At 63.1% G+C, this 57,671-nt stretch carries 46 protein-coding genes (1 of these 46 running past the window's edge); 25 read left to right on the top strand and 21 right to left on the bottom strand.

The genetic code is table 11. From position 1 onward, the window contains the following. A protein-coding gene (gene glgX, locus ABEG21_RS08720; RefSeq protein ID WP_347554276.1) for a glycogen debranching protein GlgX crosses the window boundary here: on the top strand, nt 1-306 show its end. The gene continues 1,995 nt to the left of window position 1, outside the view; 306 of the gene's 2,301 nt are visible here — the last part of the coding sequence; the start codon falls outside the window, past its left edge; the stop codon is at nt 304-306. Nucleotides 307-556: 250 nt separating this feature from the next. Here glgX and ABEG21_RS08715 read toward each other — a convergent pair whose 3' ends face one another. Further along, nucleotides 557-1,885, bottom strand: a complete 1,329-nt coding sequence (locus ABEG21_RS08715; RefSeq protein WP_347554275.1) for a tetratricopeptide repeat protein — start codon at nt 1,883-1,885, stop codon at nt 557-559. A 93-nt stretch (nt 1,886-1,978) separates the two neighbouring features. Continuing rightward, a complete protein-coding gene (locus ABEG21_RS08710) occupies nt 1,979-2,674 on the bottom strand; it encodes a PspA/IM30 family protein (protein ID WP_347554274.1) in 696 nt (231 codons plus the stop codon). A 357-nt stretch (nt 2,675-3,031) separates the two neighbouring features. On the opposite strand from ABEG21_RS08710, the gene ABEG21_RS08705 reads away from it, so the two are divergent. Together ABEG21_RS08705 and ABEG21_RS08700 are read left to right on the top strand one after the other, a co-directional pair. Continuing rightward, on the top strand, nt 3,032-5,554 hold the full coding sequence (locus ABEG21_RS08705) for a penicillin-binding protein 1A (protein WP_347554273.1): 2,523 nt from the start codon (nt 3,032-3,034) through the stop codon (nt 5,552-5,554). 37 nt (nt 5,555-5,591) lie between these two features. Further along, a complete protein-coding gene (locus ABEG21_RS08700) occupies nt 5,592-6,827 on the top strand; it encodes an MFS transporter (protein ID WP_347554272.1) in 1,236 nt (411 codons plus the stop codon). An 18-nt stretch (nt 6,828-6,845) separates the two neighbouring features. Here ABEG21_RS08700 and ABEG21_RS08695 read toward each other — a convergent pair whose 3' ends face one another. Then, nucleotides 6,846-7,973 carry a cation diffusion facilitator family transporter gene (locus ABEG21_RS08695; RefSeq protein WP_347554271.1) on the bottom strand — a complete coding sequence of 376 codons (1,128 nt, stop codon included), beginning with the start codon at nt 7,971-7,973 and terminating at the stop codon, nt 6,846-6,848. 64 nt (nt 7,974-8,037) lie between these two features. On the opposite strand from ABEG21_RS08695, the gene ABEG21_RS08690 reads away from it, so the two are divergent. Beyond that, a complete protein-coding gene (locus ABEG21_RS08690; protein WP_347554270.1) occupies nt 8,038-8,409 on the top strand; it encodes a metalloregulator ArsR/SmtB family transcription factor in 372 nt (123 codons plus the stop codon). 2 nt (nt 8,410-8,411) lie between these two features. Here ABEG21_RS08690 and ABEG21_RS08685 read toward each other — a convergent pair whose 3' ends face one another. The 6 genes from ABEG21_RS08685 to ABEG21_RS08660 all read right to left on the bottom strand — a co-directional run bounded on the left by ABEG21_RS08685 (nt 8,412) and on the right by ABEG21_RS08660 (nt 15,291). Then, nucleotides 8,412-9,149 (bottom strand): hypothetical protein, encoded by a 738-nt coding sequence (locus tag ABEG21_RS08685; RefSeq protein ID WP_347554269.1) that lies wholly within the window; start codon nt 9,147-9,149, stop codon nt 8,412-8,414. Next, nucleotides 9,146-11,248 (bottom strand): squalene--hopene cyclase, encoded by a 2,103-nt coding sequence (shc, locus tag ABEG21_RS08680; RefSeq protein ID WP_347554268.1) that lies wholly within the window; start codon nt 11,246-11,248, stop codon nt 9,146-9,148. The genes ABEG21_RS08685 and shc overlap by 4 nt, the downstream gene beginning before the upstream one ends. A 370-nt stretch (nt 11,249-11,618) precedes the next feature. After that, nucleotides 11,619-12,647: a squalene/phytoene synthase family protein gene (locus ABEG21_RS08675; protein ID WP_347554267.1), complete on the bottom strand. Its 1,029-nt coding sequence runs from the start codon at nt 12,645-12,647 to the stop codon at nt 11,619-11,621. A gap of 316 nt (nt 12,648-12,963) precedes the next feature. Beyond that, entirely contained in the window at nt 12,964-13,236 is a 273-nt protein-coding gene (locus ABEG21_RS08670; protein WP_347554266.1) for a hypothetical protein, read from the bottom strand. A gap of 211 nt (nt 13,237-13,447) precedes the next feature. After that, the gene (locus ABEG21_RS08665; protein ID WP_347554265.1) at nt 13,448-14,356 is read right to left on the bottom strand and encodes an HAD family hydrolase; all 909 of its coding nucleotides are present in this window, start codon (nt 14,354-14,356) and stop codon (nt 13,448-13,450) included. A gap of 77 nt (nt 14,357-14,433) precedes the next feature. Then, on the bottom strand, nt 14,434-15,291 hold the full coding sequence (locus ABEG21_RS08660) for an ROK family protein (protein WP_347556685.1): 858 nt from the start codon (nt 15,289-15,291) through the stop codon (nt 14,434-14,436). Between the two features lie 548 nt (nt 15,292-15,839). On the opposite strand from ABEG21_RS08660, the gene ABEG21_RS08655 reads away from it, so the two are divergent. Further along, complete coding sequence (locus ABEG21_RS08655) at nt 15,840-18,485, top strand: response regulator (protein WP_347554264.1); 2,646 nt, start codon at nt 15,840-15,842, stop codon at nt 18,483-18,485. Here ABEG21_RS08655 and mdtD read toward each other — a convergent pair. Then, entirely contained in the window at nt 18,442-19,827 is a 1,386-nt protein-coding gene (gene mdtD, locus ABEG21_RS08650; RefSeq protein ID WP_347556684.1) for a multidrug transporter subunit MdtD, read from the bottom strand. The two genes, ABEG21_RS08655 and mdtD, sit on opposite strands and share 44 nt — an antisense overlap. Before the next feature lie 770 nt (nt 19,828-20,597). On the opposite strand from mdtD, the gene ABEG21_RS08645 reads away from it, so the two are divergent. After that, a complete protein-coding gene (locus ABEG21_RS08645; protein WP_347556683.1) occupies nt 20,598-20,795 on the top strand; it encodes a DUF3311 domain-containing protein in 198 nt (65 codons plus the stop codon). After that, entirely contained in the window at nt 20,792-22,279 is a 1,488-nt protein-coding gene (locus ABEG21_RS08640; protein WP_347556682.1) for a sodium:solute symporter, read from the top strand. The genes ABEG21_RS08645 and ABEG21_RS08640 overlap by 4 nt, the downstream gene beginning before the upstream one ends. 903 nt (nt 22,280-23,182) lie before the next feature. On the opposite strand, the gene ABEG21_RS08635 is transcribed toward ABEG21_RS08640, so the two are convergent. Next, nucleotides 23,183-24,655 carry a serine protease gene (locus ABEG21_RS08635; RefSeq protein WP_347554263.1) on the bottom strand — a complete coding sequence of 491 codons (1,473 nt, stop codon included), beginning with the start codon at nt 24,653-24,655 and terminating at the stop codon, nt 23,183-23,185. 332 nt (nt 24,656-24,987) lie between these two features. On the opposite strand from ABEG21_RS08635, the gene ABEG21_RS08630 reads away from it, so the two are divergent. The 6 genes from ABEG21_RS08630 (at nt 24,988) to ABEG21_RS08605 (ending at nt 34,900) form a co-directional block, all read left to right on the top strand. Further along, nucleotides 24,988-25,722 (top strand): response regulator, encoded by a 735-nt coding sequence (locus ABEG21_RS08630; protein WP_347554262.1) that lies wholly within the window; start codon nt 24,988-24,990, stop codon nt 25,720-25,722. Nucleotides 25,723-25,910: 188 nt separating this feature from the next. Continuing rightward, nucleotides 25,911-28,496: an ATP-binding protein gene (locus ABEG21_RS08625; RefSeq protein WP_347554261.1), complete on the top strand. Its 2,586-nt coding sequence runs from the start codon at nt 25,911-25,913 to the stop codon at nt 28,494-28,496. A 333-nt stretch (nt 28,497-28,829) separates the two neighbouring features. Beyond that, nucleotides 28,830-30,899, top strand: a complete 2,070-nt coding sequence (locus ABEG21_RS08620) for an EAL domain-containing protein (RefSeq protein WP_347554260.1) — start codon at nt 28,830-28,832, stop codon at nt 30,897-30,899. Nucleotides 30,900-31,024: 125 nt separating this feature from the next. Continuing rightward, entirely contained in the window at nt 31,025-32,377 is a 1,353-nt protein-coding gene (locus tag ABEG21_RS08615; RefSeq protein ID WP_347554259.1) for a DNA/RNA non-specific endonuclease, read from the top strand. A gap of 191 nt (nt 32,378-32,568) precedes the next feature. After that, the gene (locus tag ABEG21_RS08610; RefSeq protein ID WP_347554258.1) at nt 32,569-33,975 is read left to right on the top strand and encodes an amidohydrolase family protein; all 1,407 of its coding nucleotides are present in this window, start codon (nt 32,569-32,571) and stop codon (nt 33,973-33,975) included. A 118-nt stretch (nt 33,976-34,093) separates the two neighbouring features. Then, nucleotides 34,094-34,900 (top strand): ABC transporter substrate-binding protein, encoded by an 807-nt coding sequence (locus tag ABEG21_RS08605; RefSeq protein WP_347554257.1) that lies wholly within the window; start codon nt 34,094-34,096, stop codon nt 34,898-34,900. Nucleotides 34,901-34,921: 21 nt separating this feature from the next. Here ABEG21_RS08605 and ABEG21_RS08600 read toward each other — a convergent pair whose 3' ends face one another. Further along, nucleotides 34,922-35,860, bottom strand: a complete 939-nt coding sequence (locus ABEG21_RS08600) for a LysR substrate-binding domain-containing protein (protein WP_347554256.1) — start codon at nt 35,858-35,860, stop codon at nt 34,922-34,924. A 128-nt stretch (nt 35,861-35,988) separates the two neighbouring features. Between ABEG21_RS08600 and ABEG21_RS08595 the strand changes: the two genes are divergently transcribed. From ABEG21_RS08595 to ABEG21_RS08565, 7 genes are all read left to right on the top strand, one after another. Then, nucleotides 35,989-36,933: an N-carbamoyl-D-amino-acid hydrolase gene (locus ABEG21_RS08595; protein ID WP_347554255.1), complete on the top strand. Its 945-nt coding sequence runs from the start codon at nt 35,989-35,991 to the stop codon at nt 36,931-36,933. A gap of 63 nt (nt 36,934-36,996) precedes the next feature. Beyond that, complete coding sequence (locus tag ABEG21_RS08590) at nt 36,997-37,875, top strand: amino acid ABC transporter permease (RefSeq protein WP_347556681.1); 879 nt, start codon at nt 36,997-36,999, stop codon at nt 37,873-37,875. Between the two features lie 14 nt (nt 37,876-37,889). After that, entirely contained in the window at nt 37,890-38,654 is a 765-nt protein-coding gene (locus ABEG21_RS08585; protein WP_347554254.1) for an amino acid ABC transporter ATP-binding protein, read from the top strand. Nucleotides 38,655-38,792: 138 nt separating this feature from the next. Continuing rightward, nucleotides 38,793-39,551, top strand: coding sequence for an ABC transporter substrate-binding protein (locus ABEG21_RS08580; protein WP_347554253.1), 759 nt, complete (start codon nt 38,793-38,795; stop codon nt 39,549-39,551). A gap of 1 nt (nt 39,552) precedes the next feature. Beyond that, entirely contained in the window at nt 39,553-40,203 is a 651-nt protein-coding gene (locus ABEG21_RS08575; protein ID WP_347554252.1) for an amino acid ABC transporter permease, read from the top strand. Continuing rightward, on the top strand, nt 40,200-40,931 hold the full coding sequence (locus tag ABEG21_RS08570) for an amino acid ABC transporter ATP-binding protein (RefSeq protein WP_347554251.1): 732 nt from the start codon (nt 40,200-40,202) through the stop codon (nt 40,929-40,931). Before ABEG21_RS08575 ends, ABEG21_RS08570 begins: the two co-directional genes overlap by 4 nt. An 8-nt stretch (nt 40,932-40,939) precedes the next feature. After that, on the top strand, nt 40,940-42,238 hold the full coding sequence (locus ABEG21_RS08565) for an FAD-binding oxidoreductase (RefSeq protein WP_347554250.1): 1,299 nt from the start codon (nt 40,940-40,942) through the stop codon (nt 42,236-42,238). 9 nt (nt 42,239-42,247) lie between these two features. Here the strand turns inward: ABEG21_RS08565 and ABEG21_RS08560 are convergent, their stop codons facing one another. From ABEG21_RS08560 to ABEG21_RS08550, 3 genes are all read right to left on the bottom strand, one after another. Then, a complete protein-coding gene (locus ABEG21_RS08560; RefSeq protein WP_347554249.1) occupies nt 42,248-43,015 on the bottom strand; it encodes an ABC transporter substrate-binding protein in 768 nt (255 codons plus the stop codon). Between the two features lie 77 nt (nt 43,016-43,092). Beyond that, nucleotides 43,093-43,860, bottom strand: a complete 768-nt coding sequence (locus ABEG21_RS08555; protein WP_347554248.1) for a class II aldolase/adducin family protein — start codon at nt 43,858-43,860, stop codon at nt 43,093-43,095. A gap of 65 nt (nt 43,861-43,925) precedes the next feature. After that, entirely contained in the window at nt 43,926-44,813 is an 888-nt protein-coding gene (locus ABEG21_RS08550) for a polysaccharide deacetylase (RefSeq protein WP_347554247.1), read from the bottom strand. A 335-nt stretch (nt 44,814-45,148) separates the two neighbouring features. Between ABEG21_RS08550 and ABEG21_RS08545 the strand changes: the two genes are divergently transcribed. Next, complete coding sequence (locus ABEG21_RS08545; protein WP_347554246.1) at nt 45,149-45,796, top strand: DUF1028 domain-containing protein; 648 nt, start codon at nt 45,149-45,151, stop codon at nt 45,794-45,796. 25 nt (nt 45,797-45,821) lie between these two features. On the opposite strand, the gene ABEG21_RS08540 is transcribed toward ABEG21_RS08545, so the two are convergent. Genes ABEG21_RS08540 through ABEG21_RS08515 form a run of 6 tightly spaced genes read right to left on the bottom strand, consistent with a single transcriptional unit; the run spans nt 45,822 to nt 52,010 of the window. Then, nucleotides 45,822-46,829, bottom strand: a complete 1,008-nt coding sequence (locus ABEG21_RS08540) for a phosphodiesterase (protein WP_347554245.1) — start codon at nt 46,827-46,829, stop codon at nt 45,822-45,824. Continuing rightward, nucleotides 46,829-48,040, bottom strand: coding sequence for an ABC transporter ATP-binding protein (locus ABEG21_RS08535; RefSeq protein WP_347554244.1), 1,212 nt, complete (start codon nt 48,038-48,040; stop codon nt 46,829-46,831). Before ABEG21_RS08535 ends, ABEG21_RS08540 begins: the two co-directional genes overlap by 1 nt. Further along, the gene (locus ABEG21_RS08530; RefSeq protein ID WP_347554243.1) at nt 48,040-48,960 is read right to left on the bottom strand and encodes an ABC transporter permease subunit; all 921 of its coding nucleotides are present in this window, start codon (nt 48,958-48,960) and stop codon (nt 48,040-48,042) included. The genes ABEG21_RS08535 and ABEG21_RS08530 overlap by 1 nt, the downstream gene beginning before the upstream one ends. Further along, the gene (locus ABEG21_RS08525; protein WP_347554242.1) at nt 48,957-49,781 is read right to left on the bottom strand and encodes an ABC transporter permease; all 825 of its coding nucleotides are present in this window, start codon (nt 49,779-49,781) and stop codon (nt 48,957-48,959) included. The genes ABEG21_RS08530 and ABEG21_RS08525 overlap by 4 nt, the downstream gene beginning before the upstream one ends. Before the next feature lie 10 nt (nt 49,782-49,791). Continuing rightward, nucleotides 49,792-50,889, bottom strand: coding sequence for an ABC transporter substrate-binding protein (locus ABEG21_RS08520; RefSeq protein ID WP_347554241.1), 1,098 nt, complete (start codon nt 50,887-50,889; stop codon nt 49,792-49,794). Further along, nucleotides 50,889-52,010 carry a substrate-binding domain-containing protein gene (locus ABEG21_RS08515; RefSeq protein ID WP_347556680.1) on the bottom strand — a complete coding sequence of 374 codons (1,122 nt, stop codon included), beginning with the start codon at nt 52,008-52,010 and terminating at the stop codon, nt 50,889-50,891. Before ABEG21_RS08515 ends, ABEG21_RS08520 begins: the two co-directional genes overlap by 1 nt. 371 nt (nt 52,011-52,381) lie before the next feature. On the opposite strand from ABEG21_RS08515, the gene ABEG21_RS08510 reads away from it, so the two are divergent. The 4 genes from ABEG21_RS08510 to ABEG21_RS08495 all read left to right on the top strand — a co-directional run bounded on the left by ABEG21_RS08510 (nt 52,382) and on the right by ABEG21_RS08495 (nt 57,639). After that, a complete protein-coding gene (locus ABEG21_RS08510) occupies nt 52,382-54,352 on the top strand; it encodes an EAL domain-containing protein (RefSeq protein ID WP_347554240.1) in 1,971 nt (656 codons plus the stop codon). Between the two features lie 6 nt (nt 54,353-54,358). Continuing rightward, nucleotides 54,359-55,567, top strand: coding sequence for a transporter (locus ABEG21_RS08505; protein ID WP_347554239.1), 1,209 nt, complete (start codon nt 54,359-54,361; stop codon nt 55,565-55,567). Nucleotides 55,568-55,692: 125 nt separating this feature from the next. Beyond that, nucleotides 55,693-55,953 (top strand): helix-turn-helix domain-containing protein, encoded by a 261-nt coding sequence (locus ABEG21_RS08500; protein WP_347554238.1) that lies wholly within the window; start codon nt 55,693-55,695, stop codon nt 55,951-55,953. 468 nt (nt 55,954-56,421) lie between these two features. After that, nucleotides 56,422-57,639 carry an acyltransferase gene (locus tag ABEG21_RS08495; protein ID WP_347554237.1) on the top strand — a complete coding sequence of 406 codons (1,218 nt, stop codon included), beginning with the start codon at nt 56,422-56,424 and terminating at the stop codon, nt 57,637-57,639. Nucleotides 57,640-57,671 lie beyond the last annotated feature (32 nt).

Raw genomic sequence — 57,671 nt, 5'->3', positions numbered from 1 at the left:
AAGCCGGCAGGCGATGCCACATTGCTGATCGTCTTCAATGCGCATCACGATCTGGTCGACTTCACACTGCCGGACATTCCGGGAAGCGACGAGTGGACCTGCATGGTCGACACCAATATGCCGGTGCGCGATACCTTGCCGCAGTTCGGTTCCGGCGACGTGTATCAGGTGACGGGGCGTTCATTGCTGCTCTTCGCCTTGCAATCGCGTGGCGCCACGCAGCGGATCTTCGATCGATTGGAGGAGACGTTGACGAATGACGAGCCCGATGTGCCGTTGCCGGCCGCCGACGCAAGTGCCGACTGACGCGTAGCATGCATCCTGCCGCGCAATGTCGCTGCGGCAGGATACGGATAAACCAAAAGGGCGGGATGGGAACAGAAGGCGGATTATGGGACCAGTTGGCGCTGCTCTGGCATTGGCTGGTGGCCGTCGTCCGCTTTTTGATGGCGCTGCTGCGCTGGCTCGCGCAGTGACCGGGATGTAATACGCTGGCTGGGGCGTTTTAGCCTAGGCCGGCGGGGCGGCGAGGCGGGCGCCGCCCCGCCGGCAGCGATCACGAATCGTCCCAGCTGTTGTCGCTGTTGTCGGCCATATCGAAGCCGTCGCCGTTGCCGCCCGAACCGCCCCAGTTGTCGCCGCCACTGCCGAAATCGAAACCGGGATCGGCGTTTTGATTGCCCGCATTGTCCTGGTTCGGATTGCCCTGCCGCGGGCCGTCGTGTTCGACGATCACTTCGCGATCACGGTGCCCGCTCAACATTTCCCCAAGCAACACGCCACCCATCAAGCCACCAAGGCCGCTGCCGAAGCCGCCTTGTTGCGGCTGCTGGACGATCACGGTGGGTTGTTGCTGCGGCGGTTGGTTCGTATAGGGCTGATTGCCATACGGCGCGTTGCCGCCTTGCAGGCGTTCGGCTTCGTCGGCATAGGCCGAACGCTGTCCGGGCGCCGCTTGTGCCGGATTCTGCAGGAACGGGTCAGGCCGGCCCGCTGCCAGCGCTTTCAGGCGCTCGACACGGCGCGTCAAATCTTCCAGGCGGTAGGGCGGAGAGGTTTCCGGACTGCTATAACGTTGGGCGCCGTCGTTGGCACTGGTCAGTTCGTCGATCAAGGCGCGCAGCTCGCTTTCCACCGCTTCCGCGTCACGCAGCCAGGTGTCTTTTTCCGGGGCCGCCGACAGTTTCAAGTCGAGCTTGATGGCGCGTAGCGATTCCTGCAGCGTGGTTGCCTGCTTCAGCGCATCACGATGGATATCGCCGGCACCGGCTTCCTCGTCGGACTCGCGCTTGCGCATGGCCCAGCGCACGGCCAAGATGACCAGCACGATAACGACCAACAAGCCGATCCACATGCCGATGCCCGGTCCATGATGCGCCGGCGCCGCTAGGGCGCCGGCAGACATGACCGTGCCGGTGCTGCCGGCATTGCCGTTGAAAGTCGAATTGTTCGAGCGCGCGCTGCCGCCGTGACTGGCTTCGGCGTTGATGCGTCGTTCGACGGCCTCGAACTTCGATTTATCGGTAAAGCTGATCGACGGCTCGATCTGGCGCGCCGACTGCATCTCGGCCTGCGCCTCGCTATAGCGACGGCTGTGTTCGAGCACCTGGGCGTCCAGGTAGCGCGCACGCGCGCTGTTCGGATTGGCCGCGATGACCTGCTGTAGCAGGCGATGCGCGCCGTCCATATCGCCGCGGGCGATAGCGGCCTCGACGTTGTTGACCGACGGCGCGGTGGCGGCAGAAACGGTGCCGCTCGCACCGACCAGTCCAGGCGCCGCGATCGACAGCAAGGGCGGGGCGGCGAGGATCGCGGCCCCGAGGGTAACGCCTGCGGCTAGGCCGCCCAGGCGCCGATACACATTACGCAAATTCAAAGTCGACATGTCGATCCGGCACGGGAGTAGTGCGGACCGGCCGGGAAGCGTCGCGCACGGCGCCGTCGGTCCCGGCACGGACCGCAGGGTGAAACGCCTCGATCAGGCCGCGGGCTTGTCGCCGTTGCCGCCTTCCAGCTGCTTCTTCAGCGCCGCGAGGCGATCGTCGACCGACGGGCCCGCGTTGGTGGCGGCAAGACGGTCGTCGAGGGACTTGCCGCTGCGCTCGTCGGCCGAGCCCAGGCGCGCGTCCGAACGGGCGTTGGACAGATTGACCTTCTCCTCCAGGCGCCCGAATTCCGCCGACAGATCCTTGCCGCCGATCCCGCCCAGCGCCGTCGCCGCGGTGTCCTTCGCCTTGGCGATTTCCTGCTTTGCGCCAAGGATATTGGTGCGCGCGTTCAGTTCGTTGCGGCGCTTGCGCATGTCCTCGATCTGCGATTTCAGCTGATCGAGCGACGGCTTCAGCTTGTCCAGCTCGGCGGCCAGCGCATCGCGTTCGGCCTCGGCCGTCGCCTGGGCGGCGAGCGCTTCCTTGGCCAGCCCTTCGTCGCCGCCCTTCAACGCGCGCAGCGCGCCGTCGGCGTATTTCGACGCCTTGTCGTTCGCCAGGTCGCGCTTGCTTTGCTGATTGCTGAACTGCGCTTGAATTTCGATCAGCGAGTTCTCGGCGCGCTGGATACTGCTATCCAGCTCCCGGACGATCTGCCGCGCATCGCGCGAGGGATCCTGGACGGAGTCCGCCGCGTCGTTCAACAGGCCTTTCAACGTGCGGGAAATACTATCGAATAGCGACATCGTGCCTCTCCATCTCATAAAGTCATCGCCGCCAACATATCACAGCTGGGCATGGGCGGCGCATGGCCCGGCTGCGGCATCCCGTCATCGGGGTAAAAACGGTTACCGGACATTTCAGAAACCCGCTTCCAAGTCCCGCCCAGGCGCGGCGTGAAGGGGCAGGCCGGAAAACTATTACAAAAAATCGGGGCGGTATTGCGACATTTCAAGCCCGAAGCGGCACGGTTTCTTTACAATGCGGCTTGGCATCGGTTAGCGACGCGCTGTTTTTCGTCGCCGCCATGCTGTCGTGCTTGCAAATAGCTTTCAGTTTTTGCGCTGCCGAGGGAGGCGGATTACCGCCCGTCGGCCCAGCGCATGCAGCCGACTACGCGCGCCGCGGCGCGACCACCGTCCGCGACTGTCGCGACGGCCGCCTCCGGCGCAGGGGAATCGACTTACCGCTTCTACATGGCCTCCACGCGACAACCCAATACTCCCGGCAAAGACCCGAAACCATCCCGCTCCCTGGCTTCCCGGTTGATCCTGGCATTCTTCGGTTTAATCGGCGGTTTGATCGTGATCGGCGCATTGATCGTCGGTTACGCCTTGATCGTGATGACGCCGAATTTGCCGTCCCTCGAGGCGTTGACCGATTATCGGCCGAAAGTGCCGTTGCGGATCTACACGGCGGATCACGTGCTGATCGGTGAGTTCGGCGAGGAACGGCGCCGCCTCGTGCGCTTTGCCGATATTCCACCGGTGATGAAAGATGCCGTGCTGGCGATCGAGGACTACCGGTTCTACGAACACGGCGGCGTCGATTTCATCGGCATCCTGCGCGCGGGCGTGAGCGACATCATGCATGGCGGCGCCTCGCAGGGTGCGAGCACGATCACGATGCAGGTGGCGCGCAATTTCTTCCTGTCGAGCGAGAAGACCTACACGCGCAAGATCTATGAAATGCTGTTGGCATACAAGATCGAAGCGGCGCTGTCGAAGGATCAGATTCTCGAGCTGTACATGAACCAGATTTATCTGGGACAGCGGGCCTATGGCTTCGCCAGCGCGGCGCGGGTCTATTTTGGGAAAGACCTGAAGGACATCACGCTGGCGCAGGCGGCGATGCTGGCCGGCTTGCCGAAGGCGCCGTCCGCCTACAATCCGGTGGTGAATCCGAAGCGCGCCAAGATCCGCCAGGAATACATCCTGAAGCGGATGCTGGATCTGCGCTATATCACGCAGGACCAGTACAACGCTGCGATTCAGGAAAACATCCACACGCATGAAGGGCCGTTGAACCAGTTCAGCGTGCATGCCGAGTATGTCGCCGAAATGGTCCGGCAGATGATGTATGCGCAGTACAAGGACGACGCCTACACGCGCGGCTTGAACGTGGTGACCACGATCAATTCGGGCGATCAGGAAACGGCGTATCGGGCCCTGCGCAAGGGCATCATGGATTACGAGAAGCGGCACGGCTATCGCGGCCCCGAGGCTTTCATCGATTTGCCGGCCAGCCCGGACGATCGGGACCAGGCGGTGGAAGACGCGTTGCTGGACCATCCGGACGATGGCGATATCGTCTCGGCGATCGTCGTGAAGACGTCGGCGAAGGAAGTGGTCGCGCAACGGCTGAATGGCCAGACGATCACGGTGAGCGGCGCCGGACTGCGCTTCGCGGCGGCCTCGCTAAGCCCGCGCGCGCAGCCGGCCAAGCAATTGCGTCCGGGTGCGGTGATTCGCTTGATCCAGGATATTCCGACTAAGGATCCGAGCGATACCGACGCGGGCTGGGACATTACCCAGTTGCCGCAGGTGGAGGGCGCGCTGGTGGCGCTACGCCCGAAGGATGGCGCGGTGACGGCGCTCGTGGGGGGTTTCGACTTTAACAAGAACAAGTTCAACCACGTGACGCAGGCATGGCGTCAGCCGGGTTCGACGTTCAAGCCCTTCATCTATTCGGCGTCGCTGGAAAAGGGTCTGGGACCGGCAACGGTCATCAACGATGCGCCGCTGTACTTCAGCGCGCAGCAGACCGGCGGGCAGCCGTGGGAACCGCACGACGACGATCAGCCCGAAGGGCCGATGACGATGCGCGCAGCGTTGGACAAGTCGAAGAATCTGGTGTCGATCCGCATCCTGAATTACATCGGCACCCACTACGCACAGGATTTCATCACGCGTTTCGGCTTCGATCCGGCGAAGAATCCGCCCTATCTGCCGATGGCGCTGGGTGCGGGCCAGGTCACGCCCTTGCAGTTGGTGAATGGGTACACGGTATTTGCAAACGGCGGTTACCGCGTCAATCCCTATCTGGTCTCGGAAATCAGCGATGCAAACGGCAATATCCTGTCGCGTGCGCAACCGCTGGTGGCCGGCGAGAATGCGCCGCGCGTCATCGATGCGCGCAATGCCTATCTGATCAACAGCCTGCTCCACGACGTGGCGACACGCGGTACCGGTGCGGCGACGAACAAGATGGGACGCAACGATCTGCAGGGCAAGACCGGTACGACCAACGACGCGCATGATGGCTGGTTCGCCGGCTATCAACAGTCGCAGGTCGCCGTGGCCTGGCTCGGCTATGACCAGCCGCGCTCGCTGGGCAGCCGGGAATTCGGCGCGCAGTTGGCCCTGCCGGTCTGGATGAACTATATGACCGAAGTGCTGAAGGGCGTGCCGCAGGTCTCGATGCCGATGCCGCAAGGTATTACGTCGATCAATGGCGAAATCTATTCGGATGCCTTCACGCCGGGGAACGGCTTTGTGCAGGGCATCGGTCTCGACGACAACAGCGCCGGCGCGGTTCCGGGCGGCCTGCCCGGTGCGACGCAGGTGGCGCCGACCGTCGATTCCACCGAACGGCAACGCGTGATGGACATGTTCACGCAACATTGAGGCGGCGGCATTCGGCAAGCGATCGCGAGGGCAGACAATGGGTGCATCCAGGGAATTTTCGACATCGACACCGACGCCGCCGGAAGGCGCGCGCGGCCGTCCCTTCGTCGGTCCGCTGACGGCGATCAGTTTCAGCCACATGCTCAACGACATGATCCAGTCGTTGATTCTGGCGATCTACCCCTTGCTCAAGTCGGGCTTTCACCTGAGCTTTTCGCAGATCGGGGTGATCACGCTGACCTATCAATTGGCCGCCTCGCTGCTGCAGCCGTTGATCGGCGCCTATACCGATAAACGGCCGCAACCGCACTCGACGGCCATCGGCATGATGTTCACGTTGTGTGGGCTGCTCTTGCTCTCGGTGGCGCCCAGCTATCCGGTATTGCTGCTGGCGGCCGCATTGGTGGGCATCGGCTCGTCGATCTTCCATCCCGAGTCGTCGCGCATCGCACGGCTGGCGTCGAATGGCCAGCATGGGCTTGCACAGTCGGTATTCCAGGTGGGCGGCAGTCTTGGTACCGCGATGGGTCCGCTATTGGCGGCCGCCGTGGTCTTGCCGTACGGACGCGGTAGCGTCGCCTGGTTTGCGCTGGTGGCCTTGCTGGCGATCTATGTGCTCTGGCGCATCGGTCATTGGTATCGCGTGCAGGCCGCGCTCGCGCCCAAGCGCAAACGTGCGCTGAATACGGCCGCCGCCGCGTTGAGCAAACGACGCGTCGGGGCCGCGGTGGCCGTGCTGGTCGCGCTGGTGACGTCGAAATATCTGTATCTCAGCAGCCTGAACAGCTATTACACCTTTTATCTGATCACGAAGTTTCATCTGAGCGTGCAGCAGTCGCAGCTGTATTTGTTCGCCTTCTTGTTCTCGGTGGCGGTGGGCACCTTGGTCGGCGGACCGATTGGCGACCGCATCGGCCGGAAATACGTGATCTGGGTGTCGATCCTGGGGGCGGCGCCGTTCACCTTGCTGTTGCCGTACGCCAATCTGTATTGGAGCGGTGTGCTGACGGTGATCATCGGCTTGGTGCTGTCGTCGGCGTTCTCGGCGATCGTCGTCTATGGTCAGGAGCTGCTGCCGGGGCGCGTCGGCATGGTGGCAGGCCTGTTTTTCGGTCTGGCCTTCGGTCTCGGCGGCGTTGGCGCGGCGGTGCTCGGCCATGTCGCCGATGCGACCGGCATCGAATTCGTCTATCGCGTCTGCGCCTTCCTGCCCTTGCTCGGCTTGCTGACGGTGTTCCTGCCGAATATCGAGACGCCGCGCCGCGCGACGTAGCGGGTCGTCTTTCCCGTTTCAGTGCGCCGGATGCGCCGGGCGGCGGCCGGTGCTGCAGGGCAGCGCCTCGCCCTGCGGCAGCGACGGGCCGTGTCCGTGGTGGTGGCTGTGATTGTGGCCATGTCCGTGGCCATGCCCATGCCCGTCGTCGCCGCCGTTTGCATCGAGCGGCGGAAGCTCGGCCATCAAGTCGTCGACACAGGTATCGGGCTCCATTTGCACGGTGGTATGCGCGACGCGGAATTTCTCCCGCAGTCGGGCACCGATCGCCGGCGGCAACTGGAGCGGGTCCGTGCCGGCCGCGGCGCGCGCATGAAGCGTCACCATCGCGCTTTCAGCGGTCAGACACCACGCATGAATATGGTGAACATCGGCCAGTCCCGGAATGCTGGCCATCAGGTCTAGGCGCACGACATCAGGATCGACGCCGGGCGGCGACGCTTCGAGCAGGATGGTTGCTGCGCTGCGCGTGACCGACCAGGCGCTTTTCGCGATCAGCAACGAGACGAGAATCGACAGGATCGGATCGATCGGCGAGAAGCCGGTCCACATGATCACCAGCGCGGCAACGATCGCCACGACCGACGAAACGAGATCGCCGAGCACATGCAGCCAAGCGGACCGCATATTCAGATTCTCGCGGCTGCCGCCATGCAGAATGGCGAAGGCGATGATATTCGAGAGCAGGCCACTGACCGCGACGAAGAACATCGTCGTGCCGAGAATGGGCTGCGGCTCGGCGAACCGACGCACAGCTTCGATGATGACGCCGGCTGAAATCACCAGCAATGTCAGACCATTGACGAAGGCCACCAGCACTTCCAGTCGACGATAGCCGTACGACAATCGCGTGTTGGGCGGCCGACGGCCGATGCGCAAGGCGACCCAGCTCATGCCGAGCGCCACGACATCGGACGCCATATGGGCGGCATCGGCGATCAGCGCCAGCGATCCCGAGATCAGGCCGCCCGCCACCTCGACGACCATGAATACGGCAATGACCAACAAGGCCCACGCCAGTCGCGTCTCATTCGTCGAACCATGGGCATGCGCATGGCCTGCGGCGTGCGAGTGCCCGGCGTGGTCGTGCGAATGGGCTGGGTGCTCGGTTGCGTGATCAGACTCGTCTGGGTGGTCGTGTGGCATATTCGTCTGGCGGAAGGTGTTAAGATTGACCTTAACACATTAACATATGAATAGGTATTCACATATGTGGGACGTCGTAGCCCAATTGTTTCGCTTGCTGGGCGATACGAGTCGCCTGCGGATTGTCGCGGCTTGTCTCGATGCGCCGGTGTGCGTGTCCGATATCGCCGCGGCGACGGCGCTATCGCCGTCCCTGGTCAGTCATCATCTGCGGTTGCTGCGCGGAGCGGGTGTCGTCAGAGGCGAGCGGCGCGGCAAGCAGATCTTCTATTGCGCGGCCGATGAGCACGTTCGCCGGATGATTCGCGACATGCATGTGCACGCGGTGGATTGCGCGCCGCGGCTGCAGGATGCGTCACTCGAAACGGAAGGCGACATGGCGCGGGACGTCGTCGAGGACGCTTTGCCTGTTGCTGAGCTGGATAAGCAGTCCTAGCGTTACGTCGGCAAGCCGAAGCGCGGCGGCAGCGCGGCGGCGATCTGCTTCAAGACGCGTTGTGCCGTGCCCGCATCGCGTCCCAATCGCAGCAGCGAGCCGAGTTGGGCCGGTTGCCGTAGCAAGGCGCCGATGACTGGCAGGACGACGGTACGGCCGTCGGCGGTCAGGCCGGCCAGGGCTGCCGGTGGCAAGGAATGATCGGCGCGATCGAGAACGACGCGGCAGATCAGAAAGGGGAGGCCCCATTCCGCGGCCAGCGCCGCCAGCGCATGCGATTCCATATCGACAGCGGCCGCACCGGTGCGGGCAAAGCACGCGGCTTTTTCGTCGGCGCTCGAGACGGCGGTGTCCGAGCCCGCGATCAAGGTTTGATGCACGCGCACCGTCGCCGCGGTCCCGCTTTGCAATGCCGCCGCCAGTGCGGTGCGCCATCGCGTATCGGTGGGCTGTTGCGTCCCGGAAGGATCGGCGACGCCGGTGGCCAGCAAGCAATCGCCTGGCCGCAGCGCGGGATCGAGGGCGCCGGCCGTGCCGAAGCTCACGAGTCCCATGACGCGAGGCGCCAGGTGGGCGAGCCGTCCGTCCGCGTCGCGCGCGGCAGGGCCCATCGCGACGCGGACATCGATACCGTGACCGCCGCGTAGCGCATCGGCTTCCAATACCATGCCGGCCACGACCAGCACCGGTTTCCTTGCGTCGGAATCGATTGCGCCGCTGCCGCTGCCGTCAGCGGTCATAGCCCGTATGTGACGTGACGCTGTCCGTCACGCTTCAGGTTGCGATACCGCGCCAGCGCCCAGAGCGGGAAATATTTCGAATAGCCGTGATAGCGCAGATAGAACACCCGCGGGAAACCGGTGGCCGTGAAAAGCGGCTCGTTCCAGAAACCATCGCTGCCTTGCTGCGCGATCAGATAGGCCACGCCGCGTGCGACGCGCGGATCGTCGACGACACCGGCCGACATCAGGCCGAGCACGGCCCAGGCCGTCTGCGACGCGGTCGACGGCGCACGCCGATAGCCATCGTAGTGCAGACGGTAACTGTCGCCGTCTTCGCCCCAGCCGCCGTCTTCGTTCTGGATCGAGAACAGCCAGTCCACCGACTGGCGGATCAACGGCGATTGATGGGCGTCGATGCCGACGCCGTTCAATGCGCACAGCGCCGCCCAGGTGCCATAGATGTAATTCATGCCCCAGCGGCCGTACCAGCTGCCGTCCGGTTCCTGATGCATCAGAATGTAGTCGGTGGCCCGCGCGACGGTCGGGTCGTCGCGGCTGGCGCCCAACTGCGTCAGCATCGACAGGCAGCGTGCCGAGACGTCGACGGTCGGCGGGTCCAGCAAGGCGCCGTGGTCGGCGAACGGGATATTGTTCAGGTATTCGTGCGTGTTCTCGGGCTCGAACGCGCCCCAGCCGCCGTCGCTGCTCTGCATGCCGACGACCCATTCCCGCGCCCGGGCAATCGCCTTGGTATAATCCGCGCGGTCCGACAGCCGATCCATCATTAGCGCGACCACCGCGGTATCGTCGACATCCGGGTAGTAATCGTTCCGATACTGGAAGGCCCAGCCGCCCGGACGCACCATCGGCCGCCGCGCCGACCAGTCGCCGACGACATCGAGAATCTGCAGCGGCCGCAGCCACTCGGCACCGCGCGCGGCGGCGTCGATGGCCGTCGGCGTGCCGGATTCGAGCAGCGCATGCGCCGCGAGGGATGTGTCCCACACCGGCGACAGGCAAGGCTGGCAATACGCCTCGCCGTCGTCCGCCGCATCGACCACCAGCAGCTTGTCGACCGAGCGTCGCGCGATCGCCCGCTGCGGATGCTCGGGCCCGTAACCGAGTACGTCGTACATCATCACGGAATTGACCATGGCCGGGAAAATCGCGCCCAGCCCGTCCTCGTCGTTCAAGTGCGATGCGACGAATTCGGTCGCGACCTCCGTCGCGCGTGCCCGCAGACCTTTCGGGAACAACCAGTCGGTCTTGCGCAGTACCGCATCGATCGCGCGGAACGTACGGAACCAGCCGGCGTGTTGGTGCGGCGCGCGATCATTGAGACCGACATTGACGGCCGGGTCCGTGAACAGCTCGTCCAGACGGACGCCGCGCAGATTGCGCGCGCGGGGGCGACGTTGTTGCAGGACCAGCAGCGGAACGATGACGGTGCGGGCCCAGTACGACACTTTCGACAAGTGGAAGGGGAACCACATCGGCAGCAGCGTGATCTCGATCGGCATCATCGGCACCGCGCGCCAGGACACCACGCCGTAAAGGGCGAGCAGAATCCGGGTGAAGACGTTGACCTTGGCAATACCGCCGGCGGCGAGAATCGCTTCGCGCGCACGCCGCATATGCGGCGCATCTACCGGGTCGCCGATCATTTTCAGCGCGAAATACCCCTTGACGCTGGCGCTGATATCGAGCGCGCCGTCATGGAACAGCGGCCAGCCGCCGTGATCGCCCTGAATTCGCCGCAGATAACGTCCGATTTTCGCTTCCAGCGTCAGGTCCGGCGTCTCGCCGAGATAGTGCACCATGAGCACGTACTCGGCCGGAATCGTCGCATCGGCTTCCAGTTCGTAGAGCCAATGGCCGTCACTGCGCTGATCAGACAGCAGGCGCGTGGTCGCCGCGTCGACCGCGCGTTCCAGCGCGTCGAACGAGGGCGCGTTATCCGCGAGCGATGCGGACGCGGGGACGGGCGCGCCGGTCGTCGTGGCCGGTGCGGGCGCGCGAGCGCTGGGCGTCGCCGTATTGCCGCCAGTCTGTGTTTGCCCGTCCGCCTGCTTCAGCGCTTGAGTGAGGGCTTGGTTCTCCAAGGGCGTCGTATCCATCCTTCTCCGATCTCTCTCCGGTCCTGCTGCTATCTGCCTTGGCGCCGCGATCTCATTGCAGAGAGGACGTCATTCTTCGGCTAACACGGATAGCGCAGACAGCGTCGCGATTGTCGCGGGCAGGCCGGCGTGCGTCCAGTCTCCAGCAAGAAACAGATTATTCCATTGGGCCCGCTATCCCGGATATAAAGCATCCTGCTGGGGATGCGCGGGCCGTGCGGGCACATCGTGCCATAGATCGCGCGGCGCTGCTTCAAGCCATAGTCTCGAAAAAAAAGCGCCGACGATAGTGAATCCAATACAACAGTCGCGCCCGATATACGGCGGGAAAACCGTATCGCGGCCGGGTGCGGCCGATCCGCTCACCGACTTACGATAAGCCGTGGCGCAATAATAGCCAGACCAGTCGCCAGCGCGGCAGGCGCACCCGACGACGCGGGGCGGCCCATCCTTGCTGCACGGTCCGCGCGAAGATCGCGTGGTAGACCGCATACATCAGTCGCGGCGCCTTGACGGCGCGGCGCGGGGCGACGCGCATCAGTGCGTGCGCCGCCTGATAGTGTATTTGCGCCTGTCGCGCAAGCCAGGCGCCGGCCTTCGGCAGCCCCGGCGCCGCCAGCAGGGCTGTGATCGCCGCATCGCGTTCCGGTGTCGTGCGCAACGGCGCGTCGGGCCGCGCGGCGGCGACCGCGGCGTTTGCGACGGCGCTGGCGCCGCCGTCCATGTGATCCGTGATCGGATAAGGCATCGGGCCCGCAGCCGCGACCCAATCGGGCGCGGCGGTATTTGCCTGATCGAAGAGCGTCGGATCGATGCCGCCTTCGAGGAGCGCCTCGCGCGGCAGATAGAGCCGGTGGATCGATGCGTCTTCGTCCAGATCGCGCAGGATATTGGTGAACTGCAAGGCGCGGCCGAGATGATGGGCCAAGGCAATGCCTTGCGCCCGGTCCAGGCCGAAGACCTGCGTCGACAAACGCCCCACCGCGCTGGCGACACGGTCGCAATACAAGTCGAGGACAGCGAAAGATGGCGCCTGAATGTCGGCGTCGAGGTCCATCTGCATCCCGTCGATCACGGCGATGAAGTCTTCCTTGTGCAGCGCGAACTGCCGGGTCGCGGTGCGCAAGCCGGCCGGCACGAGCGCCGCGGCATCGGGCGTGCCCGCGGGCGCATTACGCGGCGTGTCGGGGAACAATGCGTCGATACGGGCGCGCCAGAGGTCGAGTCCCGCGCGGCGCGCGTCCCAGGGGCCTTCGTCATCGGCGAGATCGTCCACCGCCCGACAGAAGCGGTAGATCTCGTACATCGCGTCGCGTTGCTCGCGCGGCAACACCCGCATCGCCATATAGAACGAGCTGCGGCGCGCCTTGGCCACGGCATCGTCCGGGGTGGTGTCCATCGAGGGAAGGGGTTCCGCGCTTGCCAACCGGCTGCTCCAAATTCAGTAAGGGGCTCGGCGTCGGCCGCCGGCACGGCTGCGATTATACCCAGGCGCGGCGTTCCCGCGCACGCTCCTGAACAGCAGACGTGTCAGATAAGACGATGCACTGGACGCACGGGGGCAAATCGGGCAGGAAAACGGGGGGAGCGGCGAGGCGAGGGTTGGTGGCGAATCGATGCGGGATGTCCCGGAGCCGTGGCGGTCGGCGGCACGGCGGCGCGCAAGGGGCGCCTGGCCGTGCCGCGCGCGCGGCCTGCTGCATCGGCGGGGTAAATCAGGAGTAACGGCGCCCGCGTACAGACCAACGGTCGAAGTCCCCCATATCGAGCGCGTCCGATGCATCGAGGTATTCCGCAAACGCCGTTTCGGGATCGTCGGCATCGTCCCAGTCGGCCGGTTCGGCACGCAGATCGCGCAGGGACAAACTGTCCATTCGCGAAATCTGGCAATCCAGCTGCGCATCGAATGCACGGCTTTCACCTGGAATCAGGTCGTCGTCTGGCTGGGGTAGAAGGAAATTCAGCGCGAAGTGATGCGATGCGGACATGGCGACTCCAAACGGATAACGATTCTCGGTCGAGTCGTCCTCCAGCCGCCAGAGCGAATCTGGCCAACGACGACTCACGGCGCAACGATGATCATAGTGGGACGGCTGCAAGGGGGCCGAGCGTCGGAGCCGACGTCGGGGATTTGAGTGTAGGCGATCCCGTAGAGATCGCAAGGGCATTTTGTGCCTGGTTGAGTGGTCATTTCTCCGTCTAGCGATGCTGAGACGGGAGGATCCATTCGTAGATGGCCTTGGCGACGCCATCGTCGTCATTGCTGGCCGTGACGACATTGGCGCGCTGCTGGATCGTCTTCTCCGATTGCCCCATGGCGATGGCAAAACCGGCGACGTCGAACATCGGCAGATCGTTCGACATATCGCCGAGTACCGCCAATTCGTCGAGCCCGATGCCGAGGTGTCGCGCGATGGCGTGGGCGGCCGTGCCTTTATGCGCGTCCGGATGCGTGATGTCGAGATAGTATTTCTGCGAGCGCACGGTGTTCAGCTTGCCGGAGAAGGCCTTGGCGATTTCGTGCTCGATGCGCGCCAGACCGTCGAAGTCGGCGGACGCGGCCAGAATTTTATCGACCGAGGCGAAATCGTGATCGGTGAAGGCATCGACGACGGTCGGGCCGTAACCCAGCGTGCGCGTTTCCACATCGACATAGGCGGCATTGGGATCGGTGATACGCCACTCGCCTTCCGTGAAAATCCATGGCGACAGGCCGCGACTCTGCAGATCCGTGACGACCTCACGCGCAACGGCGGGCGGCAGGCGCAGTGCATCGAGCACGCGCTGATCGGGCGCAATGATATTGCCGCCGTTAAAGGCCGCGATCGGCGCGAAGGCGGGGGCGGCGTCGGCGGTGTCGGCGGCGCCGTGTGCCGCCTGCGTGTCGGCACCGTCGACGGCTTCCCCGAGGTGGAGGGCGTTCACCAGATCCGACAGCGCGCGGGGTGGTCGGGCGCTTGCGATCGAAAACGCGATGCCGGCGCGACGCAATGCGGTGACGGCGTCGATCACCGCCGGGCTCAATGATTTATCCGATCGGACCAGCGTGCCGTCGATGTCGGAGAGAACGGCGCGGATCGGCCGAGGGGGAAGCGAAGGGCGTGTCATCGATGTGTTTCCTGGATAGGCGTAGCGGGGGTATATCGGCCCCCGCTTTTTTTAATATGCGTGTAGGTCTTGATGCGTCAGACGGCGACGTCACGCCACAAGGCCGCGCCGCCCTCGATGCCTGCGTCGTTCGATACGATCGTCACTTCTTGCGGCAAGGGAAACGCGATGCGCTGCGCATTGCCGCCACCGATATAGAGATGATCGAAATGCAGCAGGGAATCGAGGATCGCGAGGGTGCGCTGCACATGGCGATTCCAGCGTTTCTTGCCGATTTTCTTGCGGGCCGCGTCGCCGACATAGTCGTTGTACGATTTGCGGCCGCGAATCGGATGGTGCGCGAGTTCGAGGTGGGGCATCAGCACGCCGTCGCGGAACAACGCCGACCCCGCGCCGGTGCCGAGCGTCAGCACGAACTCCAGCCCCTCGCCGCGTATCACGGCCAGCCCCTGCATTTCGGCATCGTTGATGACTTGGACCGGGCGGACCGGCGCATTGGTCTGTTTTGCGAGGGCGGCCGCAACCGCTTGTCCAAGCGCGAAACCACGCCAGGCGGTGTCCTCGGTGGGGACACCGTGCTTGTCGGTCGTGTCGGCCGCTTTCCGCGCAGAGCCGGCGTCCTCCGCACTGTCCTTATCGTGCTTTTTTGCCTTGTTCGCGTGTTGCATGATCCCGGCGGCGAACGGATCGTCCGGATCCACGTGATCGAAGTGCGGCGCAGTGAGCACCTTGCCGTCGCGGACGACGCCGGGAAATCCGATCGACAGAAAGTCGAAGTCGCCAAGCGGGCCGCACAGCTCCAGCAACGCGTCGATCATGCGCTCAGGCGAACACGGGTAGGGCGTATCGATGCGTTGGCGCTCACTGGTCATCTTCCCGTCTACATTGAGCAGCGCGGCTTTCAGGCCGGTGCCGCCGATATCGATGGCGAGGATCCGCGCCGTCTTGCTTGCGTGTTGCCGATGCGTGGTCCGCGGCTCGCGCGTCGCCGCGTTCCCACCACTCGCGAGAGCGCTGTCATGGATCACTGCATTGCGCTTGCGCGCCGCACTGCCGGGCCGCGCATCGGGTGCGATGTGGGATTCGGAATCGGGTGCGACGTTTTTACGCACGGCGGTGCCAGCGCGCGGGGAAACCGATTTTGTGCTTTGTTTACCGGGGTTTGGCTTGGCTTCGGTCGTTTTCCGCGGCATGGGGGCTCCTTCTAAATGGCTAATCAATATTGACGTTTGTCAATCGCTGTTTATACTGAAGCTGTCTCCTCCACCTCCTCCTTGGTGGATTCAAACCCGGCCCCTTGTGGACCGGGTTTTTTTTCGTCCGTCGCCTGGGTTGGGCGGCGACACCGACGTCTCGACAGCGTATCGCGCTACTTTATTGTCACGCGTTTGACGCAAGTGGGTTTAACCGCGCGGATGTCGATTGCGGTGTCGAAGGCCGGGGGTAGAATGGCGTCATCATCGTCATCGGGTATCGGGTCAGTATGACATCCAGCCTTGATTTCAGTACGCTGTTCGACGCGTCGCCGGCGCCCTGCGCGGTGCTGGATCTCGCGTTGCGCACGGTCGCGGTCAATCGCGCCTATCTGGCGGCGATGGCCTGCGAGCGGGAAGATATCGTCGGCCAGTATTGGTTCGACGCCTTTCCCGACTACACCGGCGCATTGGATGTCGCCGCGCCGATCACGGCCACCATCGCCTCCGTCTCTGCCTCCGCCGCCGCATTGATACGCGATTCCGTACACCGTGCGCGCGCCACCGGTCTGGCCGATACGTTGCCTTGCGTGCGTTATCCGATTCGCGCGCGGCGTCCCGTGGAAAAGGCGAGGGCCTCGCACGCGGGTGAGGAGGCGGGTGAGCGCGCGGTCGCGGGCCCGCTGCTCGATCGGTACTGGCGCATCACCCACACGCCGGTGTCCGGTGCCGACGGCACGTCGGCGCATGTGCTGCAACATTGCACCGACGTGACGCAGGCGCAGTGGCCGGGTCCCGCGCTCGATGCCGGGCGCACGCAAATCATCGAAGCGTTGCAGCGCGATCGGACGGATCTGGAAGGCTTGGTCCGCGAATCGGTACAGGCGTTACGCGACAGTGAGTCCGAGCGCCGACAGACGGAAGCGGCGCTTGCCCAGGCGCAGAAGATGGAGGCGGTGGGCAAGTTGACCGGCGGCGTCGCCCACGACTTCAATAACGTGCTGCAGATCATCAGTGGCAATGTGCAACTGGCCGATCGCGATCTGAAGGCGGTGCGCGATAGCCTGCCTGCGCCGAGAGACGCGCGAACGGCGTTGGCCGCGCGCGTGAGTGCGGCGCACACGCGGTTGGAAACGGCGCTGGAAGCGGTCGCGCGCGGTGCGAAACTGGCCTCGCAGCTATTGGCGTTCGCGCGGCGACAACCATTGCAGCCTCGTGTTGTCGAACCGCGTGCACTATGCTTGCCGATGGTCGATATGATGCGCCGTTTGTTGGGCGAAACCATTCGCGTCGAGACGCTGATCGCGGATGGATTGCAGCCGGCATGGGTGGATGCCAACCAGTTGGAAAACGTGCTGCTGAATCTGGCGGTCAATGCGCGCGACGCGATGGATGGCGAGGGCATCTTGACGATCCGGGTCGAGAACGCGGTGATCGATAGCGCTTTCGCCAGTCTGCATCCGGGATTGCGTCCCGGCGAATATGTGATGTTCGCGTTGATGGACGACGGCTGCGGGATGCCCCCCGACGTGCTGGATCGCGTGTTCGAACCGTTCTATACGACGAAGCCGCCGGGTCAGGGCACGGGCCTCGGTCTGAGCATGGCTTACGGCTTTGCGAAACAGAGCAACGGGCATATTTATATCGATAGCGTCGTCGGCAAGGGGACAGCGGTGCGGCTGTATTTGCCGCGCGCGGCGCAGGACGTCGTGCGGCCAGACGTCCCGTCTTCCGCCGCTGCGCAGAAGGGGGCGAGCGTCGATCCAGACACGGACGACGCGACCTGCGATGCCGACGACGGAAGCGAGGTTGCCGATGTAGCCAGGGTCGCCGATACTGCCGAACGCTTCGCCGGCAGCGGTACGATTCTGGTAGCGGAAGACGACAGCGATGTCCGTGCGACCGTGGTGGCCTTGATCGAGGGTTTGGGCTATTCGGTACTCGCCTGCGACAGTGGCGAGGCGGCAGTCGATGTGTTGCAGCGTCCGGCCGGTGCCAACGTCGTCCTGCTGTTCAGCGACGTCGTGATGCCGGGGCCGCTACGCGGTGCGGCGCTGTTGTCCGCCGTACGCGCGGTGCGACCGGGTTTGCCGGTGATGTTCACGTCGGGGTATACCGACGAGGAGCTGGCGCACGGCGGCCGCCTCGATCCGACGGTGTGCCTGCTGGCCAAGCCCTATGATCAGGCGCATCTCGCGCGCACGCTCCACGCGATGCTGGACGGCGTCACGCGGCACGGCGCGCTGTCTGCAAGCGCGCGGTCCCCGCTTTCGGCCAAGCAAGCGGTGCAGGACCTCGCGCAGGAGATCGAGCACGACATTGAGCACGACGTTGAGCACGACAAGGCTGCCCGTTTGCCGTCGGTGCCGAGCGTCGGGTCGTTGCGCTCGGCGCGGGCCGGCTTGTCGATCTTGCTGGTGGAGGACGATGCCAATGCACGGGAGGCCAGCGCCGCCTTGCTGGAGGCCTTGGGGCATTGCGTGCGTAGCGTCGACAGTGGCGAGCACGCCATCCTCGCTCTGTCGGGATGGGATCCCGATCTGCTCGTGACGGATTTGAATCTGCCGGGCATGTCCGGCGCCGAACTGGCGCGCCGGGTCGATCTGCCTGTGGTGGTGATCAGCGGCATGGCCTTGAAAGCGGGCGGCACGATCGGCGTTCGCGCGCACGGTCAGCCAAGCACGCCATCGGCATCAGATGACGTTGGCGGCACCGACGACGGCTTGCCGGCGCATGTCGTGCCCTTGTGCAAGCCATTCGATCTGGACGCCTTGACCGAGGCGATCGACGCCGCGCTGTCGTGCCACGAGGTGCCGGAGCACGAGGCGGCCGCGCCACGCGTTCCGGTGCGGCAACCCGCGCGGTCAGGCACGCGGCGCCATGACCGCGCGCTCAACCCTCGTCATTCGCCGCGGGGTCGTGCGGGGCATGCCTGACTTCCGGGGCCAATTGCGCGAAGATCCATGACGATGCGGCGGTAATGATGCCGACGCAGGCAAATGTCCAATGAAAGGCCGGCAATGAGCCGCGTGCGTCGGCGCCGCCGTGCGCCAGCGATTGGAAGGTATCGAGCAAGGCCCCGCCGATGGTGACGCCGAGGCTCATCGCGAGCATTTGCACCATTGAAAACAGGCCGTTGCCGCTACTGGCGCCGCCTCGCGCAAGATCCTTCAGCGTCAAGGTATTCATGGCGGTGAACTGCAATGAATTGACGGCGCCGAAGAAGGCCAGCTGCACCAGCAGCAGGCCCATCGGCCAGCTCGGCGTGACAAAGCCGAAGCTGGCCATCGCCAGGCCGACCGCGGCGGTATTGCTGATCAGCACGGTGCGATAACCGAAGCGCACGATCAGCGGGGATGCGAGGCGCTTTGCGCCCATGCCGGCGGCGGCCACCGGCAGCATCATCAGGCCGGCGTGGAACGGTTCGTATCCGAGGCTGACCTGCAACATCAGCGGGATGAGGTAGGGCATCGCGCCCGTTCCGATCCGGCAGAACAAATTGCCGAGCAAGCCGACGCTGTACGAGTGGATCTTGAACAGATCCAATGGAAACAGCGGAAAGGGCGCGCGCGTGGCGTGCAAGCCGTAGGCGGTCAAGGTCGCGAAGCTGACGACCAGGAGCACCAACACCGTCGCATGCTGGAGCCCGAGGTCCGTCAGGCCATCCAGTGACAGCGATAGCGTCACCATGCCCACCGCGAGCAGCAGATAGCCGTTCAGATCGAAGCGTTTTACCGGCGCGCGCGAGTCGATCATATAAAAGTAGGTGGCGGCGATGCCGACCAGCCCCACCGGCACATTGATCAAAAAGATCCAATGCCACGAGGCGAATGAGACGAGCCAGCCGCCCAGCGTGGGGCCGATCAGTGGACCGATCAATCCTGGGACCGCGACAAAGCTCATGGCTCGGAGAAACTGATCGCCCGGTACCGTACGCAGCAGCGCGAGTCGACCGACCGGCATCAGCATCGCGCCGCCCAAGCCTTGAACGATGCGCGCCCAGACCAGCATGTCCAAGGAGCTGGACGCGGCGCAGCCGATGGAGCCGAACATGAAGAGGGAGATCGCGGTCATGAACACGCGTGTGGTGCCGAATTTGTCGGCGAGCCAACCGGTTGCCGGAATCAACATCGCCATCGTCAAGGCGTAGGCGATCACCACCGATTGCATCCGCAGCGGGCTTTCCCCGAGTGAGCGCGCCATCGAGGGCAGTGCCGTGTTGACGATCGTCGTGTCGAGGGTCTGCATGAAGAAGCCGACGGCCACGATCCACAACATGATTGACGACGTGCGTGGTCGGTAAGGCAACGGCTTCGACATCGGTACGATTCCTTGGTGAATCTACGGCATTGCATCCCGGGGGCGCGCAACCATTGCTTCGTCGAGATGCGGGCTGCTGCGCCGCGTCCCGACGTTCGGCTTACGCTCTTTGGAATTATAGCGAATTACCCTGCGCGGGATGGCGCCACGTTTTGAGCGCGCCGCGTTGGGTAAATCGCTGGTGCGGCCAAGCATTCGATCGCACCATTTTAACGCCGCATTTTTCGCGTAAATAGAGAAAAACTGGGGATTACCCTTATTGGTTTTTTTAATATAACTTAAGAGAGTTCAAGCCCGTCTGTTTTCATGGCTTTGCCCGCGCATTAGCCGTGATCGATTTTCTGTCGAAATCCCTGTTTCAACGGTGATCGGGTGCTTCGAGCCTCTCGCATTTGCTTGACGTGCGCCGTTTCGCGGCGTTATTGTCGGGTGCCCAAAACCCGTATTAAGTGTGTATTGACAGTCTGAAGTGGTGAAGCGGCGTTCTCGCGTCGTCAAGCGGCTGGTCGCGTGACCGGGCGCCCTCTCAGCGGATGCACGCGGACGGTGTAACGGTATGCCGGGCACTATTTTAAGAAAACAGATCGGCGCGTGTCCGGCGGAGATGCCTTCGCGGATGCGTGACGCGAATATCAAGCGAGACAACAAGACAAATGAATCCTATCGGTGAGTCAGCTCATTCACGCCCCGGGGGCGGGATCGTAGAGGAACAGGCGCATCCCGAACCGATTGTCGATACGCCGCCGCAGAAATACGGCGCGCTCAGATGGCTGTTGGTGCTTCCTTATATCGCGTTGTTGTGGGTGCCGTTTTATAACCACGCCATGCCGTCCTTTGCCGGCTTCCCGTTCTTCTACTGGTATCAATTTTTGTGGGTACCGTTGACGTCGCTATTGATCTACATCGTGTACAAGGTGATGCGCTGATGAATGTCGAGATCAATCCTATCGCCGTCGGCGTTTTCGTCGGGTTCTTTCTGCTGGTCACCGTGATCGGCTTTTTGGCATCGCGCTGGAAAGCTGGAGATCTGACGCAGTTGCACGAGTGGGGCTTGGGCGGCCGACAGTTCGGCGCCGTGATTACGTGGTTTCTGGTCGGCGGTGATTTCTACACCGCCTACACGGTGATCGCCGTGCCGGCGCTGGTGTATTCGGTGGGGGCCTACGGCTTTTTCGCCTTGCCGTACACGATCATCGTCTATCCCTTCGTTTTCCTCGTCATGCCGAAGCTGTGGAAGGTCTGCCATCGCTACAACCACATCACGGCGGCCGATTTTATTCAGGGCCATTACGGCGGGAAATGGTTTGCCGCGGCCGTGGCCGTGACCGGCATTCTGGCGACGATGCCGTATATCGCGCTGCAGCTGGTCGGCATGCAGGTGGTGATCGAAGGCCTGGGTGTGCATGGCGAAATGCCCTTGATCGTGGCCTTCGTTATCCTCGCGGTCTATACCTACGCCAGTGGCTTGCGCGCGCCGGCGATGATCGCCTTCGTGAAGGACATCATGATCTATATCGTCGTGATCGCGGCGGTGTGGATCATCCCGAGCAAGCTCGGCGGCTATGGCGCGGTCTTCTCCGCCGCTGGCGACGCGTTCGCGGCGAAGGGCGGGGCAACCGGCCTGACGCTGAAGCCGTCGCAATTTACCGCCTACGCCAGTGTCGCACTGGGCTCGGCAATGGCGGCCTTCATGTATCCACACACGATGACCGGTATCCTGAGCTCCAGCTCCGAGAAGTCGATCAAGACGAATGCGGTCTTTCTGCCGGCCTACACCTTGTTGCTGGGTCTGATCGCGCTGCTGGGTTATATGGCCATCGCCGCCGACATCAAAGTCACGTCGGCGACGCAAGTGGTGCCGGCGCTGTTCGCCAAGGTCTTTCCGGCGTGGTTTGTCGGCTTTGCCGCGGCCGCTATCGCGATCAGCGCCTTGGTGCCGGCGGCGATCATGTCGATCGGTGCCGCCAATCTGTTCACGCGCAATTTGTGGCGTCCGCTGGTGAGTCCGAATATGACTCCGCAGGCAGAGTCGCAGAGCGCGAAACTGTTTTCGCTGTTCGTCAAGTTTGGGGCGCTGGTGTTCATCTTGTTCGTGCCGACGAAATTCGCGATCGATCTACAATTGCTCGGCGGTGTGTGGATCCTGCAGATTTTCCCGGCCGTGGTGTTCACCTTGTTCACCTCGCGGTTGAAACTGCCGGCGCTGTTCTTGGGTTGGACGGCGGGTATGGTCGTCGGTACCGGGCTGGCGTTGCAACAAGGCATCAAGCCGCTGTACACGGTGGCGATTGGTGGCGCGTCCTATCCGATCTATATCGGCTTGCTGGCGCTGGTGGTGAATGTCGCCATTACCCTGGTGCTGTCGCTGCTGCTGAAAAGTGGCCGGCCGGTGACACCTGCGGTGGCGTGATCGTTGTTTTGCACGACAGCACGACTGCGCTAGCAGCGCGGTCGTGCGTCCGGGCAGCGCATTCGGTTTTTTTGCCCCTATCGCTTGAACGCACGCGATACGATATACAGCGTTTCCCGCAGCGGCATATTGCTCAGCGGGACACGTTGAAGTATTGGCTCACCGAAGGATAGAAGTCCGAGAACGGTGCATAGTCATCGTGCCGTTCGCCCATCCACTTCCCGCAGGCAGCGGGGCCGCCTTCGGCAACCGACTTAGCCGCTTGGCGTAATACCGCACTTTTCGGTCGGCAGACGACATCGCGCTGACACCACCCGGCGCTGTAAAACCCCTGGCTATAGCGGCGCTTCTGCGCAGCCCGGAGCGTTTCCGCGCCGTTTGCACGGATATCGAAATGGCCGACCCAGCCGATATCCAGCCGTTTCCAGTTTATCCGGGCAGCGTCAATGCGGGGATCCGGGACCGCAATGCCCTAACCATCTGCATCGGCGTGCTCAGGGCAGACGCGTCGGTGTCATGCCGCGTTTTTTCTGCGATATCGTGCGACGGTTTGTCGACGGGGACCAGCGGCGCCGCATGCTTGTCGATAGGACAAACGAAGTATACCCGTCCCGTCTGCGTGTCCGGTGAAGCGTTGATGGCTACTTCGCTTCCCAGTCTGTCGACCGGGCCGTCGGATCTCGCAGCCGGCTGCGCGTGGATCGGCGCGAGCAGAAAGACCGACATAAGAGGTCTAATAAATGCACGATGTTTCATGGGTAAATATTCGTTTAATTAACGTAATAATCCTAATTAAGAATTTAAAAAATAACAGTGGGTGAAGGGAACTGTTTGTATTCGGTACGTCTCGAAAACGCCTTTCGGCCAGCCGTGGGTGTTCGTAACGGCCGGCCGAATGTCCTATCAGTCAAGTAGTCCGAAGTAATGTGAAACAGAAGGATAGAAATCGGAAAACGGCGCGTAGTAATCGATTTTGCGCGCGAATGAGGCGCCGCAGTGCGACCAGCCGCCGTTCAGGGTGCCACGCAGCGCCACACCCTCCGCGTCGGCGGTGAAGATGCCCGATCCTGACGAACCGTCCTCGGTGGCGCCCGCGTCATCGGCCATGCCCCACTGAACGGTGATTCTGGCGCGTTCCCGTTCGGGATGATAGAGCCCGATGTCGGCGATCGTGCCGATGGCATGTTTCTTCGCATCGCCGGCGGGGTGATGTATCGCTGTGATCGGTTCGCCCCGTTTCAGCGGCTTCGCGCTCCACCCTTGATAGTGTGCGCCCGCGGGCGGCGCGTGATTGAGCGAGAGCAGGGCCATGTCCAAAAGCGGATGCGCCGATAACAGCGTGGCGCCGCCGCCGAGTTGCGTGACGCGTTGGTCGATCGACGCCGGTGGGCCACCGCATTGCGTGGTCTGATAGAACCAGATGGTCAGCAGGGAGTCGGCATCGCTCTGCGTCTGAATGCAATGGCGCGATGTGAGGAAGAGCGCGCGTTTAGGGACCTGTCCGTTGTTCAGCAGCGTCCCGGTACACATATATGACTTTCCGTTGGTTTCGGTATAGACCATCTTTGCGACCGCGTCGCGTGCATTGCGCAATGCCGCTGTCTGCGGCCGACAGATCACGTCGCGGTGGCATGCGCCGGCGCCATAGAACTGTTGGGCATAGCGCGCCGTTCCTGGCGCCGCGTAGCGTGTGCTGGCTAGGGCATCGGAAAAATAAGAGAGTCGCGGGACGCGAATGCGAAACGTGGCGGGGTGCACCGCGTGCGGTGCGACCACTTCGATGTGGATCGTATCGCCCGATGTCAGCGGCGTCCAATAGTTCGCGCTGTCTCTGATCTCTTTCGCACGGGTCTCGAACACGTTCTTGTCGTTCCCGGCGATACGGAAAACGATCTTTTGCGCGATCTCGTCGGATAGCGGCGTTTCACCGTCGTCGCCATGGAGCGCCAGCGATGCGCGCAGCGTTTCAGCGCCGGCCGCGCGGATAGCGAAATGACCTACCCAACCGATGTCCATCCGTTGCCACCGTATCTTGGAATAATCGAGGTCCTGCTCTGGAACAGTAATGCCTTTCCCTATTTGCAGCGGCGCGTCACGATGCGGCGCAGTGATAGGGGACGCATCGGTGGCTGCCGATATCGGATCGATGGTCGCGTCGATTTGCATAATCGGCACGTCTGTTTGATCGATCGCGCGGGCGAACACGGCGCCGCCGATATACGCCGCCGGCGGATTGTCCCGCGCAATCGCACCGCCCATGCTGAATGCATGCGCCTCGCCCGTCATGTCCGATATGTCGGCACTCGCCTGTGCCGGTATGAAAGGGGACAACAGTATTAACGCAGCAATGTGTCGATGGCGTAATGATGTTTTCATGGCTAAATATCCATTTAAAAATAATTTTTTGGAAATGAGAAAAGCCAAGGAAAATTACCATTGGAAATGTCTTATTGATATTGATTTAATAATAATTAAGACGGGTCTCTCATTGTTTGGCCGATAGATCGATATACCCGGGGTTGGGTGCGTCATATTGGAATAAGGCGGAGAAAGCGCGGCAGGCGGGCACATTCCATGCTAGCTGACAGCAACTTGCTTTCGTCGACTGCGGTGTAGCGGTGCCATTTGGCTGCGCCGTGCCATCGACGACCGTTTATTTCTCTGTGGCCGTTCCGCGCACGAAGCGGTGACATTCACCGCAATTCAATATGCCGCTTCCGAACAATCGTCTGCCTTTTTCGCCCGCCGGTGACAGCGATGTCCCGACTCGTCCCGATGCGTCCACTCAACGCAAGTCTGATACGTCCGATGCCCGCGGCAGCGCGTCCGCGCGGCCGAGTCGCGATATCAGACTGACCGACAGCTATACGCTTGACCTCGACGATGCCGGTCGCGTCATCTCGTCCACTGCCGCCAACGCGCCTGGGGGACCCGCGACGACGCCCTGGATGCCGCCCCGGCGTATGCCCGATTGGCCGCCGGGCCAGCCCAGCGCGACATCGGAAAGCGCCAAATATGCGATGCGTCAACGCTGGCTCGCGCTGCGAGACCATCCAAGATTACATGGCAACGCTGAAAAATTTACGCGTCTGATGGTCGTCGACGACAATCTCGATGTCCGCTACGCGATGCACGAATGCCTGAGCGCCGAGGGCTATGACGTCTCGGTCGCCAGCGATGGAATGAGCGCGCTGGCCTTGGCGAAGATGACCTTGCCCGAGGCCATCCTGCTCGATATCGGCATGCCGGCGCTGGACGGCTTTTCCACTGCGCGGGCATTCCGTCGCATGACGGCCTTCCTGCATACGCCGATTGTCGCGATCACGGGTTTTTTCGACACCGAGCATATCAACGACGCCCGTTCGGCCGGCTTTGATTTTTATTTCCAGAAGCCGGTGGATATCGATGCGCTGCTCGCGCTGTTGCGGGGCGACCCCGTCTGAGGCGCCCGGACCTCCGGTCCAGTGCGGATGAAAGGGGCGGATGCGCCTGTCCGTGGCGCCCGGCAGCGGTGCCGGGTGGTGGGGTCGGCGCCAGTTCTGGCACGGCGCCCGCCGCTCTGGCAAAATGACTGACATCGGCGCCCATTTCGCGCATCCCCTTGCGGCTGACTCCACGTCCCTGACGTCCCTTGAACGCCCCCTCCGAATCCGCGATCAGCTCGCGAGACCAAGCTGATACGACGCGTGACGTCCTGGCTGCGGAAACCGAGCCGGTCATCGAGCCGGACCGCAACTTTCGCGGCATCCGGATGGCGTTTCTCACGCTGCTGATTGCCGCGATGGTCCTGCCGTTGATGTATGTCGGCGTGGCGGCGGTCATCGACCTGAACCAGCGCCGGGATGAGGCGCGGGCGACAACCAGCCGTGTGGCGCGCATCGCCGAAGAGCATGCGATCAAGGTATTCGACCTGAACGAGAGTCTCGACGAGCGCATTCTGGATCTGCTCGGCGAGACGTCCGATGCGTCGATTACCCGTCAAGGTCGCGCGCTGCAGCAGCGCCTCGCCAAATTGGGTGGCGGCTATCCGCAGGTTGCCGCCATCGGCGTGCTAAATGGCACTGGGCGCATGTTGGTGAACAGTGCCGGCTATCCGCCGGCGACAAGCGACTTCCGCGATCGATTGGACTATTCCGCGATCGATCAGGCCGCCACGTTATGGGTCTCGCCGACGATGGTGGGTGCGATGACCGGCAAGCCGATCTTCTCGACCAGCTCCGCGCGTCGTGACGCCAATGGCAAGCTGACAGGCGTGGTCGCCGTCTCGCTGAAAGCCGAGTATTTCAGTGACTTCTACAAGGATCTGGTCGGTACCGATCAATCGATGACCGTCGGTCTGGCGCGGATCGACGGTGTCGTGCTGGTGCGCTATCCGTCCGGTCTGCCGGCCGGCGCGCCGCGCGACGGCAGTGGTGTCGGTCACTTGAACCGACCCTTCCATGCGCTGTCCGCCTTGCTGCGCGGCCTGGGGGCCGACGAGAACGGTCACAGCAGCTATGACGATAACGACAGCACCACGAGCGGCGAAGTGACGCTGAGCGCAGACGGCGACCAGAGCGTGATCTCGTATCGCCGCGTTGCCGGTTATCCGGTGTACGTGTTCTCCAGCTATCCGACATCGGCATTGATTTCTGCCTGGTTGTCCCATGTGGGACTGCTGGCGGCGGGCGTGTTCGTGCCATGCCTGGTGCTGTGGACCGTGATCCTGATCGCTTTGCTGCGGCTGCGAACCGAGGAACGTGCCTGGCTTTCCTGGCGGTCGGAGTCCGTTACGCGTCGTTCGGTCGAAGCGGCGTTCCGGCAGGCGCGGCGCACGGAAGCGCTGGGCAATCTGGTCGGCAGCGTCGCGCACGACTTCAATAATCTGCTGATGACGATGTCGTCGAATGCCCAGGTGCTGCGTCGGCGCGGCGTACCGCCGCCGTCGGCGCCGGACGATACCCGTGCCGGGGAAAGCAGCCCGGAGTTGGCCGCGATCGAGCGGGCGATTCGCAACGGCAAACAATTGACAAGGCAATTATTGGGCGTTGCGCGTAAGCAGCCGCAACGCATCGAGACGTTGGTGCTGCAGACCTGGCTTGCCCATGCCACGCCGCTGTTGAACGGCGCGCTGCACGCGGAAGTGCGTCTGGTGTTGCAGATCGCCCCCGATGTCTGGCCGATCGATGTCGATGCCGGCGAGTTGGAATTGGCGTTGTTGAACGTTACGGCGAACGCGCGCGATGCGATGGCCTACCCGGCGGGCGGCACGCCCCGGCCCGGCAGCACGATGACCATCGAGGTCGAGAATATGCGCTTCAGCACGAGCCAGTCGTACGGCCATGCGGGCGACTATGTGCGGATTTCGGTTGCCGATACCGGTGTCGGCATGCCGGCCGACGTCCTGCGACGGGCGTTCGAACCGCTGTACACGACCAAGCCGCAAGGCATGGGGACCGGATTGGGCTTGCCGCAGGTGGCGAGCTTCTGCGAACAGGCCGGAGGGACGGCCACGATCGAAAGCGAGATAGGACGGGGCACGATCGTACGCTTCTATCTGCCGCGCTCCCAAGCGCGCGCTCCATCAGCGGCGCCGCATCAGACGCAGGCAGTGTCCGATGTGGCGGCCGAGGGCGGTCCGCCGGCTGCCGATACGCCCGCGCCGATGCGCGCACCGGTCGCGCCGACCGTGCATGAGTCGGTCGATCGGACGCCTTCGACGGCGGCGTCCGGTGTCGCGTCCTGGCGCGCCATGGCGGCGCCGGCGTCTTCTGCTGCATCGTCGAAGTCCGGGGCGAAAGGCGCGCAGGGCGTGCCGTCCGAGACGGCAACCGGCCAGGAACGGGGCATTGCCATCCTGCTGGTCGAGGACAATCCGGAAGTGGCGGCCGGGACCGAGGCATTGCTCGATGTCATGGGGCACCGCGTCCAATGGGTCGACAATGCCGACACCGCCTTGACCTTGCTGATGGCCGTGCGCGATAGCGCGGCAGACGGCTTCGATATGGTGCTGTCGGACATCCACATGCCGGGCACGATGAATGGCATCGATCTGGCGCTGACGCTGCGCGACGTGCTGCCGGTGCTGCCGATCGTGCTCGTGACCGGCTATGCGTCGGAGATCGAACGCGCCAAGCAGGCCGAGATCCCGGTGCTGGCCAAGCCGTTCGATGTCGAGGTGCTGGAATCCTTGATCCAGGATGTCGCGGAGCGACCGCTGGCGGGGCTGCGTGCCTGACAAACCGCCGCGAAAAGTTGTCGGCCGTGGCGGGCGCACGCGGCGGCCACGGCCCGAACTTCCAGGGCGCAAATCTATACGTTCGCTCGAACGCATTTTTTGTGCTAATCCTTAAGTTCGCGTTCCGAAAGCCGTTATCCGATGAAAGGGCGCCCTGTCAGGGCGCCGATGATGACGCAAATTCCCGAATACGTCGGCGATGGACGCCAGCGCTGCCGCAGGGCGCGAATCGCGCTTCCGGAGTCGTGCCTTGCCTTCTGGCGGGGCACGTGCTCCCTTGCTCAATCGCCGGCACCGTCTTTCGGATCTGCGTGGCGGTCCTAGAGGTTTGTCATGCTCGTTGGCAGTTACGACACGCTGCTTGTCTTGTTCTCGGTGCTTGTCGCCATGCTGGCATCGTACACTGCACTCGACCTCGTCGGGCGCATCAGCACGGCCGGCAAAAACGCCGCGCAATGGTGGCTCGTCGGCGGTGCCGGCGCGATGGGTTTCGGCGTCTGGTCGATGCATTTCATCGGCATGCTCGCCTTCTCCCTGCCGCATATCGAGATGGGATTCGACGCCCACTTGACGCTGCTGTCGCTCCTTATCGCTTTCTCCGCGTCCCTGTTCGCGTTGTGGCTCGCCAGCCGCGCGCGAATGGGGTGGTCGACCATGACGGCCGGCGCCTTGCTGATGGGCGGCGGGATTGCCGCCATGCATTACACCGGCATTGCGGCGATGAAGATGACGCCAGGCATCGTCTGGCGCCCGAACCTGGTGGCGCTCTCGGTCGTGATTGCCGTGGTGGCATCGGGCGCGGGGCTGCAACTGGCGTTCCGCCTGCGCGGCATCGGTCAGCATGTGCGCTATTACCGGATCGGTGCGGCGGTCGTGATGGGGCTGGCGATCGTCTGCATGCATTACGTCGGTATGCTGGCGGCGGAATTCCCCATCGGTTCGGTGTGCGGTGCGGCACGCGCCGGTTTCAATTCGAACGCGCTGGCGCTGCCGATCCTGGTGGTGACCGTCGCGGTGCTGGCCGTTGCACTGATCACGTCGATCCTCGATATGCGGCTCGAAATCAACACGGCGATGCTGTCGTCGTCGCTGGCCGAAGCGAATCAGGAGCTTTCGCGTCTGGCATTGCACGATACGCTGACGCGGCTGCCGAATCGCCTGCTGTTGATGGATCGCCTGGAGCAGGCGATCGAGAGCGCCACGGCCGCGCGCGGAAAATTCACGGTGATGTTCCTCGATCTCGATGGCTTCAAGGCCGTCAACGATACGTTCGGCCATCACCTCGGCGACCAGTTGCTGGTGCAGGTGTCCGAGCGGATCCGCCAACACGTCCATGCCGAGGATACCTGCGCGCGGCTCGGCGGCGACGAGTTCGTGCTGCTTGCAAAAGTGGCTGGCGCAGCCGACGCGGCCACGATCGCCGAACGTCTGGTCAATGTGCTGGAAGATCCCTTTGTCGTCTCCGGGCATCATCTGACGGTGTCGGCGAGTATCGGCATCGCGCTGTATCCGGGCGATGGCGTGGTACCGGCCGATCTCGTGAAGAGCGCGGATATCGCGATGTATCACGCGAAATCGGCGGGGCGCAATCAAGCCTGTTTCTTCGAAGGCTCGATGCATACCGATAACGCCAGCCATCTCACTTTGTTGCACGACTTGCGGCTGGCGCGCAAGCGCAATGAATTCGTCCTGCATTATCAGCCCAAGTTCCGCGCGCCGAACGGACCGATGATCGGCGCCGAGGCTTTGTTGCGCTGGGACCATCCGACGCGGGGCCGCATCGCACCGGACGAATTCATTCCGCTCGCCGAACGCAGCGGGCTGATCATCGGCATCGGCGAATGGGTCCTCGACGAGGCGTGCCGGCAATTGTCGGAATGGCAGCGCAACGCGAAGACCGATGCCGGTCGCGAGTTGACGATGGCCGTGAACATCTCGACGGCGCAGTTCAACCATCCGCGCTTTATCGAGATGATCACCCAGTCGATCGACAAGCACGGCATCGAACCGCGCACGTTGACGCTGGAGATCACCGAGTCGACGGCAATGCAAGACGTCGAGGCGAATCTGGCGATTCTGAACCAGCTCAACGACCTCGGCGTGCGCATCTCGATCGACGATTTCGGCACTGGCTATTCGAGCCTGCTGTACTTGAAACGGATGCCGGCGAGCGAGTTGAAGATCGATCGCGGCTTCGTGATGAATCTCGAAAACAGCAGCGAAGACGCGGCGATCGTGTCCGCCATCGTCGCGCTGGGCGATACGCTGAAATTGAATATCGTTGCCGAGGGCGTGGAGACGGACGAGCAGCAAGCGCTGCTGACGCGTCTGGGCTGCGATCTGCTCCAAGGCTTCCTGTTAGGCAAGCCGATGGAAGCGGCGGGTTTCGCTGAATTGATCTGAGCCGGACGCGTCAGCGTAATGGCACATCGGCGCGTCTGCGAGACACGCCGATGTCTGGGTTTCGGACGCACGATTCGCCACGTGCGCGGCGGGAATACCGGGCGGGGTAGGCCAAGGCTGGCATAATGCCGCTGTTTTTCGCCTCGGATGAAACCCCGTTGATCACTGCATTGCTGTCTGTTCCCTCCCTGTCCTCGATTGCCTCCCGCCGCTTTTCGCGCGGCGATGGGATGCGTCGCCTGTCCCGATTTCCCTCGTTTGTTGCCGCATGCTTCGGCGCGCTGGTGGTGTTGGCCGCTTACGTGCCGGCCGCCCGGGCCGCGCCAAGCGCCTGTCCCGCATTCTTCGTGGCCGGACAGGCGCCCGATGTGTTGCGCATGGAGCAGGTGTCGCGTTCGCACATGCTGTGTTTCCGCTTCTATTCGACGATGGCATCCGGGATCACGCGTACCCCTTTGTGGTCTGCCGAGCGATTGACGCGTGACAGCGTGGCCGCGTCCCAGGCGCAGAAGCGCCACGATGCCTTTCATACCGAGATGGCGGTCGTCGCCGACGATCGCGCCGAGTTGGCCGATTATCGTGGCGCCGGTTTCGATCGCGGTCATATGTCGCCGAGCGCCGATATGCCCGATGCCGCGGCGCAGGAGGAGAGTTTCTCGCTGGCAAATATGGTGCCGCAGGACGCGGAGAATAATCGGCACTTGTGGCAGGGGATCGAAATCAGCACGCGGGCGATGGCCAAATCCAGCGGCGAGTTGTATGTCGTCAGCGGGCCGGCCTTTATCGGGACGCCGACCTGGGTGCATTCCCGTGTCGCCGTGCCGAGTTATCTGTGGAAGGCTATTTACGATCCCAAGCGCGGCGCCGCCGCCTATCTGACGGCGAACCGCGACGGCGATGCGTACGCCGTGGTGTCGATTGCGATGCTCCAGCGGATTACCGGCATCGATCCATTTCCCGGCCTGTCCGAGGACGTGAAGGCGCAGGCGATCTCGCTGCAGCCGCCGCGGCCGAGTGGCCAGCGCATGAAGACGGGGCCGGTGACGCCGGCCGCGCTGGGCCTGGTGTTTCCCGCCGATGGCGGGGCCGCGCAGACGACCTTGTCGCCGCCGCAGCCGAACGGCAAGCTCGCGCAGCGCGAGGCGCGCAGCGAGGCAGCGCCCGCATCCTCTACACCGTCGGCCACCCAGGCCGCGCTGGCAGCGGCGGCCGTCGCCGCCGTCGTGCATCCGCGTCATCGCGCCGACACGCCGCGTGCGCATCGGGCGGAGAAACGCCGCGCGAGGCAAGCCGCGAAGCAAGCGGAAAGCGCGCGATCGAGCGCCCCGTCAGCCGCGCATCGTGCGGCGACGCCGAGCGCCGCCGCACCGGTGAAGCCGGCGCAGGCCCCACGTCAGGAGGGCGTCTATGGCTTTGGCTATCAACTCGGCAAGACCTTGAAACGGCTGGGCAGCGATATCGGCGGGCAGGGGAAGTAGACGGGGGGCAGGCGGTCGCTGGGCGCTCGGCAGGATCGGACGCGCCGGCCGTCGTGCGGGGTCGCGCCCGCGTGCGCGCTTGCCGACCCATGCCCTTGCGCTATGGATCGGTAATTTTGGTCTATTTTACCGTATGGGAGGATCTTGGTATTTTCGGAGGGCTGGCCCGGAACCGACCTGACGAGTGATAGATGAATCTTTTGATCCACGATGCCGTGCTCCTCGCCGGTGATGCCGCGCGCACGATCAGCGACCACACGTCGATCGCCATCGAGGGCAATCGTATCGTCGGCATCGGCGGGGCGGATGCGATGGCGCAGCAGTATGCGCATCTGCCGATATTCGAGGCGCGTGGTTTGGCGGTGATGCCCGGCTTCGTCAATGCGCATACGCACACCGTGCTGATGGCGTTGCGCGGTACCGTGGAAGACTGGTCCGGCGATGCCATCTATCGCTACATGACGCCGATCTCGTACGCGATGACGCCTGAAGAACGCGCGGTCATCGTGCAGTTGGGCTGCCTCGAAGCCATCCGCAGCGGCACGACGACACTGGTCGATCCCTTCCGCTTCGTTTCCGGCTATGTCGATGCGATGGCGGCAACCGGCCTGCGCGTCTGGGTGTCGGAAGCGTGCGCCGATATCGATACCCGGCGCATCCGACATGGCGACTACAGCGTCGATACCGAATTCGGTGCACGATTCTTCGAACGCGCCGAGGCCTTGATTGCGCAATACCACGGCAGCCATGGCGATCGCGTGCGGTGCCAGGTGGCGGCCCATGCGCCCGACAATTGTTCTCCGGCGATGCTGCATCGCTTGAAGGCGCTGGCGGACAAGCACGGGCTCACGCGCACGATCCATCTCTCGCAAAGCCCGCTCGAAGTGGCCTCGATGCACGCGCGCCATGGGCTGACGTCCACCGAATATCTGGCGCGTGAAGGCTTTCTCGGCGCGGATTTGATCGCCGCCCACTGGACGTTCTGCACTCGGGCCGACATCGCTTTATTGGCAGAGCACGGCGTACAGATGGCGCACACGCCGGCCAGTATCTCGCGACGCGGCATGCACAAGGCGTTATTGGGCCCGATTCGGGAAGCGGGCGTCAGCGTCGCCTTCGGTACCGACAATATGAGCGAAGACATGTTCGCGGCGATGGCGTTCGGCTCGATTGCCTGGCGCACCGGGCGCGGCCGCGAGGGGGGCCCGGAAGCGGAGGGCGGCGTGACGCCGACGCCCGACGATATCATCGAAGCGGCCACGCTGGCCGGCGCGCGCTCGGTGGGCGCGGCGCACGAGATCGGTTCGATCGAAGTCGGCAAAAAGGCCGACCTGACCCTGATCGATCTGAACACGGTCGCGATGCGGCCGTTGATCCGCCTGCAATCGAACCTGGTCCATTACGGCCATCCCGGCGTCGTGCACTCCGTCATCGTCGATGGCGCCTTCGTGATGCGCGATCGCATGGTCTTGACGCTGGACGAACCGGCGCTGCTGCGCGAGGCGGAAGTCGTCACCCGTCGCGTATGGCAGCGGATGTTCGAACAGAATCCGGATATCCGGAAACCCAGCACGGAACTTCCCTGGCTCGATGCCTGATTTCCGGCGCATGCACCAATCTTGCCCGACCTTGTCCTGCGATCGCTCCGACGCTGTCTTCACGCGCCGGCGCGGCGAATCGCCGGCTTTCTTTTCCCACCCGACCAAGCACTCATCGATGAAAAAGATCCTCGCGGCACTCTTGTCCTCCGTCTGTCTTGCCGGCATCGCGCATTCCGCACAGGCTGCCGAGGCGATCAAGGCAGGAACGTATCCGAGCTATCCGCCGCTGGACATGCGCGACCCGGCAAGCAATACCTTGACCGGCTTCGATATCGAATTGGGCGAGGCGCTGTCGAAGAAGATGGGGCGGCCGTTCTCCTGGGTCGAAACCAACTATTCCGAGCTGATCGCGGCGACCAAGACCGGGCGCGTCGATATCTTCTTTAACGGCATGTTCGATACGCCCGAGCGCGAACAGGAAATCGGTTTCGTCGATTATTTGCGCTCCGGTTCCCAGTTCGTCACCTTAGCGTCGAGCCCGAACAAGACGGCGATCTCGATGTGCGGCAAGCGCATCGGCATCAGCCGGATGACGAGCGCACCGGCCGTGCTGGCACGGTGGAATACATCCGATTGCGCAAAGCAGGGCTTGCCTGCTGCCATTTACGTGCCGGCGGAAAACAGCATCGATGCACGGATGCAGATGAAACAGGGGCGTGTCGATGCGGTCATGATGGATAGCCTGACCGTGCCGTATGTCATCGCGCAGGATGCATCGCTGGCGATGATCGGGACACCGATCGAATATACGGCGATGGGCATCGGCGTGGCGAAAAACGAAATGGCGCTGGGCAAGGACGTCGCCGTGGCGCTGCAATCGTTGATCGATGACGGTACGGTCGGCAAGCTGATGGCCAAATGGAATTTGCCGGCGACCAGTGCGCTGAACAAAGTGACGATCAACAATCAGCCTGTACCATAAATCGCCGGTCGGGCTTGCCCTTCAGCGCGCGGCGCCGACCGCGGGTTGGTCCTGCGCCAGAATGGCCTTGACCGTCGAGAAGAACGAGCGTGCCGCGTGCGAGAGCGGCTCGGCGCGGGCATAAACTGCTTCGGCACGCATCGTGAGCTTGCCCGCCAGCGGCCGCACATCGAGGTGCGCACGCAGGTTGTCATCGATGCAGAACGGATCGACGATGGCGACACCAATGCCTTGCATCGCTAACTGGCACGCGCTGATCGTCGAGCGGACTTCGATCTCGGGCGTGGGTCGCGGCGTGCCGCCGAATGCCTTGTCGACGATCATGCCCATCGGCGTGTCGTAGGGATAGTCGATCCACGGCGCATGCCGGATCGATTCCAGGGTGACTTCCTCGATGCCGGCGAAATGGCCCTTCGGCGCAACGACCATCAGCGGTACTTCGGCCAGCGGCTCGGCCTCGAGGTTCGGATGCGTAACGCCGAACATCGAGATGCCGAGATAGTTCGTCCCATAAAGGAGCCGCGGAATCAGATTGTTGTGCGTCAGCGGTTCGAAATGAATCGGCAGTTCGGGATAGATGCGTTTGAAGCGCGCGATGGCCCGCGGAATGATGTGGACGCCCAGGCTCGGGCTGCAGACGATATTCACTTTCCCGCTACGCCCTTCTTGCAAGGCGCGGATCAGATCGTCCACGCGCTGGATCCCGGCATAGGCGGATTCGACTTCCTCGAAGATGCGCTTGGCCTCCGGCGTGGGCGACAAGCGCCCCCGTACGCGCTCGAACAGCAGAAAGCCGACACGCTCCTCCGTCAATTGCAGCACGCGGCTAACGGATGGCTGCGCAATCGTTAACATCCGTGCCGCCTCGCTGACCGAGCCGGTGACCATGATCGCGCGGAAGATTTCCAACTGTCGAAGACTGATCGCCAAGCGGCGCGAATCGATCGGTGTCTGTGTCATTCCCGGCTCGTTGGAGAGGGCGGCCATAGATGTCATCTATGGTTTGCGTATTTTGACCTATTTTACGCATAAACAATAAATTGCTATCGTGGGTCCGACTGCTGTTCCACCTCAACGATAGGTCGGGTATGACGCATTCACGCAAAATGGGTTTGGCGGTTGCGCAAATGGGGCCGCTCCATCTCGCCGATAGTCGGGGCGCGGCGGTCGCGCGCTTGATGGAAATGATGCGCGAAGCCAAGAGTCGAAACGCCGATCTGGTCGTGTTCCCGGAGCTGGCGCTGACGACGTTTTTTCCGCGCTATTGGATGAGTGAGGAGGCGGCCTGCGACGCCTATTTCGAGCGCGCGATGCCGAATGCGGAGACGCAGCCGCTGTTCGATCTGGCGCGGGAATTGCAAATCGGCTTTTATCTGGGATATGCGGAGCTGACGCCCGAGGGACGACGTTTCAACACGGCGATCCTCGTGGACAAAGGCGCGCGCATCGTGCAGAAATATCGCAAGATCCATTTGCCGGGTCACAGCGATCACAAGGTCGATGCGCCATTCCAGCATCTCGAAAAGAAATTCTTCGAAGTGGGCGACCTGGGCTTTACCGTCGCGGACGCCATGGGTGCGACTATCGGGATGTGCATCTGCAATGACCGACGCTGGCCGGAAAGTTGGCGCTCGCTGTCCTTGCAGGGCGCGGAACTCGGTTTGGTGGGATACAACACGCCGTCCTGGAATATTCATTGGAAGGAGCCGGTGCATCTGCGGATGCATACGCATCTGATCGCCTTGCAGGCGTCCGCGTATCAAAACGCGATGTGGATCGGCGCGGCGGCGAAATGTGGTGCGGAAGACGGTTTTCATATGATCGGCGGGTCGGTCATCGTCGCGCCTTCCGGTGAAATTGCAGCGCAGTCCTCGACCGAGGAAGACGAAGTCATCTTCGCCAATATCGACTTGGCGCTCGGCGACACCTTCCGTGAGCATGTATTCAATTTCGCGAAGCATCGCCGCCCCGAACACTACACGCTGATCACCGAACGTACCGGCGCCGGCCCTGCCGTAAAGGGGCCGGAATAAGGCCTCGGCCTGCTCAAGACAGGACGTACCGATATGAATGCAGCGAAGACGGCCAGGGCCGCGATGCCGGTGCCGGCAGACAAGGCACCCGACGAAGCGGGCATCGGATTCATCGATATCTCGCAATTCCAGCATGTGAAGCGTCGTTATTACGGGCGGTATATCGCATCGGCGCTGATCCTGGCGATATTGCTGTGGATCGGCATCGCCTTCGCGCGTGGGCAGATCGACTGGCCGACGGTCTTGACGTTCCTGACGGCGAAGTCGATTTTGACCGGCTTTGCAAATACGATCGTGATGACGATCCTGGCGATGGCGCTGGGCATCGTGCTAGGGGTGATCGTCGCCGTCATGCGTCTGTCGACGAATCCGATCGCCCGCAGCGTGGCCCATGGCTATGTGTGGTTCTTCCGCGGCACGCCGGTCATCCTGCAATTGCTGCTCTGGTTCAATCTGGCCTTGGTTTTTCCGCATCTGGGCATCCCCGGCCTGTTCGAATTCAAGACCGTCGACGTGATGACGCCCTTCCTCGCGGCGTTGCTCGGGCTCGGGATCAATCAAGGCGCCTACACGTCGGAAGTGGTTCGCGCCGGATTGCTGTCCGTCGACCACGGCCAGTACGAAGCCGCCAAGGCGATCGGCATGCCGCGCTTGCAGGCGCTGCGCCGCATCATCCTGCCGCAGGCCTTGCGCGTGATCGTGCCGCCGATCGGCAACGAATTGATCGGCATGGCAAAGGCCACATCGTTAGCCAGCGTCATTCAATACGCTGAAATGCTGCATAACGCCGAGAACATCTATTACGCCAATGCGCGCGTCATCGAATTACTGATCGTGGCCGGGGTCTGGTATCTGGTGATCGTGTCGGTGTTGTCGGTGCTGCAATCACGCCTCGAAGTACGACTCGCGCGTGGCGCGGGGCGTCCTGCGGCACGGCAGTAAGGCAGGGGGAGAGCATGTCGACGATCGTCAGAGCAGTAGCGGTGGAAAAGCACTATGGGACATTCAAGGCGCTAAAGGGCATCGATCTGAATGTCATGCGCGGGGATGTGATTGCGATCATCGGACCGTCCGGATCGGGGAAAAGTACCTTTCTGCGCTGTATCAATCAGCTGGAAGTGATCGACGGCGGCGCGCTGTGGGTCAACGACGAACTGGTCGGCTATCGTCGCGTGGATCGGAAACTTTATCCGTTGTCCGAATCGCAGATTGCCCGGCAACGGCTGGCGACCGGCATGGTGTTTCAGCGTTTCAACCTCTTTCCGCATATGACCGCGTTGGAGAACGTGACGGAGGGGCCGATCCAGGTCTTGAAGCGCAAACGCGCGGAGGCGGTAGAAGAGGGGCGGGCCTTGCTGGAACGCGTCGGCCTTGGTCATAAGTGTCATGCGTTTCCGGTCGAGCTTTCCGGGGGACAGCAGCAGCGCGTGGCGATCGCGCGCGCGCTCGCGATGCATCCCAAGTTGATGCTGTTCGATGAGCCAACCTCCGCGCTCGATCCTGAACTGGTGGGAGAGGTGCTGGCCGTCATGCGCGATCTCGCGCACACGGGTATGACGATGATCGTGGTCACGCACGAACTGGGCTTTGCGCGGGAAGTCGCCAATCGTGTCGTCTTCATGGATCAAGGCGCCATCGTCGAGACGGGCACGCCGGATCAGGTTCTGGGCGCGCCACAACATCCCAGAACGCAAGGTTTTATCTCGGCGGTGCTCGCGTAAGTCGAAACAGAATCTGCGGCGGCGCGGACCGTGGGCCCTATTTGCTGCGGAAACGCGCGGTCAAATCAGTTTCTTCGACGCTTTTTGAGTCGTTATGCTCTCAGAGCGCTATCGACGCAATAACCAAGGAGCTTCGAGATGAAACGTGCCGCGCTGGCTGCCCTGATGTCCGTGACGATCGCTTTGGCTGCCAGTATGACGGCACATGCGCAAACGGTCGTGAACGTCGGCTCGACGCCGACGGGGAGCCCCTTCACCTTCCTGGATACGAAGACTAATCAGATCGAAGGCATCATGGTCGACATCGCCAATGCCGTCGCGAAAGACGCCGGGTTTCAGGTCAAGATCGAGCCGATGCAGTTCTCCGCGTTGATCGGCTCGTTGACGTCCAAGCGCATCGATATGATCTCGGCGGCCATGTTCATCACGCCGGCACGCAAGGAAGTCGTCGATTTTTCGGTGCCGGTCTATAGCTATGGCGAAGGCGTCGTCGTGCCGACTGCCGACAAGACCGCCTACACGAGCTTGGCGGATCTGAAGGGCAAGCGTATCGGCGTTCAGGTGGGCACGGCATTTGTCGCGCCGCTGCAGAAGAGCGGTTTGTTCTCCGAAGTGCGGCTGTACGACACGACCGCCGATCTGATGCGCGACGTCAATGCAGGGCGTATCGATGTCGGCATGCTCGATGCTCCGATCGCCGGCTATGCGCTGTCGCAGGGTCGCTTCCCGAATCTGCGGATGGTGACGTCGTATAAGCCGACGATCGTCGGCAGTCTCGGCTTTGCAACGAATAAAGACAATCCGGCCTTGCTGGCCCGCATCGATGCGGCCGTGACGAAGCTGAAGGCCGACGGCACGATTGCCGCGATTTTAAAGAAGTGGGGCATGGACAGCTAAGATGAGTGTCTTTCTGCAGCGCGCGTGGGAATACCTGCCGATCTTGCTCCAAGGGGCGAAGTTGACGATCGTCGTCACCTTGGGCTCGCTGGTGCTGTCGACGCTGCTGGGCCTCGTGTGGGCCGCCATGCGCGTCTCGGGGATCGCGCTGCTGTCGCGGATCAGCGCCTGCATCATCAATGTCTTGCGTGGCGTTCCGATCCTGGTGCTGCTGTTCTTTGTGTATTTCGTCTTGCCGGATTACGGTATCGCGATCTCTGCGGTGCAGGCGGCCATCCTCGGCCTCGGTATCGCGTATTCCGCCTATCAGGCCGAGAATTTCCGCGCCGGCATCGAGGCGATCGATCCGGGGCAAACGGAAGCGGCGCTGGCGATGGGGATGGGCTGGATGCTGACGATGCGGCGTGCGATCCTGCCGCAAGCGATCAAGGTCGTGATGCCTTCCTACGGCAATGTGATGATCATGCTATTAAAGGATTCGTCGCAGGCCTCGACGATCACCGTCGCCGAGCTGGCGATGCAAGGTCGACTCATCGCCACGTCGACGTTTCAGAATACGACCGTGTTCACCTTGGTCGCGTTGATGTATCTCGTGATGTGCGTGCCCTTGATCCTGATCGTGCGCCATTACGAAAAGCGAGCAAAGCGATGATCGAGATCCGCGGATTGTGTAAATCGTACGGCGAACATCGGGTCCTGAACGGCATCGATGCCTCGATCGAAAAAGGCGAAGTGGTTTGCATCGTCGGCCCGTCGGGATCGGGCAAATCGACGATCCTGCGCTGCATCAACGGACTCGAGAAGCACAATGCCGGCGAGATTCTGATCGATGGCAAGGCGGTGCAGCCGGGCCATCGTTCCATTCGAGAGATTCGCGGCGAAGTGGCGATGGTGTTCCAGCGCTTCAATCTGTTCCCGCATCGCACCGTGCTGGAGAACGTGACCGAAGGGCCGCGCTTCGTCAAACGCGAGGACAAGGCCGCGACGATCGCGCATGCGATGTCGCTGTTGGAAAGCGTCGGCATGCAGCATAAGGCTAGCGCCTATCCGCCGGCGCTGTCCGGCGGGCAACAGCAACGCGTCGCTATCGCGCGCGCCTTGTCGATGCGTCCCAAGGCGATTCTTTTCGATGAGCCGACATCGGCGCTCGATCCCGAGTTGGTCGGCGATGTCCTCGACGTGATGCGTACGCTCGCCGAAACGGGCATGACGATGGTCGTCGTCACGCACGAGATGCAGTTCGCGCGCGAAGTGGCCGACCGTGTGCTGTTCATCGATGGCGGCGTCATCGTCGAGCAAGGACCGTCCGCCGAGGTACTGGGCCGTCCGCAACATCCGCGCACGCAAGACTTCCTGCGTCGCGTGCTTCGTCCTTCTTAAGGCGCATCATGGTTCGACCGTACTACCCTTTGTCGCACAGCCTATGGGCGGCGACGGCCGGCGCGGCACCCGAGACGCACGTCCTGCAGGCGTCGCTGCGTGCCGACGTGGCGATCGTCGGCGCCGGGTTTTGCGGGCTGAGCACAGCCTTGCATCTTGCCGAAGCGGGCGCGCGCGTCGTCGTGCTCGATGCGCGGGAGATTGGGTTCGGGGGCTCCGGGCGCAATGGCGGCCAGGTGATTCCAGGGATCAAATACGACCCGAGCGAGATCGTCGCGAAGTTCGGGGCGGAACAAGGTCAAAAGGTGATCGATTTCGTCGGCGGTACGGCGGACACCGTTTTCGACCTGATCGAAAAGTACGCGATGGACGTGCCGCACGTTCGCCGCGGCTGGATCCAAGGCGCGCATACCGCCGCGGCCTTGCAACTTGCCGAGCGGCGCGTGCGTGACTGGCGTGCCCAGGGAGTGGCGGCCCGCATGCTCGACAAGACCGCCGTATCGGCCTTGTTGGGAACCGATGCCTACCTGGGCGGCTGGCTGGATCCGCGCGGCGGCGGCATTCAACCGCTCAGCTTCGCCTATGGCCTCGCGAAAGCGGCGCAACAGCGTGGCGTGTCGATTCACACGGGCTCGGCGGTAACATCGCTCGCGCCCGAACGGGGTGGCTGGACGCTGAAAACGGCGGCCGGTTCCGAGGTGTGCGCCGAGCAAGTGGTGTTGGCGACCAATGGCTATACCGATGGTTTATGGCCGCATCTGCAAAAAACCATTATCGATGCCAATTCCTTCCAGATCGCGACCGAACCGTTGCCGCCGGCGATTCGATCGACGATCTTGCCGGAGGGACAGGTGTCGTCCGATGCGCGCAACCTGCTGCTGTATTTCCGTCTGGACCACGCGGGTCGATTGCTGATGGGCGGGCGCGGTACGTTTGCCGAGCCGGATCCGCGCGCGCCGCGCAGTTGGGCGCATCTCGATAACGTGGTGCGCAAGCTGTTCCCGCAAACCGAGGGCGTCGCGATCGCGCATCGATGGTGCGGGCATGTCGCGATCACGCAGGATTTCCTGCCGCATATCCATACGCCGGCGCCGGGCTTGACGATCGATATCGGTTGCCAAGGGCGGGGCGTCGGTTTGCAAACGCGCATGGGGCAGGCGCTGGCCGAGTCGATTCTGACGCGCAACCCCGCCGTCTTGCCGTTCGCGCCCACGCCCATTCGGCCCTTTCCGTTTCATGCGCTGCGGCGTGTCTATCTGGCGGCCGCGGTGGCGTGGTATCGCTTGACCGACGGTGGCGTGCGCTGAGGGCGCGATTCAGTCCTGCGAATTGATCACGACTTTGTCGAGCGCGTGTTCCTGCAAGCCCCATTTGGCGAGGATCGCCTTGTAGCTGCCATCGGCGACCATCGACGTGAAGGCCTTGACCAAGGCATCGCGCAGCGCGGTATTCGTTTTCAAGACCGCGATGCCGGTGTACTGATCGAGAAACGGCTTGCCGATACCGACATAGGCATTGTTCTCGATGCTGTTCTGATAAGGCAAGGTTTCGCCGCCTTGCACGCCCGCATCGAGCCGCCCTTGCTTCAGCTGCAGTCGGGCATCGGCCGAGCCGTCGGTGCCGACCACGGTGATGGCGGGTTTGCCCGCCGCTTCGCAATGGGCGCTGCTCCAGGCCTGGATGTTGGCCGGAAACGTGGTGCGACGGCTGGAACCGACACGCTTGCCGCACAACGATGCCATCGACGGGAGGCTCGCGCTATTCGCTTTCAGCGTGTAGAACTGCGGACCGGTTTTGATATAGTCGACAAAGTCGGCCGTATCGCGTCGTGCCGGCACGTCGGTCATGCCGGACAGAATCATGTCGACACGCGCCGTCTGCAAGGCACTCATCATCGTATCGAAACTCGTCTCCTGCCAGGCGATTTTCACGCCCATGCGTTTGGCGAGCGCATCCCCCAGATCGATGTCGACGCCGCGCAAATCGCTGGTCGCCGGATCCTTGAATTCGAAAGGCGGATAATTTGGTACCACCGCGACGTTGACCGTTGCCGGTACGCCTGCCGCCTGGGCGGATGACAGCATCGCCGCGATCAATGAGAGTCCGGCAAAGGCTGACGAAATGATGTGACGGTTACGGCGCATAATCCCTCTGGGGTGTGTCAGCTGCGGTAGTCGTGGGAGCGCGAAGCGATCAGACGCAAGGCGGCCTTCCATGAGAGTAGCATCGCCGAAATTTCGCCGGGCGATTCGAATTGCTGCGCCGTTCTCTCGCAAACGGCGGCGCTCGGGATACGCAGCGGCGTATTGCCGGCCAGGGCGGCAATCTGGATTTTGCAGGCATTTTCGAGATAGAACGCCAGGCTGAACGCTTCGGCAACGGTGGAGGCGCCCACCAGAACGCCATGATTGCGCAGCATCATCGTTTTATGCCTGCCCAGGTCGGCCACCAGGCGCGCGCGCTCGTCTTCGTCGAGTGCGATCCCTTCATAGTCGTGATAGGCGATGCGCTGGTAGAAGCGCAAGGCGTGCTGGCTGATCGGAAGCAGACCGGCCTCTTGCGCGGAGACGCCGCATCCCGCGGCGCTATGCGTGTGGATCACCCAGTGCATATCGTCGCGTGCCGCATGCACGGCGGAATGAATGACGAAGCCGGCGACATTGACGCGCTGGGCATCGACGTCCAGGTCGGTTTCGACGACCTGTCCGTTCGCATCGATTTTCACCAGATCCGATGCTTTCATTTCATCGAACAGCAGACCGTAGCGGTTGATCAGGAAATGTCCCGGACTGCCGGGAACGCGCGCGGTGATGTGCGTTTCGATCAGATCGGTCATGCCGAAATGGGCGATCAATCGATATAAGGCTGCCAGATCGCAGCGCGTCTCCCATTCGGCCTCGGCGTAGCGGTGTTGCACGGGATGATTCACTGGGAGACGACTCCGTCGTTGATGTCGATCGCGTCGGCGCCGCGTTTCGTGCCGGTCGCGTAATGTTATTGCGCCGCGGGATCGGCGGCTTCACAAGCAGTAAAATGCGCGGCGATTTTCTCGCCGGTCGCGATCCAGACGTCGCCGTATTCCTGCGCCCCTTGTAAAAACTCACGCAGGATCTTGATGCGCATCGCGCGTCCGCTGACCTGCGGGTGGAGCACGGTGGTGATCAAGCCGCCCCAGGCGCGCGTTTCTTCCAGTTCGTCATTCCAGATCGAGAGGACGTGTTCTCGCGGAAACATCGAGCGCGGGCTGTAACGATGCGTCAGCCCATACATCCAGTCGTCGAAGGTCATCGTGGCCGGCAGTTCGATCACGCCCTTGTTGCCGTCTTCGAGCACATGGCGGTAGGGGCGCACGTCGTCGCGCCAGGAACTGGAATACAGGAAGCCGCGCTCCTTCAACAAGACACGAAGTTCCTCGCAACTTTCGCCTGACGGTGCGCGATAGCCTTTGGGCACGACGCCCAGCCGCCGTTTCAATGTTTCCAGGCCACGGTCGACTTCTTCGACGATATGCGGCGACCCCGGGTCCGGCATCAGATGATCGAAACCGTGATGCGCGATTTCATGGCCGTCTTTGACGATCGCCTCCGCCATCGCGGGATGCGCTTCGACCGACCAACCGGTAATGAAGAACGTCGCCTTCAGTTCCAGATCTCGAAATAATTCGAGCATCTTCGGGACGCCGACGCGCGCCTCGTAGCCGCCGTATGACATCGTCACCAGCCGCTCGTAGTGCTTCGGATCCTTTGCGGTCCAGGCCGATTCGGCATCGACGTCGACCGCCAGAAAAAGCGCGCTCTGGGATCGGCCATTCGCGGTGTCGGGCCAGGGATAGAGGGGCGCCGGGGGCGCCATATTGGCGGCGCGAAGCGGGACGCGATGCATGGTGGTCATCCAGGTAAGGAAGGCGCGACGGTCGAGGCCGGTATCGGGAGCGGGAGCGGGAACGGGCTGACGTGTTTCGCCGCCGATCGAAAGACGATACCAACCTTCGGCCCATTGATGAAATAGGCCAAAATAGACCTTCCATAGCGAGAAGGCATGGATGGCCGTTGTGCCGTTGTGCCGTCGCGACCCGATCGCATGCAAATGGGCCGCGCATCAACCATGCGTCTGCGCTATGGCCGGGTAAATTTGGCCTATACGAGGCAGGCCCCGGCATCGGCTATGCTGTGTTTTTCTATCGCAGCGAACAGGCTGCCACAGCGGATCAGGCCGATATGACATTTTCGCTTCTCGGACATTGCCGCCGCACCGGCGAATTTGGCGCGGTCGTGACCACGTCGAGCCCCTGCGTCGGCGCGCGTGTGCCATTCCTTTCCGCGGGACTGGGCGGGGTATTGACGCAACATCGGACAGACCCGCGACTCGGGCCGCGCGGGCTCGACTTGATGCGCTCCGGGTGTTCGAGTACCGAGGCGATTGCCGCGCTGGTGGCTTCATCGCCTGCGCATGAATGGCGACAGATGGCGGCGATCGACGCGCAGGGCAGGACGGCGAGTTTCACCGGAGCCAGTAATCGTCCTGTCGTCGCCGAGGCCCATGGTGACGGATGCGTGGCGATCGGCAATATCCTGCATCAAGCGGGCGTGGTGCAGGCGATGATCGACGCGTTTGGCGGGAGCGACGAAAAGTGTCTGGCGCAGCGACTGATGGCGGCACTGGAAGCCGGGGAGGCGGCCGGCGGCGAGGGCCGCCCGCTTCAGTCCGCCGCGCTGGTGGTCGTCGCGGCCGACCCGTTTCCGTGGTTGGATCTGCGCATCGATCTATCGGATTCCCCGTTGCCGGATCTGCGGCGGCTTTTGGAGACGTTTCTGCCGAGCGCGGGGCTGTATCGTACGCGGGCGTTGACGCCGGAACTGCTGTAGCGATGCAGTATCCGTCGCGGACGGCTTAGCGATCGATCAAGCCACCATCTGGTTCATGGAAGGGGTAAGGGCCATCGTATGTCGCGAGATAGCTCAGATGCGAGACCAGGCCGCCGCCGAGGCCGCTGCGGGGATCGGCGGGCAGCCCTGGCGCCGGTTGCCAGCGATGAATGACCGCCGTCGGCGGTTCCATCGTGAAGGCCGACGGTGCGTCGTCGCGTAAGTCCAGGCAGACCTGATGCGCGGTGGACCCGGCGGTGGAAACGATGGTGCCGCCGAATCGTGCGTGGATCTCCCGATGCAAATGCCCGGCGATGATGCGCTCGACATTGGGATGGCGCGCGACGATTTCGGCAAGTCGCGCGCTGCTCGCCGCGTCGAGCAGCGCTTCATCCATATGGCCGATGCCGGTGGCGAACGGCGGATGATGCAAAGCCACGACCACCGGCAAGCCGCGCGCGTCTTCCAAGGCCGCTTCGAACCAGTCGAGGCGTTGCGCGCACAGAAAGCCGCCGCTGCGCCCCGGTTCGAGCGTATCGAGCGCGATCAGCCGCACCGGCGAGCATGTCGGTTTGCCATCGCTGCCGTCGTTGCCGCCGATATCGGCGGTGTATTGCACGAACGCGCCGCCCTCGCGCAGATAGGGCGCATCGAACACGGCGCGCAGTCCCTCCCGGCCGTCGTGATTGCCGACCAGCATATAGATCGGCATCGGTAAAGGCGCGAGCAGCGCCTGCAGATGCATATATTCCTCGACGCTCCCTTTATCGACGAGATCGCCGGTCACCACCACCGCCGCCGGCGCCGGGTCCAACGACAGCACGTGCGCCACGGCTTGTCGCAAATAAACGGCCGTATCGACTTTCCGATAGGCCAGCACGCCCGGTGCGCGAATATGCAAATCAGTCAGTTGTACGAAGTAGAAGGGCGCGTGCGCGGGCAGACGCGGATCGTGCGAGGGGGCGGCGGAAGCCACGCCTTGCTGCGCGGCGTTGGCGGTGACGTCATGCGTCGTGGTCTGTTGCATCGTCATCACGAGGGTTCCTTTTCCAATACCATTAATGCGTTTTCGTGCAGGCGCAGCGAGACCCGCTCGCCTTGCGTCAAGGCCGTGCGTCCGGGGACGTCCAAGGTCAGCGGCGTCGCGTGCGCCCCGCCATCGGCCGGGCCTTGCGTGTCGGCCGCGTCGCGCGCGTCGGACACCGCATCGAGAATCAGCCGTGTCCGGTCGCCGAGAAAGGTGATGCTGCGCACCGTACCGTGGAGGTCGGCGTCGTCGGCAAAGCAAAGGGAGGCGTCTTCCGGACGAAAGAAGGCTTCGTGCATGCGTTCCGACGCCGCGGGTGCGCCGCCGGCGAGGGGCAGGCGTGCACGCCCCACCTGCAGATGACCGTCGCGCACGAGACCGCCGACGCGGTTCATCGTGCCGACGAATTCGGCCACGTGTCGGCTGGCCGGGCGATAGTAGATCTCACGCGGCGTGTCGACCTGTTCGACCCGTCCGGCACTCATCACGACGATGCGATCGCCCAAGGCCATCGCCTCGCCTTGGTCATGGGTGACATAGACCGTCGTCACGCCGAGCGTGCGCAGCAACTGGTTCATCTCGGTGCGCAAGATGTCGCGTAGTCGCGCGTCCAGCGCCGTGAGCGGTTCGTCCAGCAACAGCACGCGCGGTTGCGGCGCCAGTGCCCGTGCCAGCGCGACGCGCTGGCGTTGGCCGCCGGACAGCGCGTCGATGCGTTTTTCGGCGTGCGCGCCGAGTTCCATCAGGTGCAGCAGACGGTCCACGCGCGCGCGAATGCGATCGCGCGTCAGCGCTTGGCCGTCGAGGTCCGGCGCGCCACGCGACTGCTGTACACGCAAGCCATAGCCGACATTGTCGCGGACCGACATGTTCGGAAACAGCGCATAACTTTGGAAGACCATGCCGACCTGGCGTTTCTCGATGGGCAAGGCGGTGACGTCCTCCCCGTCGAACAGCACGCGGCCCCCCGCATCGGGACGTTCCAGTCCGGCGATCATGCGCAAGGTCGTGGTCTTGCCGCAACCGGACGGTCCCAGCAACACGAGCGTTTCGCCGGCCGCGATGTGGAGATCCAGCGGTGCGAGCACCTGCTGACCATGAAAGGTCTTGGCGCAACGCGACAAGGTGATGGCGACGCGGGGCAGCGCGATCGATGGGATGCCTGCGCGTGCGGCGCGGGAGGGGATGGCGGAGTCGGACATGAGAGCAGCGTTCATCAGGGAAGGTCCCGCGCGATGCGCGCGGCGCGTGTCTTGGCGCGCTTGGCGACGGCGTCGGGTGCGAACCACTGGATTGCGAGGAGGAGCGGCATCGCGAGAATCAGGAAAACCAAGGTGTAGGCGCTGCCGATCTCGATGCGCATCGATGCATAGGTGTCGGCGAGTCCGACCGGCAGCGTTTTCGTATCCGGCGTATGCAGCATCCAGGTCAGATTGAATTCGCCCAGCGACAAGGTGACGACCGCGACCGCACCGGCGACGATGCCGGGCTGGATATTCGGTAGCACGACGGTGAAGAAGCGCCGCAGGAAGCCGGCGCCTAGGCTGGCGGCGCCTTCCTCCAAGGTGCGAATGTCCGCGCTGGCGCAAATGGCCGCGACCGACCGCGTCATGAAGGGCAAGGTAAAGATCACATGACCGACGACGATGAAGGCATAGCTTTGACGGAAGGCGCCGAAGCCGCCGTAAAGCGATAACAAGGCCAGCGCCGAGGCCAATCCCGGGAGGGCGACCGGCAGGATCAGCAATTCGTCGACCCAGCGGGCCAGGCGGTGGCTGCTGCGCGACAGCGCATAGGCGGCCGGTACGCCGATCACGATCGTAATCGCCAAGGTGGCGAGCGCCACGTACAGCGAGGCGAAAATCGACCCGGCATACAGATCCCATACCTGAGCGACCCAGCGCAGCGTCAATCCGCTGGACAAGCCGCGAAAGTAGTTGACAGTGACGCCCGCGAGCATCGACATGATCACCGGCACGATCAGAAACAGGACGATGCACGCCGTCACGATGCCCTGCACGATGGTGCCGATGCGTGCCGCGTCCAGTCCGCGACGCTGGCGGCCACTCGGCCGCGCCGCATTGTGCGGCGCATTCCGGGGCGCATTCGCGCTATTTTCGAGATGGGTATCGTTCATGCTGCCACCGCGACATTGGCGGCGCCGAAGCGCCGCGAGAGGGCCAGCGTCAGCCAGGTGATGACGCCGAGCATGATGGACAAGGCGGCGGCGCCGGCCATGTCGGCGTTCAAGGTGAAGGCGGTGTAGATCGTCATCGGCAGGACATCGATATCGGTGCCGAGCGTGAACGCGGTACCGAAAGCGCCCATCGACGTGGCGAAGCACAGCGCGCCGCTGGCGACCAATACCGGCTGCAAGGCCGGCAACAAGACGTCACGCGCCACTTGCCACGGCGATGCGCCCAGTGCGCGTGCCGCTTCGACCAGCGAAGGGTCCAGTTTGCTGGCCGCGGCGACCACCGATATCAAGACGCGCGGGATGGAGAAATAGAGATAGGCGAGAAAGAGCCCACCCATCGAATACGCGAAGATCCACTTGTCGCCGGTCAAGCGCAGCGAGAGCGCGCCGATCAGTCCCTGGCGGCCGGCGAGCATGATGACGAGAAAGCCTACCACGACCCCCGGGAAAATCAGGGGGAAGCCGAGCAACGCCATCAGCAGCGACTTCAGCGGAAACGTACGACGTGCGAGGAACAGGCCCGATACCGTCGCGAGCACGAGGCTGACCGCGGTGACCGCGAGCGACAGCACGACCGTGTTCAATAGGCTGCGCATATAGTTCGCATTGCTGAGGATGGCCCAATATGCGGTCAGCGGATGGCCGTCCGCGCTGATACGCAGCAGCAAGACGACCGGCAGCAGCCAGAACGCCGCGAAGAAGGTGAGGGCCGGCGCGAGCAGGGCGCCGCGCAAAGGGAGGGGAAAAGTGGACTCTGACATGTCGCTCGGCTTAATGCGCGATTTTCAAATACGCCTGACCGAAGGCCTGTTGCTGGGCCGCCAGCGCGCGGTAGTCGACGGTCTGCGCCCGTGCGTAGTCGCTGGCCGGCAGAAAGCGGGCGGCGATCTCCTTCGGCATCGGCACATTGCGTACCGGGCGCAGGTAGGCGGCGGCCCACTTCGCCTGACCAGCGTCCGAGAGGACGAAGTCCAGTACTTTCTTGCCGTTGGCCTCGTGCGGCGCGCCGGCCGTCAGGCCCATGACATAGGGAACCGAGATCGTGCCTTCTTTCGGGATGACGAAGGCGACGTTGGCCTGGTCCTTGTAACGGGCGCGATAGGCGTCGAAGTCGTAATCGATCAGGATCGGGATTTCACCGGAGAGGACGCGGGCATAGGCGGTCTGCTTCGGCACGATCGGCGCATTCGCTTGCAGCCGCTTGAACCAGTCCAGCCCCGGTTGGAAGTTAGCGAGCGATCCGCCCAGTGCCTGATTGACGGCGATCGCGCCGGCATAGCCGACGAAGGCGCTCGACGGATCGAGATAGCCGACCATGCCCTTGTATTCCGGCTTCAGCAAATCGGCCCAGGACTGCGGCACCGGCTTGCCGTCCAGCGCATCCTTGTTCACCATCAGACCGATGGTGCCCGAGTGAATGGCGAACCACGTGCCTTGCGGATCTTTCTCGTCGGCGGGAATCTCATCCCAATGCGGCGGTTTGTAGGCGGCCAACAGGCCCTTGTCCTTTGCCTGAAAGGCGGAGGAGATACCGAGATAGACGACGTCGTTCACGGGGCTCTTGTGCTCCGCCATCATCTGCGCGATGGCCTGCCCCGAGTTCTTGTCGTCGAACGGCACGCGGATGCCGGTGGCCGCTTTGATCGCGGCGATCTGACCGGCCCAATCGGCCCACTCGGGCGGACAGTTGTAGCAGATGGCGGTCTGTTCGCCCTGGGCGTGCGCGCTGCCGCTGGCGGCACCGAACAGCGTCAGCGCGGTGATGGCGCCGGCGACGGCCCGCAAGGCCAGACGTCGTGCGTGGCGGGACGCCGAACGCGGCCGACCGGCGATGATCGTGCGAGCGATGGACGAAAGGGAGGGCATCATCACGTCGGTTTTCTCTTGTGGTTGAATGAATGAAGCGGGTTGCGTGACAGGGGCGAGGCGGAACCCAAGGTCCCGCCGAGACGGATTTCATGCGCCAGGCGTTCATGGACTGCATCGAAACGGGACGCCGCGGCGTCGCCGGAAGCCGGCGCATCGGGATCGATGCGGGCGGCCTCTGGCTTCGTGCGCGCACCGCGAATCGCATCGCGCAGGGACGCCCACGCGCGCCGTCCGATCTCACGGTTCGGGACGCAGACGCTGGCCAGGCGCGGCATCAGCAGCTTGCCGAGCGTCAAGCCATCGAAACCGACCACCGACATATCGCGCGGCACGAGCAGCCCCTGGCTTTCGAGCGACGTCACGGCGACAAGCGCGAGGCGATCGTTGCTGCAGAACAAGCCGGTGGTGCCGGTGGCGGCGAGCGCATCGAAGACCGCGTCCGACAGATGATCGGAAAGGAAGTCGATCTCGATAACCGGCTCCGCGGACAGCCCCGCCGCTTGCATGGCCGCTTCGTACCCGGCAACGCGTTGTCGCGCCCGATCGGACGCGCTCAGCGTGCCGGCCAGCATCCGAATTCGGGTATGGCCGCGCGCGATCATTTCGCCCACCGCTTCGCGCGCCGCACTGAAATTGTCGACGGCGACGCTGCGCCTTTGGCTGTGCGCCGGCGCATCGTTATGCGCGAGTACATAGGGCAGGCCCGCGCGGTCGAGGGCGTCGAGCGCTTCGTTCGCATCGGCATCGGCGACGGTGACGATCAGCCCGTCGACACGATGCGCGCGCAGCGTATCGATGGCGGCGCGTTCGCGATCGGTCTGATATTCGGTGGTCATCAGCATGAGCCGATACCCGGCGGCCGAAGCCAATTCGTCGATGCCCTGGACCGTCTCGCCGAACACCGGATTCGCAATCGTCGGCACCACGACGCCGATGACCTGGCTGTGCTCCGCGCGCAGCATTCGCCCGAGCGCACTCGGACGATAATCGCTGGCCTCGATGGCCGCGCGCACCGCGGCCAAGGTGACGGGATCGACCTTGTCAGGCGTATTCAAAGCGCGTGACACGGTGGCGATCGAGCAGCGGGCCAGCAACGCGACATCCTTGATCGTGCTGCTCATGCGCCGGGACGATGCGTCCTTGGTGGGCGGTGTGGCTTGCGGCGTCGCGGACGCACGGGGTGGGGACACGGGTTTTCTCAAAAAGGCCGGTTGATCGTTTCGTGCCGCGATCGAATGATCGGTCCGCGGCGCGTCTCGTTTTTTGTTCGCGACGAGGTGCATCGTGGAAACGTTTACACGACGCTTATTCTGCATCGGCTCGATGACGCTTTCGTGACGCGTGCGCTTCGCCGCTGTCCGTTTTAAGCCGCACTTCATGACAGGCAGATGACGCGGGTGCGACTGTCAAATGACTGACACATGACATCGATAAGATGCGATACCACGGTCGTATCCCGCGCCGTCGCTGTCAGCAGAGACAAGAAGCAAAGATGATCGCCACGATTGCCGCCCTGATCCGCCGGGATGCGTTGCGCTCGGTGTTTCAACCGATCGTGTCGCTGAAAACCGGGGAAGTGGTTGCGCACGAAGCGTTCGCGCGTGTCGCGCGGGCCGCCTCCGGCGCGCATGCCGTCATCCCGCCCGCAGGCACCGCTGCGGCAGCCCCGAAAATCCCCACCGCCCTCACTGCGCCAACCGTCCCCGCTGCCGCATGGTCGCTCTCTAGTGCGTTGGCCGATCTGCCGACCGATAGCGCCGGACGGCTTTTCGAGATGGCGGAGCGCGAAGGCTGTCGCGTGTTCCTGGAGCGTGCGGCGGCGTGCCGCGCGGTGGAGCGCTATCGTTCGCTGGGGTGGGGTGCGGCCGCCGATTCGAACGTCGCCTCGAACAGTGCGAACGCCTTGCTTTTCGTCAATCTCAGCGCCGATGCGCTGCGGCAACTCGCCCGGCACCGCCGGGCGGTGTTCGATATTCTGGCCCGTTGCGGCATCGTTCCGGAGCGCCTGGTTTTCGAGTTGACCGAACGCAACACGCTGGGCTCGGTGGATTCGCTGGCGCTGGCCTGCCGCGCGATCCGCGAAACCGGGGCACGCATCGCGCTGGACGATTACGGCACCGGGCATGCAACGCTGAGCCTGTGGGTCGCGCTGGAACCGGAATTCCTGAAAATCGATGCCTCGCTGGTGCGGGGCAGCGGCACGCATCCGCTGCGTTTCGAGGCCTTGCGTTCGGTGCACCGGCTCGCGCAAAAAGCCGGCACGACGGTGATCGCCGAAGGGATCGAGACGGCGGACGACCTGATCGTCTGTCGCGATCTCGGTATCGAGATGGGGCAGGGGTTTGCCTTGGCCCGGCCGGCGCCGCAGCCGCCGCGCGAGATCGCCTCGGTGGCGATGCAGGTGCTACGTAACCGCGCGATCACGGTGTTTCCCGACATGGCGACGCGCGCCACCGCGCGGGCGACCGCGGGGCAATTGCTCCGCGATGCCCCGAGCGTGGGCCCGCAAACGCGCAATGACGAAGTCTTCGCGCTGTTCAGCGCCCATCCGGATCTGCACGCGATCCCGGTCGTGGAAGACAGTACGCCGCTCGCGTTAATCAATCGACGTCATTTCGTCGATGCCTACGCCGTACCCTTTCATCGCGAGTTGTTCGGCCGCAAGCCGTGCATGACCCATGCCAATCCCACGCCGCTGATCGTGGAGGCGGACGTAGACATCGATTCGCTGGCCTTGCGGCTCAGTTCGCGCGACACCGGCTATTTGTCGGACGGCTTTATCATTGTCGAGCAGGGCGTCTATCGCGGTTTGGGGACGGCTGAAGATCTGATGCGGGCGGTGACCGATGTGCGTATCGAGGCGGCGCGCTATGCGAATCCGCTGACCCAATTGCCGGGCAATATTCCGATCGAGGCGCATATGCGCCGTCTGATCGACGGGCGCGCGCCGTTCTACGCCTGCTATTGCGACTTGAACGAGTTCAAATCCTATAACGATCAGCACGGGTATTGGCAGGGCGACGAGGTGCTGCGCTTAACGGCGGCGATCCTGTCGAACGCTTGCGACGCCCGTCGCGACTTTCTCGGTCACGTGGGCGGCGACGATTTTCTGATATTTTTCCAGAGCCTGGATTGGCGGCCGCGGCTGATGGACGCGATCGCGACGTTCAACCGGCAGGTCGTCCAGCTCTATACCGACGACGAAAGGCGGGCGGGAGGGATCGAGGCGCAGGACCGTTTCGGGCAGCGCCGCTTCCATGGTTTCGTGAAATTGGCGGCCGGAGTGATAGAAGCGCGTGCGGGGCTGTATGATATCGCGTCGCTGACGGCGCTGGCCGCGGTGGCGAAACAAGAGGCAAAACGGGATGCGTCCGGCTTTTTTCTGATACAGCCGCATCAGGCGCCGGCGCCGCCGCAGTCCCCGTTTTGGCCGCACTCGGATTCTCACCCTCTGACAGTTTGATGCCTGATGACATTTGATCCGTCGACGATGCGTTACGGAGCCGACGACAACGGTCTCGTTTGCGGTTTTCTGTTCACCGAGCACCCGCAGCAGGAAACGGCCTCGGTGCGCGCGGCGCGCGGCGACGCGAGCCAGCTGCACGCGTCCGTCAGCGCCTTGCTGCCCCCAGCCGGGCAGCCGGGCAGTCCGCTACAAGGGCCGGCCTTCCTGCATCACCACGATGCCGACGAGGAAGGGCTTGCCGCCCAGCCGATCGATGCGGCCGAGGCACTGGCCTGGCTCGCCGACTACTACGCGAGCGAGGAGTCGCAGGCGAAACCGCGTCCCGGGCCGCCGGGTAAGGATTTCGTCTGGTTGCATTTCCATCTGGCGCATACGAATAGCCGGCGCTGGATCGAGGAGCATCTGGATCTGCCCGAGGCGTTTTTCGAGGCGTTGCAGGAAGGCTCCCGTTCGACCCGGATCGAACAGCAGGACGGTTCCCTGCTGGCGGTGGTCAACGATGTCACGTTCAGCTTCGAACAAAAGCCGACCGAGATCGCGACGCTCTGGGTCTACACGCATCGCCGGATGATGGTGACGCTGCGCGTCAAGCCGCTGCGCTCGGTGGACCGCCTGCGGGCCAGCGTGATGGCGGGCGAACGGTTTCGCACGCCTGCCGAGCTGCTGGTGCATCTGCTGCGCGACCAGGCCGACCTGATGGCGAAGATCGTCCGCGACACCAGCGCCGATGTCGATGGCATCGAGGATCAACTGCTGTCCCAGCGGCCGTTTTCCTTCCGGCAGGATCTGGGGGGATTGCGTCGGATTCTGGTGCGGCTGCAGCGAACCCTCGCGCCCGAACCCGGCTCGCTGTTCCGACTGCTGGCACGGCCGCCCGGTTGGTTGCAACACGAGGACGTGCAGGATCTGCGCGAATCGACCGAAGAGTTCTCGCTGGTGCTCGGCGATCTGGCCGGCTTGATCGAGCGGATTCGTTTGATTCAAGAAGACATTTCGGTGCGCCGGGACGAGCAGAGCAACCGCACCCTGTTCACCCTTACGATGGTGACGGTCCTCGCACTGCCGATCAATATCGTCGCCGGGTTTTTTGGGATGAATGTGGGCGGCATACCGTTGTCGGAAAATAAACACGGTTTCTGGCTGTTGGTGCTGTTGGTGGCCACCTTCACCGCCGTGGGCGGCTACTGGGCATTCCGCCGAAACGATCGCTGAAATATTTATTTATATCGCGTGTCATGCCGTTTCATCGCGCGCTGCAACTTTTCTGCCTTCGCGCCGTCATATCAGCATCATCACTGCGCACTAGACTGGCGTCGTCCGGTCTAGGAAACTGATTCATGTTGCTGCACAAACCATTGGATGCCGTGATCCAGGATCGCCTCGAGGACGAGACGATCCGTCGGAAATTCTCGATCCGCCTCGATATGACGCTGAAGCGCAAGAAGTTGTCGTCGACGCATATCGCGCGCCAATTGGGCGTCGCGGTTCAGCATCTGCAATTCTGGCGCGCCGGCGTCACCGTGCCGACCATCCGCCAGGTCCGCCGCCTCTCGACCTTGCTTGACGTCCCGATGGATTGGCTCTGCGCCGTCGTCTGATTTGTCCGAACCTTTCGCGGCAGTTGTTTTGTCGCGCGGCGTCGCTTCGGCCATCCGATCGCTAAAACATAGATTTCGTTACGACTTTTACACGACGTTGTTTACGGTCGTTTGAAAGCCCGAATTTCTGGGCGTGGCATCGTTGTCGCTTTCGTTGGTAATAGATATATCTGCCTTTACACAAAGGTTATTTAGAGAATATAGCGTGTGTCTTCGGACGCTATCAGCTTTCCGAAGCGATCTTGTTTCAGACAGAAAACAAGCCTTGCTGCGTCAATGCCCCTATCTTGCCGCTGTGCATATCGCAAAGGCTGGCTATTATGAATAACGCGTAGAAGGTCCGCCTCGGTTCGCTCCTCGACATCGCATCGATGCGGGGCGCCGGTCCGTGCGGCGCTATGCGGCCTTCCGGGGAAGCTGCCGTGCCGGCTCCCGTTCTCTTGGCTCGTATCCAGACGGAGACGTTCGATGTCGACAACCCGCCCGATCGAGGGTGATTCATCCCGCAATGCCAATCGTGTGCTGTCATCCCGACGCACGCTTGCCGATACCTTGCGCGGCCACGATAACAATTTCGGTATTGTCCGCCTGGTTGCGGCCGTACTGGTGATGTTCGGCCATTCCTTCATCCTCCAGCCGGCTATGAGCCGCGTGGATCCGCTGCACACGCTGACGGGGCACGACTATAGCGGTAGCTTGGCCGTGTACGCGTTTTTCTTCTTGAGCGGCATTCTGATCAGCCAGAGCTGGGAGCGGCAAGACGCCTTGGGGTCTTATGCGGCATTGCGTATCGGTCGGATCTGGCCGGCTTTGATCGTCTGCGTCGGCCTGATCACCCTGGTGGCGGGGCCTTTGCTGTCGTCGCTGCCATGGTCCGCCTATCTGCACGATAAGATGACGGTTGGTTTCCTGACGCGCAATATCGTGTTGTTCTCGGGCTTGCGAACGCGTCTGCCAGGCTTGTTCGAAGACAATGTCTTCCACGGCGTCAATTCGTCGTTGTGGACTTTGCCTGTCGAGGTGATGTGTTATGTGATGGTCGCAGTGTTGGGGGTATTGACGCTGTCGCGCGGCAAGGCACGTGTGCTGATCGGCGCGGTTCTCGCGGTCGCGGTGTGGCTCGCGATGTTCCACGTGCATACGCATCTGCCGGTCATCGGCACCATCATCAAGGATCTCACCGATAAGCCGGGTGATTTTTCAGCCCATCCCGTGCCGTTCTTTATCGCCGGTTTCGTCGCGTATCACTATCGCGACAAGATTGTCTTGCGGGGTGATGTGGCGATCGTCCTGTGTATCGCGTACGCGTTCTCGCGCGGACACGCCTGGGCGAACCCCTTGCTGTATGTGACTTTTATCTACGGCCTGATGGTGTTTTCGGCCTTGCCGCAATTCAAGGCATTGCGCCCGGATTGGGACATCTCGTACGGGCTCTATATCTACGGCTTCTTTGTGCAGCAAGTGGTGGCGTCCTATTTCCCGCAGCAGGACAATCTGTTAGGTTTGCTGATCTCCCTGGCGATCACGACGATCATTGCCGCGGGGTCGTGGTTCCTGATCGAGAAGCCGGCGATTGCCCTCGTGCGCCGTTTGCTGGGGAAAAAGCGGACGACGCCGCATCCCGATGGGGTACCGGCCGCGGAAGGTGTGACGGCAGGGCGTGAGCCGCGCGTGGACGCGCGCTAGTCGGGGAAGGGGATAGATAGACGTTTGGAGTC

Source organism: Robbsia sp. KACC 23696, assembly GCF_039852015.1.
In the GTDB taxonomy this organism is placed as follows: Bacteria; Pseudomonadota; Gammaproteobacteria; order Burkholderiales; family Burkholderiaceae; genus Robbsia.
Note: the sequence above shows the minus strand (reverse complement) of the source record. Positions and strands in the feature narration are given on the sequence as shown.

Excerpts from the sequence above, each read along its gene's own strand:
- ABEG21_RS08535 (WP_347554244.1), bottom strand. The coding sequence starts at position 48,040 with ATGAACGCTGCTCTCATGTCCGACTCCGCCATCCCCTCCCGCGCCGCA.
- ABEG21_RS08500 (WP_347554238.1), top strand. The coding sequence starts at position 55,693 with ATGTTGCTGCACAAACCATTGGATGCCGTGATCCAGGATCGCCTCGAG.
- ABEG21_RS08590 (WP_347556681.1), top strand. The coding sequence starts at position 36,997 with ATGCCGGTGCCGGCAGACAAGGCACCCGACGAAGCGGGCATCGGATTC.
- ABEG21_RS08510 (WP_347554240.1), top strand. The coding sequence starts at position 52,382 with ATGATCGCCACGATTGCCGCCCTGATCCGCCGGGATGCGTTGCGCTCG.
- ABEG21_RS08575 (WP_347554252.1), top strand. The coding sequence starts at position 39,553 with ATGAGTGTCTTTCTGCAGCGCGCGTGGGAATACCTGCCGATCTTGCTC.
- ABEG21_RS08700 (WP_347554272.1), top strand. The coding sequence starts at position 5,592 with ATGGGTGCATCCAGGGAATTTTCGACATCGACACCGACGCCGCCGGAA.
- ABEG21_RS08515 (WP_347556680.1), bottom strand. The coding sequence starts at position 52,010 with ATGAGCAGCACGATCAAGGATGTCGCGTTGCTGGCCCGCTGCTCGATC.
- ABEG21_RS08710 (WP_347554274.1), bottom strand. The coding sequence starts at position 2,674 with ATGTCGCTATTCGATAGTATTTCCCGCACGTTGAAAGGCCTGTTGAAC.
- ABEG21_RS08580 (WP_347554253.1), top strand. The coding sequence starts at position 38,793 with ATGAAACGTGCCGCGCTGGCTGCCCTGATGTCCGTGACGATCGCTTTG.
- ABEG21_RS08565 (WP_347554250.1), top strand. The coding sequence starts at position 40,940 with ATGGTTCGACCGTACTACCCTTTGTCGCACAGCCTATGGGCGGCGACG.
- ABEG21_RS08615 (WP_347554259.1), top strand. The coding sequence starts at position 31,025 with ATGCCGCTGTTTTTCGCCTCGGATGAAACCCCGTTGATCACTGCATTG.
- ABEG21_RS08655 (WP_347554264.1), top strand. The coding sequence starts at position 15,840 with ATGACATCCAGCCTTGATTTCAGTACGCTGTTCGACGCGTCGCCGGCG.
- ABEG21_RS08540 (WP_347554245.1), bottom strand. The coding sequence starts at position 46,829 with ATGACGATGCAACAGACCACGACGCATGACGTCACCGCCAACGCCGCG.
- ABEG21_RS08520 (WP_347554241.1), bottom strand. The coding sequence starts at position 50,889 with ATGATGCCCTCCCTTTCGTCCATCGCTCGCACGATCATCGCCGGTCGG.
- ABEG21_RS08570 (WP_347554251.1), top strand. The coding sequence starts at position 40,200 with ATGATCGAGATCCGCGGATTGTGTAAATCGTACGGCGAACATCGGGTC.
- ABEG21_RS08695 (WP_347554271.1), bottom strand. The coding sequence starts at position 7,973 with ATGCCACACGACCACCCAGACGAGTCTGATCACGCAACCGAGCACCCA.
- ABEG21_RS08630 (WP_347554262.1), top strand. The coding sequence starts at position 24,988 with ATGCCGCTTCCGAACAATCGTCTGCCTTTTTCGCCCGCCGGTGACAGC.
- ABEG21_RS08685 (WP_347554269.1), bottom strand. The coding sequence starts at position 9,149 with ATGACCGCTGACGGCAGCGGCAGCGGCGCAATCGATTCCGACGCAAGG.
- ABEG21_RS08530 (WP_347554243.1), bottom strand. The coding sequence starts at position 48,960 with ATGAACGATACCCATCTCGAAAATAGCGCGAATGCGCCCCGGAATGCG.
- ABEG21_RS08595 (WP_347554255.1), top strand. The coding sequence starts at position 35,989 with ATGACGCATTCACGCAAAATGGGTTTGGCGGTTGCGCAAATGGGGCCG.
- ABEG21_RS08675 (WP_347554267.1), bottom strand. The coding sequence starts at position 12,647 with ATGGACACCACCCCGGACGATGCCGTGGCCAAGGCGCGCCGCAGCTCG.
- ABEG21_RS08545 (WP_347554246.1), top strand. The coding sequence starts at position 45,149 with ATGACATTTTCGCTTCTCGGACATTGCCGCCGCACCGGCGAATTTGGC.
- ABEG21_RS08670 (WP_347554266.1), bottom strand. The coding sequence starts at position 13,236 with ATGTCCGCATCGCATCACTTCGCGCTGAATTTCCTTCTACCCCAGCCA.
- ABEG21_RS08560 (WP_347554249.1), bottom strand. The coding sequence starts at position 43,015 with ATGCTGTCATCCGCCCAGGCGGCAGGCGTACCGGCAACGGTCAACGTC.
- ABEG21_RS08620 (WP_347554260.1), top strand. The coding sequence starts at position 28,830 with ATGCTCGTTGGCAGTTACGACACGCTGCTTGTCTTGTTCTCGGTGCTT.
- ABEG21_RS08505 (WP_347554239.1), top strand. The coding sequence starts at position 54,359 with ATGACATTTGATCCGTCGACGATGCGTTACGGAGCCGACGACAACGGT.
- ABEG21_RS08585 (WP_347554254.1), top strand. The coding sequence starts at position 37,890 with ATGTCGACGATCGTCAGAGCAGTAGCGGTGGAAAAGCACTATGGGACA.
- ABEG21_RS08605 (WP_347554257.1), top strand. The coding sequence starts at position 34,094 with ATGAAAAAGATCCTCGCGGCACTCTTGTCCTCCGTCTGTCTTGCCGGC.
- ABEG21_RS08495 (WP_347554237.1), top strand. The coding sequence starts at position 56,422 with ATGTCGACAACCCGCCCGATCGAGGGTGATTCATCCCGCAATGCCAAT.
- shc (WP_347554268.1), bottom strand. The coding sequence starts at position 11,248 with ATGGATACGACGCCCTTGGAGAACCAAGCCCTCACTCAAGCGCTGAAG.
- ABEG21_RS08705 (WP_347554273.1), top strand. The coding sequence starts at position 3,032 with ATGCAGCCGACTACGCGCGCCGCGGCGCGACCACCGTCCGCGACTGTC.
- ABEG21_RS08600 (WP_347554256.1), bottom strand. The coding sequence starts at position 35,860 with ATGACACAGACACCGATCGATTCGCGCCGCTTGGCGATCAGTCTTCGA.
- ABEG21_RS08665 (WP_347554265.1), bottom strand. The coding sequence starts at position 14,356 with ATGACACGCCCTTCGCTTCCCCCTCGGCCGATCCGCGCCGTTCTCTCC.
- ABEG21_RS08550 (WP_347554247.1), bottom strand. The coding sequence starts at position 44,813 with ATGCATCGCGTCCCGCTTCGCGCCGCCAATATGGCGCCCCCGGCGCCC.
- mdtD (WP_347556684.1), bottom strand. The coding sequence starts at position 19,827 with ATGTTGTGGATCGTGGCCGTCGGCTTCTTCATGCAGACCCTCGACACG.
- ABEG21_RS08715 (WP_347554275.1), bottom strand. The coding sequence starts at position 1,885 with ATGTCGACTTTGAATTTGCGTAATGTGTATCGGCGCCTGGGCGGCCTA.
- ABEG21_RS08690 (WP_347554270.1), top strand. The coding sequence starts at position 8,038 with ATGTGGGACGTCGTAGCCCAATTGTTTCGCTTGCTGGGCGATACGAGT.
- ABEG21_RS08525 (WP_347554242.1), bottom strand. The coding sequence starts at position 49,781 with ATGTCAGAGTCCACTTTTCCCCTCCCTTTGCGCGGCGCCCTGCTCGCG.
- ABEG21_RS08635 (WP_347554263.1), bottom strand. The coding sequence starts at position 24,655 with ATGAAAACATCATTACGCCATCGACACATTGCTGCGTTAATACTGTTG.
- ABEG21_RS08610 (WP_347554258.1), top strand. The coding sequence starts at position 32,569 with ATGAATCTTTTGATCCACGATGCCGTGCTCCTCGCCGGTGATGCCGCG.